57 protein-coding genes and 1 pseudogene (1 of these 58 running past the window's edge) are annotated in these 57107 nt (G+C 52.7%); 32 read left to right on the top strand and 26 right to left on the bottom strand.

What is annotated here, in order from left to right; translation table 11 throughout:
• Window positions 1–143: 143 nt before the first annotated feature.
• Window positions 144–834, bottom strand: a pseudogene (gene pepE, locus IB196_RS20945) (dipeptidase PepE).
• Window positions 835–1047: 213 nt separating this feature from the next.
• Between pepE and IB196_RS20940 the strand changes: the two are divergent.
• From IB196_RS20940 to IB196_RS20930, 3 genes are all read left to right on the top strand, one after another.
• Window positions 1048–1407: a type II toxin-antitoxin system RelE/ParE family toxin gene (locus IB196_RS20940; protein WP_032938228.1), complete on the top strand. Its 360-nt coding sequence runs from the start codon at window positions 1048–1050 to the stop codon at window positions 1405–1407.
• Window positions 1397–1714 carry a helix-turn-helix transcriptional regulator gene (locus IB196_RS20935; protein WP_188232225.1) on the top strand — a complete coding sequence of 106 codons (318 nt, stop codon included), beginning with the start codon at window positions 1397–1399 and terminating at the stop codon, window positions 1712–1714. Before IB196_RS20940 ends, IB196_RS20935 begins: the two co-directional genes overlap by 11 nt.
• A gap of 162 nt (window positions 1715–1876) precedes the next feature.
• Window positions 1877–2809 carry a HEPN domain-containing protein gene (locus IB196_RS20930; RefSeq protein ID WP_188232226.1) on the top strand — a complete coding sequence of 311 codons (933 nt, stop codon included), beginning with the start codon at window positions 1877–1879 and terminating at the stop codon, window positions 2807–2809.
• A gap of 233 nt (window positions 2810–3042) precedes the next feature.
• Here IB196_RS20930 and IB196_RS20925 read toward each other — a convergent pair whose 3' ends face one another.
• On the bottom strand, window positions 3043–3216 hold the full coding sequence (locus IB196_RS20925; protein ID WP_182289548.1) for a hypothetical protein: 174 nt from the start codon (window positions 3214–3216) through the stop codon (window positions 3043–3045).
• A 131-nt stretch (window positions 3217–3347) separates the two neighbouring features.
• Here IB196_RS20925 and IB196_RS20920 point away from each other — a divergent pair, with 131 nt between their 5' ends.
• From IB196_RS20920 to IB196_RS20910, 3 genes are all read left to right on the top strand, one after another.
• On the top strand, window positions 3348–3713 hold the full coding sequence (locus IB196_RS20920; protein WP_005132806.1) for a hypothetical protein: 366 nt from the start codon (window positions 3348–3350) through the stop codon (window positions 3711–3713).
• A 96-nt stretch (window positions 3714–3809) separates the two neighbouring features.
• Window positions 3810–4103 carry a type II toxin-antitoxin system CcdA family antitoxin gene (locus IB196_RS20915; RefSeq protein WP_188232227.1) on the top strand — a complete coding sequence of 98 codons (294 nt, stop codon included), beginning with the start codon at window positions 3810–3812 and terminating at the stop codon, window positions 4101–4103.
• Window positions 4103–4420 carry a CcdB family protein gene (locus IB196_RS20910; RefSeq protein ID WP_040229857.1) on the top strand — a complete coding sequence of 106 codons (318 nt, stop codon included), beginning with the start codon at window positions 4103–4105 and terminating at the stop codon, window positions 4418–4420. Before IB196_RS20915 ends, IB196_RS20910 begins: the two co-directional genes overlap by 1 nt.
• A 33-nt stretch (window positions 4421–4453) precedes the next feature.
• Here the strand turns inward: IB196_RS20910 and IB196_RS20905 are convergent, their stop codons facing one another.
• From IB196_RS20905 to IB196_RS20870, 8 genes are all read right to left on the bottom strand, one after another.
• The gene (locus IB196_RS20905; protein ID WP_188232228.1) at window positions 4454–5266 is read right to left on the bottom strand and encodes a shikimate 5-dehydrogenase; all 813 of its coding nucleotides are present in this window, start codon (window positions 5264–5266) and stop codon (window positions 4454–4456) included.
• A 1-nt stretch (window position 5267) separates the two neighbouring features.
• On the bottom strand, window positions 5268–6488 hold the full coding sequence (gene sorE, locus IB196_RS20900) for an L-sorbose 1-phosphate reductase (protein WP_005132800.1): 1221 nt from the start codon (window positions 6486–6488) through the stop codon (window positions 5268–5270).
• 51 nt (window positions 6489–6539) lie between these two features.
• Window positions 6540–7364 (bottom strand): PTS system mannose/fructose/sorbose family transporter subunit IID, encoded by an 825-nt coding sequence (locus IB196_RS20895; RefSeq protein ID WP_005132797.1) that lies wholly within the window; start codon window positions 7362–7364, stop codon window positions 6540–6542.
• Window positions 7365–7375: 11 nt separating this feature from the next.
• Window positions 7376–8173, bottom strand: a complete 798-nt coding sequence (locus IB196_RS20890; RefSeq protein ID WP_005132794.1) for a PTS mannose/fructose/sorbose transporter subunit IIC — start codon at window positions 8171–8173, stop codon at window positions 7376–7378.
• Between the two features lie 65 nt (window positions 8174–8238).
• Window positions 8239–8733 carry a mannose/fructose/sorbose PTS transporter subunit IIB gene (locus tag IB196_RS20885; protein WP_005132792.1) on the bottom strand — a complete coding sequence of 165 codons (495 nt, stop codon included), beginning with the start codon at window positions 8731–8733 and terminating at the stop codon, window positions 8239–8241.
• Window positions 8733–9140 carry a mannose/fructose/sorbose PTS transporter subunit IIA gene (locus IB196_RS20880; protein ID WP_005132790.1) on the bottom strand — a complete coding sequence of 136 codons (408 nt, stop codon included), beginning with the start codon at window positions 9138–9140 and terminating at the stop codon, window positions 8733–8735. Before IB196_RS20880 ends, IB196_RS20885 begins: the two co-directional genes overlap by 1 nt.
• Window positions 9141–9149: 9 nt before the next feature.
• A complete protein-coding gene (locus IB196_RS20875; protein ID WP_005132786.1) occupies window positions 9150–9956 on the bottom strand; it encodes an SDR family oxidoreductase in 807 nt (268 codons plus the stop codon).
• Between the two features lie 70 nt (window positions 9957–10026).
• Window positions 10027–10974, bottom strand: a complete 948-nt coding sequence (locus tag IB196_RS20870; protein WP_188232245.1) for a sugar-binding transcriptional regulator — start codon at window positions 10972–10974, stop codon at window positions 10027–10029.
• 474 nt (window positions 10975–11448) lie between these two features.
• Here IB196_RS20870 and rluF point away from each other — a divergent pair, with 474 nt between their 5' ends.
• Window positions 11449–12330, top strand: coding sequence for a 23S rRNA pseudouridine(2604) synthase RluF (gene rluF, locus IB196_RS20865; RefSeq protein WP_149691927.1), 882 nt, complete (start codon window positions 11449–11451; stop codon window positions 12328–12330).
• Here rluF and IB196_RS20860 read toward each other — a convergent pair.
• The 7 genes from IB196_RS20860 to rtcR all read right to left on the bottom strand — a co-directional run bounded on the left by IB196_RS20860 (window position 12327) and on the right by rtcR (window position 19616).
• Window positions 12327–12599 carry a DUF3811 domain-containing protein gene (locus IB196_RS20860; protein ID WP_188232229.1) on the bottom strand — a complete coding sequence of 91 codons (273 nt, stop codon included), beginning with the start codon at window positions 12597–12599 and terminating at the stop codon, window positions 12327–12329. The two genes, rluF and IB196_RS20860, sit on opposite strands and share 4 nt — an antisense overlap.
• A 62-nt stretch (window positions 12600–12661) precedes the next feature.
• The gene (locus tag IB196_RS20855; protein ID WP_005132777.1) at window positions 12662–13420 is read right to left on the bottom strand and encodes a DeoR/GlpR family DNA-binding transcription regulator; all 759 of its coding nucleotides are present in this window, start codon (window positions 13418–13420) and stop codon (window positions 12662–12664) included.
• Complete coding sequence (locus tag IB196_RS20850; RefSeq protein WP_005132776.1) at window positions 13407–14270, bottom strand: Cof-type HAD-IIB family hydrolase; 864 nt, start codon at window positions 14268–14270, stop codon at window positions 13407–13409. Before IB196_RS20850 ends, IB196_RS20855 begins: the two co-directional genes overlap by 14 nt.
• A 17-nt stretch (window positions 14271–14287) precedes the next feature.
• Window positions 14288–15127: a histidine biosynthesis protein gene (locus tag IB196_RS20845; RefSeq protein WP_188232230.1), complete on the bottom strand. Its 840-nt coding sequence runs from the start codon at window positions 15125–15127 to the stop codon at window positions 14288–14290.
• Window positions 15128–15154: 27 nt separating this feature from the next.
• On the bottom strand, window positions 15155–16741 hold the full coding sequence (locus tag IB196_RS20840; protein ID WP_182289538.1) for a PTS sugar transporter: 1587 nt from the start codon (window positions 16739–16741) through the stop codon (window positions 15155–15157).
• 244 nt (window positions 16742–16985) lie between these two features.
• Window positions 16986–17924: a ketopantoate/pantoate/pantothenate transporter PanS gene (gene panS, locus IB196_RS20835; RefSeq protein WP_040229837.1), complete on the bottom strand. Its 939-nt coding sequence runs from the start codon at window positions 17922–17924 to the stop codon at window positions 16986–16988.
• A gap of 111 nt (window positions 17925–18035) precedes the next feature.
• Window positions 18036–19616 carry an RNA repair transcriptional activator RtcR gene (rtcR, locus tag IB196_RS20830; protein WP_188232231.1) on the bottom strand — a complete coding sequence of 527 codons (1581 nt, stop codon included), beginning with the start codon at window positions 19614–19616 and terminating at the stop codon, window positions 18036–18038.
• A 448-nt stretch (window positions 19617–20064) separates the two neighbouring features.
• Here rtcR and IB196_RS20825 point away from each other — a divergent pair, with 448 nt between their 5' ends.
• Together IB196_RS20825 and IB196_RS20820 are read left to right on the top strand one after the other, a co-directional pair.
• Window positions 20065–21192 (top strand): slipin family protein, encoded by a 1128-nt coding sequence (locus IB196_RS20825; protein ID WP_040229834.1) that lies wholly within the window; start codon window positions 20065–20067, stop codon window positions 21190–21192.
• 5 nt (window positions 21193–21197) lie between these two features.
• On the top strand, window positions 21198–21983 hold the full coding sequence (locus IB196_RS20820; RefSeq protein ID WP_005120782.1) for a nucleotidyltransferase domain-containing protein: 786 nt from the start codon (window positions 21198–21200) through the stop codon (window positions 21981–21983).
• Window positions 21984–22025: 42 nt separating this feature from the next.
• Here the strand turns inward: IB196_RS20820 and lysC are convergent, their stop codons facing one another.
• A complete protein-coding gene (lysC, locus tag IB196_RS20815) occupies window positions 22026–23375 on the bottom strand; it encodes a lysine-sensitive aspartokinase 3 (RefSeq protein ID WP_188232232.1) in 1350 nt (449 codons plus the stop codon).
• 301 nt (window positions 23376–23676) lie between these two features.
• Between lysC and pgi the strand changes: the two genes are divergently transcribed.
• From pgi to psiE, 6 genes are all read left to right on the top strand, one after another.
• Complete coding sequence (gene pgi, locus IB196_RS20810; RefSeq protein ID WP_003826559.1) at window positions 23677–25326, top strand: glucose-6-phosphate isomerase; 1650 nt, start codon at window positions 23677–23679, stop codon at window positions 25324–25326.
• Window positions 25327–25744: 418 nt separating this feature from the next.
• Window positions 25745–25987, top strand: coding sequence for an exopolysaccharide production protein YjbE (yjbE, locus tag IB196_RS20805; RefSeq protein ID WP_040229828.1), 243 nt, complete (start codon window positions 25745–25747; stop codon window positions 25985–25987).
• A 119-nt stretch (window positions 25988–26106) separates the two neighbouring features.
• The gene (locus tag IB196_RS20800) at window positions 26107–26745 is read left to right on the top strand and encodes a YjbF family lipoprotein (protein ID WP_188232233.1); all 639 of its coding nucleotides are present in this window, start codon (window positions 26107–26109) and stop codon (window positions 26743–26745) included.
• Window positions 26742–27479, top strand: a complete 738-nt coding sequence (locus tag IB196_RS20795) for a capsule biosynthesis GfcC D2 domain-containing protein (RefSeq protein WP_040229825.1) — start codon at window positions 26742–26744, stop codon at window positions 27477–27479. The genes IB196_RS20800 and IB196_RS20795 overlap by 4 nt, the downstream gene beginning before the upstream one ends.
• Window positions 27479–29575: a YjbH domain-containing protein gene (locus IB196_RS20790; RefSeq protein ID WP_188232234.1), complete on the top strand. Its 2097-nt coding sequence runs from the start codon at window positions 27479–27481 to the stop codon at window positions 29573–29575. The genes IB196_RS20795 and IB196_RS20790 overlap by 1 nt, the downstream gene beginning before the upstream one ends.
• 174 nt (window positions 29576–29749) lie before the next feature.
• The gene (psiE, locus tag IB196_RS20785) at window positions 29750–30160 is read left to right on the top strand and encodes a phosphate-starvation-inducible protein PsiE (protein WP_003031674.1); all 411 of its coding nucleotides are present in this window, start codon (window positions 29750–29752) and stop codon (window positions 30158–30160) included.
• Between the two features lie 46 nt (window positions 30161–30206).
• Here psiE and xylE read toward each other — a convergent pair whose 3' ends face one another.
• From xylE to malE, 4 genes are all read right to left on the bottom strand, one after another.
• Window positions 30207–31682, bottom strand: coding sequence for a D-xylose transporter XylE (gene xylE, locus IB196_RS20780; RefSeq protein WP_040229820.1), 1476 nt, complete (start codon window positions 31680–31682; stop codon window positions 30207–30209).
• 323 nt (window positions 31683–32005) lie between these two features.
• On the bottom strand, window positions 32006–32896 hold the full coding sequence (gene malG, locus IB196_RS20775; RefSeq protein WP_005132680.1) for a maltose ABC transporter permease MalG: 891 nt from the start codon (window positions 32894–32896) through the stop codon (window positions 32006–32008).
• A gap of 14 nt (window positions 32897–32910) precedes the next feature.
• Window positions 32911–34455 carry a maltose ABC transporter permease MalF gene (gene malF, locus IB196_RS20770; protein ID WP_005132677.1) on the bottom strand — a complete coding sequence of 515 codons (1545 nt, stop codon included), beginning with the start codon at window positions 34453–34455 and terminating at the stop codon, window positions 32911–32913.
• Between the two features lie 131 nt (window positions 34456–34586).
• The gene (gene malE / locus IB196_RS20765; protein WP_003031680.1) at window positions 34587–35777 is read right to left on the bottom strand and encodes a maltose/maltodextrin ABC transporter substrate-binding protein MalE; all 1191 of its coding nucleotides are present in this window, start codon (window positions 35775–35777) and stop codon (window positions 34587–34589) included.
• Between the two features lie 361 nt (window positions 35778–36138).
• Here malE and malK point away from each other — a divergent pair, with 361 nt between their 5' ends.
• From malK to ubiA, 5 genes are all read left to right on the top strand, one after another.
• Window positions 36139–37248 carry a maltose/maltodextrin ABC transporter ATP-binding protein MalK gene (gene malK / locus IB196_RS20760; protein WP_005132674.1) on the top strand — a complete coding sequence of 370 codons (1110 nt, stop codon included), beginning with the start codon at window positions 36139–36141 and terminating at the stop codon, window positions 37246–37248.
• A 78-nt stretch (window positions 37249–37326) separates the two neighbouring features.
• Window positions 37327–38682: a maltoporin gene (locus IB196_RS20755; protein WP_005132671.1), complete on the top strand. Its 1356-nt coding sequence runs from the start codon at window positions 37327–37329 to the stop codon at window positions 38680–38682.
• Between the two features lie 113 nt (window positions 38683–38795).
• Window positions 38796–39743 (top strand): maltose operon protein MalM, encoded by a 948-nt coding sequence (malM, locus tag IB196_RS20750; protein ID WP_005132669.1) that lies wholly within the window; start codon window positions 38796–38798, stop codon window positions 39741–39743.
• Window positions 39744–39923: 180 nt separating this feature from the next.
• A complete protein-coding gene (ubiC, locus tag IB196_RS20745; RefSeq protein WP_005132668.1) occupies window positions 39924–40421 on the top strand; it encodes a chorismate lyase in 498 nt (165 codons plus the stop codon).
• A gap of 13 nt (window positions 40422–40434) precedes the next feature.
• Entirely contained in the window at window positions 40435–41307 is an 873-nt protein-coding gene (gene ubiA / locus IB196_RS20740) for a 4-hydroxybenzoate octaprenyltransferase (protein WP_005132667.1), read from the top strand.
• A gap of 54 nt (window positions 41308–41361) precedes the next feature.
• On the opposite strand, the gene plsB is transcribed toward ubiA, so the two are convergent.
• Entirely contained in the window at window positions 41362–43782 is a 2421-nt protein-coding gene (plsB, locus tag IB196_RS20735) for a glycerol-3-phosphate 1-O-acyltransferase PlsB (protein WP_188232235.1), read from the bottom strand.
• Between the two features lie 171 nt (window positions 43783–43953).
• Here plsB and IB196_RS20730 point away from each other — a divergent pair, with 171 nt between their 5' ends.
• The 4 genes from IB196_RS20730 to IB196_RS20715 all read left to right on the top strand — a co-directional run bounded on the left by IB196_RS20730 (window position 43954) and on the right by IB196_RS20715 (window position 46776).
• Window positions 43954–44322, top strand: a complete 369-nt coding sequence (locus tag IB196_RS20730) for a diacylglycerol kinase (RefSeq protein ID WP_005132664.1) — start codon at window positions 43954–43956, stop codon at window positions 44320–44322.
• Window positions 44323–44431: 109 nt separating this feature from the next.
• A complete protein-coding gene (lexA, locus tag IB196_RS20725; protein WP_003826596.1) occupies window positions 44432–45040 on the top strand; it encodes a transcriptional repressor LexA in 609 nt (202 codons plus the stop codon).
• Between the two features lie 70 nt (window positions 45041–45110).
• Entirely contained in the window at window positions 45111–46430 is a 1320-nt protein-coding gene (dinF, locus tag IB196_RS20720) for an MATE family efflux transporter DinF (RefSeq protein WP_188232236.1), read from the top strand.
• Window positions 46431–46566: 136 nt separating this feature from the next.
• A complete protein-coding gene (locus IB196_RS20715) occupies window positions 46567–46776 on the top strand; it encodes a CsbD family protein (protein ID WP_005132658.1) in 210 nt (69 codons plus the stop codon).
• Between the two features lie 44 nt (window positions 46777–46820).
• Here IB196_RS20715 and zur read toward each other — a convergent pair whose 3' ends face one another.
• Window positions 46821–47339, bottom strand: coding sequence for a zinc uptake transcriptional repressor Zur (zur, locus tag IB196_RS20710; protein ID WP_188232237.1), 519 nt, complete (start codon window positions 47337–47339; stop codon window positions 46821–46823).
• Window positions 47340–47454: 115 nt separating this feature from the next.
• Between zur and IB196_RS20705 the strand changes: the two genes are divergently transcribed.
• The 3 genes from IB196_RS20705 to pspG all read left to right on the top strand — a co-directional run bounded on the left by IB196_RS20705 (window position 47455) and on the right by pspG (window position 49424).
• On the top strand, window positions 47455–47943 hold the full coding sequence (locus IB196_RS20705) for a cupin domain-containing protein (RefSeq protein WP_188232238.1): 489 nt from the start codon (window positions 47455–47457) through the stop codon (window positions 47941–47943).
• Window positions 47944–48049: 106 nt separating this feature from the next.
• Entirely contained in the window at window positions 48050–49048 is a 999-nt protein-coding gene (gene dusA, locus IB196_RS20700; RefSeq protein ID WP_149691936.1) for a tRNA dihydrouridine(20/20a) synthase DusA, read from the top strand.
• A gap of 133 nt (window positions 49049–49181) precedes the next feature.
• The gene (gene pspG / locus IB196_RS20695) at window positions 49182–49424 is read left to right on the top strand and encodes an envelope stress response protein PspG (RefSeq protein ID WP_040229808.1); all 243 of its coding nucleotides are present in this window, start codon (window positions 49182–49184) and stop codon (window positions 49422–49424) included.
• Window positions 49425–49725: 301 nt separating this feature from the next.
• Here pspG and IB196_RS20690 read toward each other — a convergent pair whose 3' ends face one another.
• Window positions 49726–50709: a quinone oxidoreductase gene (locus IB196_RS20690; RefSeq protein WP_188232239.1), complete on the bottom strand. Its 984-nt coding sequence runs from the start codon at window positions 50707–50709 to the stop codon at window positions 49726–49728.
• A 64-nt stretch (window positions 50710–50773) separates the two neighbouring features.
• On the opposite strand from IB196_RS20690, the gene dnaB reads away from it, so the two are divergent.
• The 5 genes from dnaB to IB196_RS20665 all read left to right on the top strand — a co-directional run bounded on the left by dnaB (window position 50774) and on the right by IB196_RS20665 (window position 56182).
• Entirely contained in the window at window positions 50774–52189 is a 1416-nt protein-coding gene (gene dnaB, locus IB196_RS20685) for a replicative DNA helicase (protein WP_188232240.1), read from the top strand.
• 145 nt (window positions 52190–52334) lie between these two features.
• The gene (gene alr, locus IB196_RS20680) at window positions 52335–53414 is read left to right on the top strand and encodes an alanine racemase (RefSeq protein WP_005132641.1); all 1080 of its coding nucleotides are present in this window, start codon (window positions 52335–52337) and stop codon (window positions 53412–53414) included.
• A 129-nt stretch (window positions 53415–53543) separates the two neighbouring features.
• A complete protein-coding gene (tyrB, locus tag IB196_RS20675) occupies window positions 53544–54737 on the top strand; it encodes an aromatic amino acid transaminase (protein ID WP_188232241.1) in 1194 nt (397 codons plus the stop codon).
• Window positions 54738–54984: 247 nt separating this feature from the next.
• The gene (gene aphA / locus IB196_RS20670; RefSeq protein WP_182289514.1) at window positions 54985–55698 is read left to right on the top strand and encodes an acid phosphatase AphA; all 714 of its coding nucleotides are present in this window, start codon (window positions 54985–54987) and stop codon (window positions 55696–55698) included.
• Window positions 55699–55825: 127 nt separating this feature from the next.
• The gene (locus tag IB196_RS20665; protein ID WP_005132621.1) at window positions 55826–56182 is read left to right on the top strand and encodes an MmcQ/YjbR family DNA-binding protein; all 357 of its coding nucleotides are present in this window, start codon (window positions 55826–55828) and stop codon (window positions 56180–56182) included.
• Window positions 56183–56305: 123 nt separating this feature from the next.
• Here the strand turns inward: IB196_RS20665 and uvrA are convergent, their stop codons facing one another.
• Window positions 56306–57107, bottom strand: the 3' end of a protein-coding gene (gene uvrA, locus IB196_RS20660; protein ID WP_005132620.1) for an excinuclease ABC subunit UvrA. 2021 nt of this gene lie beyond the right edge of the window; 802 of the gene's 2823 nt are visible here — the last part of the coding sequence; its start codon lies off the right edge, out of view; the stop codon is at window positions 56306–56308.

Below are 57107 nucleotides of genomic sequence, written 5' to 3'. Positions count from 1 at the left end.
AGGTGAAGCGGTAGGCCGGATAAGGCATTTATGCCGCCATCCGGCAATGTGCGCTGAACTGCCTGATGGCGCTGCGCTTATCAGGCCTACAGTTGTAGCCCGGATAACGCGAAGCCGCCATCCGGCATCAGACAACAAATCAACTAAAAGCAGTGGCCTGCTTCAACAGCAACCGCCTCTTCACCCGCTTTAAAGATATACGTGGTGTTCGGGCCGCCGAGCACGGACTTACCGTGACTCACCTTGATCCAGTTACCTTCCGGCAAGCCAATCACCGTCAGCTCTGGCGCAACCACCAGCAGTTCGCGGATACGCTGTTCACGCGTTTCGCCTTTGTGGCCTTCCGGCAGCGCGTTGGTGAAATGTGGGTTAATCTGCAGCGGGAACAGACCCAGCGCATCAAAACCTTTGGGATCGACAATCGGCATGTCGTTGGTAGTGCGGATGGTCTGGCAGGCGAGGTTGGAACCCGCGCTCCAGCCGATATACAGCGCACCGCGTTTGACGACATCCACAATCGGCGTCAGCAGCCCGCGCTCGCGGCTCTCTTTCAGCAACTGGAAGGTGTTACCCCCGCCGACAATCACCAGCTCTGCGTTTGCAATGGCTGGCAATTGGATCGGCAACGGTATGAATACCGGTAACGTTAACGCCCATTGGCGCAAAGATGGCTGCCGTTTTCGCCGTGTACTCATCCCAGGTTTGCGTCACGCCGGCGAACGGAATAAACACCGCCGTACGGCGATCATTCAGTTGCTCTGCGATCAGCGGAAGCGCATGTTCCATCCAGCCTTTGCCCGGCAGCGTCGAGTTACTCAATAAAAGCAGTTCCATCATTTCTCCATGTAATCAGAAAATTACAAACCGCAGTCATGTTACCACCGTCAGTATAACGCCTCACTGATATGGCTCACGATGTTGGAAGTGAGGTTCTGGAAAGCGGCTCGCAGACTGGCGTTTTAATTCGGCTGAAAACGAGATTGTTGATTTATTCTTCAGGCGGGTGATGGTGTTTTATACCTATATGGATATAATTAAGGGGGAGGGATGACGAAACCACTTTACTGGGTTGGGCATGCCAGGAAAGATCTGCAGGGGATGCCGGAACATGTTCGGGATACGTTTGGGTTTGCTCTTTGGCTTGCGCAGCAGGGTAAACAGCATTCGCAGACTAAATCATTAAAAGGATTTGGTGGCGCGGGGGTTCTGGAAGTCGTTGAGGATCATCACGGCAACGCCTGGCGGGCGGTTTACACCATCCAGTTGAAAAATGCGGTTTATGTTCTCCATGTTTTTCAGAAGAAATCCGTTTCCGGGAAGGCAACCCCGAAACCTGAAATTGACCTGATTTATCAGCGGCTCAAGGCTGCACAGCGCCATGCGCAGGAGAGTGGATATGTCACATGAAGTGGAAGCCAGTAGCGGTAATGTTTACGCCGATTTAGGCGCGTATGACGCAGAACAGATGCAGTTGAAAGCGCAACTGGCAATGGTGATTGGTGAGATTTTGCAACGCAAAGGGTTAACGCAGCAGCAGGCTGCGCAGCTACTGGGAATGACGCAGCCTAAACTTTCCAACCTGCTACGTGGTCAGTTTCGTGGTATCAGTGAAGCAAAGATGCTCGAATGTCTGGTGAAACTGGGCCGCGATGTGGAGATTGTGGTAGGAAAAGAGGGTAATGTGCAGGGCACGCTGAAAGTAAGCTTTGGCTGATTTCCCCATTCAAGCTTTAACGGTCAATCCAATACCCAGCGCCTTTATCACTGCCAGCGTGGTTTTCAGCGTCGGGTTTGTGCCAAAAGCGGACGCCTACGCCCTAACTAAGCTATTGTGTAATATACGGTACACAATAGCGAAAATTCTAAGCTTGGGAATATGGAAATCAACAAAGAAAAATTGTCAGGTTTACTTAACTACTTCGAGTCTCGCAAGAAATACGCTGCAACTCGAATATCTAGTTTATCCAGTCAGAATGAGATCTGTTTCGCTTTGTCAGGATTGACGTTTCGAAACGGGCCTTATGTTTTCCAAGACGTAGGTGAATTAAGGGAGGTACTTCATCCACCAGGAGAGATAGAGTTAGCCAAAGCGCTTAAGAGCAAGTCGCTACTCAGCGCTGTTGCTCGTCATATGCCCGCAGTTACGCATGAGCTTGCGTTGCAAAGCAGTGAGTCGAAATTTTCTCAATCAGACCTGACTATCGGATGGTGGATCATATCCGCGATCCGATGCCGCACACTCACCGATATACTTGTTCCTGCAGTAGCAAGTGCATCTTGGGATGTATTCCCTGCTCTTCAAGCCAACTCGTGTGAAGTCCAACTTCTTGAGGACGTGCCGGCAGTTCGGAGAATAAGCCCAAGTGTAGAGATATCACTAGAGTCTCTCGACTGGGTTCAAGAGAATCTCAAGCGTTGGATAGATCTGCTAGAGCAACCAGCATTCCGGCTCGCTATTGATTCTTTAACAACTCACAACCAACACGCGAATTTGAGAATGGCTGCTGCTGCTTTATGGGCAGGATTTGAAGCGCTCTTTGGAATCAATTCAGAGCTTCGTTTTCGTCTTGCTCTTATGGCCGCAGCATATCTTGAGGAGCGAGGGCCTGATCGTTTAGCCACCTATCGTAGGGTTAAGAAGCTGTATGACTACCGTTCGAAGGCAGTGCATGGGGGAGCTACGTCAGATAACTTTTTAGTTGAGCATATAATTGAGGTACGAGTGCTTTTATCCCGATTAGTGTGTCGCATGACAGAGATCGGAAAAATGCCCACAACCGACGATTACGAGGAACGGCTTCTAACTTAAGGCTTTTTCTAAGGTAACTTGGAAAAACGCTTGTTTTATCTATACACAGTAAGCCTAACTTCAGTTAACCCGCAAAAATGAGGGTTAACTGATCAACCTCCAAGATTAGGTACAATGAAGTGGTCAACAAAAACTGGCCACCGCAAGAAAACACGTCTATGTCAGTATTTATTCCGAACTTCCGCTGTTCGCTCTAAACAGACCTTCAGAAAAGCGATATAAACTACTGCCTGTTACACTTCAATTCCTTTCTGCTTCAGCTCTTTCCTGATAATGCGCTTAATCCATGCGGATATTGAAGCGTCACCATCCATTGAAAGCGCTTTATGAATCCCTGCTTCCAGTTCCGGCTCGACACGTAACGCGATTTGTTTGTTGCCTTTCTTTTTGAATTCTACCGTTGACATGTGTCTGACACCTGATTTACATTGGTAATCGTAAGACAAGTGTAAGTCAATTCTCTTACAGAAACAACGAAGCCCGGCAGTGCGCGAACACATACCGAGCTTCTAACCACAACATTATACGAGGTAATGCTATGGCTGATGCTAATAGTACCACTAACGCCTGTTTTGCGTCTTCTTCTCCCATTCCACAGGCCGATCTGCTTTATTCTCCACTCGCCGAGGCGTTTCGCCATCTTGATTGTCGCCATCTCACCACCGAAGAAAATCTGGCGCTATCGTTTGGCTGTGAAGAGGCGCTGGCAGGGTTGTACCAGACGCTGAATTTTATGGGCGAAAGCCTGCTGACAATGGCGGGTGAAGGTCAGGAACATTTTGCGTATGAGAGCATATGCCAGTTAGGACACAGTCTGGTAAACATCAGCCAGTTGATTCCCGCGCTGGCGCATTTGGAAGCGAAAGCTGACCAGCAATTGTTTGTCAGCGACTCCCTAAACTAATCTGGAAAGCGCCTCGCAGACTTCTTCTTCGGGGCGTGACAGACCTGTGCAACCATCTTAGTGTGACATGATGATTTGCTGGTCGGGGAATAGGAAATGCTCGCTTATTACGCTAACCTTAGGTATGTCATGCGCACTGCTATGGGGGTTATCATGCGCACTATGTCGAAGGTAAAAAAATCAGTTAATGTCTCTCTGGCTCCAGAGATCCTGGAAGAGGCGCGCAAGCTTAAAATCAATCTGTCAGCGGTTTTAACCGAAGCCCTAATCGAAAAATTTCGTGAGAACAAACGCGATGAATGGCTGCGGGATAATAAAAAATCTATAGCAGCATTAAATCAATGGGTGGAAGAAAACGGTTCGTTCAGTGATTTTCAAAGGACATTCTGATGGAGCAGTATTGCGCTTATGAGAATACAGGAAGTGGAAAAAGCATTTATCCGTTTTTAATTAGCTTACAGCATCCGGTAGCCGCTGTTTTGCAGCATGTACTGGTCGCACCCGTTATCGCGCTAAGCCAGTTTCCCAACGAAGTCCCGCCAGCTAAAATTTGCCCGATTGTTAGCATTGGTGGGCAAGCCTATGTGGTGATGACGTACATGATGACAGGCATACCTGTGAAGAATGTGGGTAACTTTGTGGGAGATCTGACCGCAAACAGGGCAGAACTTCGAGATGCGATTGATTTTCTGATTAATGGTTATTAGAGCGCCCATCCCCGGCGCTCTGTTCCTGCTCTCTTACCCCGCCCGCGCAAATTCTGCGGCTTCGGCAATCAGCGCGTCATCCGGGCGCACGCCGGTGTACATGGCGAATTGCTCCACCGCCTGTAAGGCAATGACCTCTGCGCCGCTGATGGTTTTTTTACCCAGCTTCTGCGCCAGCTTAATCACCGGTGTTTCCGGCGGTAGGGCGACCACGTCAAACACCACGTTGGCGGCAGCAACCATCGCTTCGCTGTAGGCCAGTGCATCACTCTCTTTACCGCCCGCCATGCCGACGGGCGTCACGTTGACCAGAATATCGCAGGCAATTCCATCCGGCTGCGGCTGCCACTGGAAACCGTACTGTTTTGCCAGCGCAGGGCCGCTTTCTCGATTACGGGCGGCAATAATCACATCACGAAAACCGGCATCGCGAAACGCGGCGATGACCGCTTTGCCCATTCCACCGCTACCGCGGATCATGACGCGTGCGCGGTTATCAAGCTGGTGGCTGGTAATCAGGCTTTTTACCGCAATATAGTCGGTGTTAAATCCCGTCAGCGTGCCGCTGTCATTGACGATGGTGTTGACGGAATCAATCACTTTTGCGGAAGGGGCGATGGCATCCAGAAACGGCATACAGCTCTCTTTAAACGGCATTGAGACCGCGCAACCGCGGATACCCAGCGCGCGAACGCCTTTAACTGCGGCCTCAATATCCTGCGTGGTAAAGGCTTTGTAGATAAAATTTAACCCTAACTTTGCATACAGATAATTGTGAAAACGCGTGCCAAAGTTGCCGGGGCGACCGGCAAGCGACATGCACAGCTGAGTGTCGCGGTTAATCATGTTAAATCTCCCCGGCATGAGACAATACGTACTGTTCGGCTTCCTGCGACCAAATCCCTTGATGTTGTTCCAGGATGTCACGTAAGGCTGGATCGTCAATCTGGGTGAGTGCGGTTAACGGAAAGGCCTTGCCGGTGTAGACCAGTTTTTTCCCGCCACCGACTTTTGGCAGTTCCAGCGTGGTTTCACCTGCCGCATTCAGCCCCAGAATGTGCGTCACTACTTTTGCCGCCTGGACTTTCTGCTCTTCAATAAGTTTAACCGCCATGCGCATATCGTCGGTATTACCGCCAGATGTCCCCACGTAATGAGTGAAGGCGTAGTGCACGTCGTAGAAATTAATTGGCGCGCTGAACTGTTTATCCTGCGGACCGGCAAAGAAGTTCATGCAGCCATCGGCTGCCAGCAGGGAAGAGGCCAGCGTGACCAGTTGCTCGTTCGGCACAAACACAAAGATATCGTCGAACCCGTGACCGCCGCTCAGCGCCATCAACGTGTCATACGCCGCATCCTCGGCGTGGAGATAGTGGATCAACGTTTGTGGTTCTGATGGGTAGTGCTTGCGGGCGTAGCTCAGCTTATCGTTGTTGGTGTCAGTCACCACCAACAACGCCGGGTTTACCGGACCATGCAGCGCGTAGTCGATCGCCAGCAGCCCCATCGGCCCGGTGCCACCGAGGATCAGCGTTCGTCCCTGCGGACGAATACCCATCTTATGGTTATAAGTGCCTTCCTGCAGGTGATAGTTGGCGTTGAATGCGCCAATTACACAAGAAAGCGGTTCTACCAGTGAACCCTCAAAGTACGTTTCGCCTTCGTAGGCCAACAGGCAGTCTTGTTCCATGACTTCATCAGGAATAATGACGTGGGTGGCTTCACCGCCTACCCACGGGAAGGAGTATCCCGGACAGTCCGGGCGATCCGGCAGTTGCAGGTTGGCCTGGATGACATAGCGCTGGCCGGGCTGAAACTTATGCTGCCATTTTTTTCCCACGGCAATAATATCGCCACAGAATTCGTGGCCGATGATAATCGGGTTGGTGGCCACATCGTCCGGTACTTTTTTATGGTTCTCACCCTGATTCGCTTCTTTCCAGGAAGAGAGGCACAGGCTGTCCGTCACGACGGAAGCCAGAATTTCGTCATCCTGCATTTCAGGAAGGTCGAAGGTTTCCAGGCGCAGATCACGTTTACCATAAAGGCGTAAAGCTGTTGTTTTCATTGTTCCACCTCAGTTTTGACAGGAGCCCCGACTTCTCATCGGGGCGAAAAATCAGGACAGAAAGCCCAGTGCGTTACCGATAATCCCCAGGCCAAACAGGGCGAAAATCAGCCATACCGGATTAATTTTCTTGTTAAGCAGACGCACCATCAGCAGCGTCAGACCCAGCGCCAGCAGGCCGGGGCAGAGCTGGTCGAGAATGTTCTGCACGGTCATGGTGACGGTGGTACCGTCTGCGCCAGGCGTTTGCGATACCACCAGCGGCACGTTGATGCTGGTCCATTTGGTGACCAGTACTCCCATCACAAACAGGCCGAGAATCGATGCTCCCTCAGTCAGCTTTTGCAGCAGATTGCCACCCATGTCGCTGACGATGTTGACGCCTTTACGAAAGCCAAGCTGTAAGCCGTACCACTTCATCGCCAGGCGTACTGCGTTGAAAATAAAGAAGAATAATAATGGGCCGAGAATGTTGCCGGAGAGCGCTAAAGAGGCGCCAAGCGCGGCGGTAATCGGGCGCAGCGTACCCCATACCAGCGGATCGCCAACACCGGCCAGCGGGCCCATCAGGCCGACTTTGATGCCGTTGATCGCGCCATCGTCAATTTCCGCACCGTTGGCGCGTGCTTCCTCCATTGCGGCGGTGACGCCAATCACCGGACCGCAAACGGCAGGGGTGGTATTGAAGAACACCAGGTGACGTTTGAGTGCGGCAACCTGATCCTCTTTCAGTGGATACAAGCGCTTGATGGCGGGGATCATGTCGTAGCAAAAGCCCAGCCCATGAATGCGCTCGAAGTTGAATGACGCCTGTTGCAGGTTGGAGCGAACAAACATGCTAAACAGGTCGGATTTGGTCAGTTTTTTCTGTTCCATGATGGGCTCCGTTAGTCGTCAAGCTGGTCGAGGGCTTGAGAAGAGGCGGCTTGCGCCTGTGGTTCAGCCTTACGCCACTGTGGGTTCAACTGGATGTAGACCAGCGCGATAATCACGCCCACGCCGCCAAAGGCCAGCAGACTTAAATCGAGGTAACCCCCGGCGATAAATCCGAGGAAGAAGAAGGGCATCAGGTACTTCACGCCCATCATGCGCAGCACCATGGCGTAACCGACCACCACGATAAATCCTCCGGCAATCTGCAGCCCGCGGGTGACGAATTCCGGAATGGCATTCAGCATGTTGCTGACCATGTCCGCGCTGACAAACAGCGAGACAATCAGCGCCGGAATGGCGACGCGCAGCGCCTGTACGCCCAGAGCGGAAACGTGCAGCAAATCGATGGTGCGAAAGCGGGCATCTTCGGCGGCTTTATCCGCCGCGTGCTGGAACACCACGGTGATGGTACGGGCGAATACCGTCAGTACCTGGCCTGCTGCCGCGACTGGCAGAGCGATGGCGATACCGGTGGCGATACTCTGTTGCCCGACAATCACCAGAATGGCGGAGATAATACTGGCGAGTGCCGAATCGGGAGACTGTGCAGCGCCAACGTTCATCCAGCCAAGTGCGATTAACTCCAGCGTACCGCCGAGCATAATCCCGGTTTTTAAATCACCGAGGATCAGGCCGATAACGGTACAGGCGATGAGCGGGCGGTGGGTCTGGAACTCATCCAGCACGCTGCCCATTCCGGCAATACAGGAAAATAGAAATATGGCGATAATTTGTAGGGTACTTATTTCCATAATATGTCACCTTGTGAATGTGATCATCCCTGCCTGTTACAGCATAAATACACAGGCGTTTTTATTTATTCAGCGAGCGATTGTTCTTTTATTTTTTCAAGAATATTAATTGATGGGTCTGATGCGACGACGCGTAAATCCAGCGAAACGCCTAATTTAGCTAACTCATGAAAAGCATGAATATCGTCGTCATCTAATGAGACCGCTTTGGTTAATTGTTTTTTACCGGGTCGCCAGGCCATGCCGCCAATATTTAACGTGGCAATTTTTACCCCTTGTTTTACCATTGCCAGGGCATCTTGCGGACGGGTAAAAAGATAAAAAACGGTTTCGTCCTGATATTGCGGATTATGGTAAACCGCGACTGCCTTTTCGATATTCACGACGTTGACCTTCATCCCCGGCGGGGCGGCCTGGCGTAATAATGTTCGGCGAACTTCATCGTTATATACCTCATCATTGCAGATAATAATCCGCTGGGCATTTGCCACTTTCGACCAGACGGTAGTGACCTGACCGTGGATCAAGCGGTCATCAATACGTGCAAGGGTAATGTTCATCAGAAATCCTCTTCGGTCGTTGCCAGATGTTGCCAGACGACACAGGTTTGTTGAGCAATGGTCGTCAGGTGTTTGCACAGTTCATCCACATTCATACTGCTTTGGTTATCGACCAGCTCCAGTGCCAAAGGCAGAGACAACCCGCTAATAACGCGTATGGCGGGGTTTTGCATTGCCAGCGTTGCGGCGGCGTTCCATGGACTGCCGCACTGTAGATCGACGGCAATCAGCCACTCACCATCGTAGTTGGCGCTCACTAACTTTTTCAACTTTTCTGCAATGTCGTTGGCGTTCTCTCCCGGGACAAATGCCACCGCTTCGACGTTGGCCTCGCCGTAGACCATCTGTACCGATTCCAGCATGGCGCAGGCCAGTTTGCCGTGGGCGCAGAAGATTGCATTGACCATAAAACCTCCTTAGCCGCGCGTTTTACCGCCCGCAATGTTAGTGGTTACTCCGGTAATATAACTGGCGCGTTCTGACAGAAGATAACAAACAAAATCAGCGACTTCATTTAATCGACCAGCCCGACCAATCGGGATCGCGTTTTTGGTGTAACCCTCACGCAACTGTTCGACGGTGATGTTGCGGGTCCAGGCCAGCGCTTCTTCATACTCGGGAGTGCGCAGACCGGTTTTTTCCAGGATGCCAGGCGCAATGCCAACCACACGAATCCCGTGTTTACCCAGCTCTTTTGACCAGGAACGGGTGAAGCTATTCAGTGCGGCCTTGGTGGCTGCATAGCAACTTTGCCCCTCAGAGCCTTCCAGCCCGCTTTCTGAAGAGACATTCACAATCACGCCGTTACGCTGTTTTACCATTTGGCGTGCCGCTGCTTGCGACATTAAGAACACACCTTTCTGGTTGATATTGACCATTTTTTCAAAAGCGGCTTCATTGAGTTCAAATTGCCCGGCGGGGGCTTTTTCATCGACCAGCAGGCGCGGGAAATTAACGCCTGCGTTATTCACCAAACCATCAATACGTCCATAGCGGTGGATAATTTCGGTAACGGTATGATTAACTTCTTTGACGCTGGAAATATCTGTCGGCCAGAAATGATATCCACTATGGCCTTCATATTGACCTTCACCACCATGAATATCCGCCATTTGCACATTCGCGCCCTGTGCTAATAACTCTTCAACAATCGCTAGCCCAATACCGGATGCGCCGCCGGTAACAATAATGACTTTATCCTGCAGATTTAACCACGTTTGCATAATTAACTCCCAATTTCAGATAAGGGGCTCCCACATAAAATAAATTATGTCAGGACCCATTCGAATATATTTACTTCAACAATAATTCAGCAGTATGGCTGTTGGTAACTAAACCGTTAATATAATTTCCACGTAATGCACCAAGTATTCCACTCAGTTTTTCTTCCCCCATGGCAATGCCGATGGAGTAACGCGCCTGCTTTAATTTATTGGTTTCGATGGAGAGTGTTTTTTCACTCATACCGGTCTCTACCGTCACGCCGTTGATATCATAAAAGCGTGAGCAAATATCTCCGGCTACCTGACGGGCATGCAGGTCATCACTCTCTTCGCTGCCGTAAAAGGCGTGCCAGTTGGCGCCATCTCTTATCGCCGGAGAGCCAATCCCGACCAGCGCGACGTCCAGAGTATCCCAATAGGCGGAAATCGATTTGAAATGTTGGGACTGCATAATGCCATTGCGAATGAGCGGGTTCTCCAGCAGCGCCGGAAAATCGGCCAGATGCGATTCCCCCTTGAGCTTTGCCGCTGCGCCGTAGGTCAGCGTATTGACGTGGTAGCGGCTTTCAAGCTTGCCGGACGGCCCGCCAATAATCGGCACGCAAATAAGCTGACGTGACTGGCTGGCGGGGGATAATCCTTCAACAAGTCCCCGTACCGCACGCCCCCATGAAAACCCAATAATGTCGCCGGGTTCCAGTAAGCGCTCCAGTAACTGCGCCCCGTGTACGCCCATCATATTAAGCTGTTCATCTTCCTGTTCGCTGTCGCAGGAGACGACGACCGCCTCTTTCAGGCCAAATTTTTGTTTTAGCTGCTGTTCCAGCCACAGGTTTTCGTTGTAGTCGTAATTAATGGCAATGGTGACGATACCCTGCTCGCGGCCACGCTTTAGCAAGCGACTGATGGTGGTACGATAAATCCCCAGCTCGCGAGCGATTTGCGCTTGTGTCATATCCTGTTCGTAATACAGCTGCGCTATTTTTACGATCAGGCGGATATCATCGCTGTTTTCCATCGCCATTTTTGAACTCCTGCACATTTGTGCAAATCACGAAATTGCCTTCTTGATCTGATATAACCCCATTCTTTCCGCAGCTCAAAGCTATTTTCACTTATTTCAACGCCCTGATCTGGCTGATTGTGCTGCACATTTGATGTGACGATTGTGCGATGTCGGCACAGATGTGCTTGTTGCGCTAATGTATTGATTCTGCTTCGTTTCGCCCAACAAAATTGCAGTTATGGATCACCCACACTTTTGTGTCTAAAGGTGTGACGGATCACAAATAGCCCTCGGGCATTCGCGCACGATTATTTTTATCGCCCGCAAGGTAAGGTATATTTCGCTTTTAATACACAAAAGCATTCAAGTTGTATCAAGGCGGCAAGGGAACGAATTCCTGGGAGCATAGATAACTATGTGACCAGGGTGAGTGAGGGCAGCCAACGCAGAGACGGCTTGAAGGATGAAGTGTATACAGGAGAAATTATGCTGCCCGACTCATCCATCCGATTAAATAAATACATCAGTGAAAGCGGAATCTGCTCGCGCCGCGAGGCGGATCGCTTTATCGAACAAGGGAATGTCTTCCTGAATGGCAAACGCGCCACCATTGGCGATCAGGTGATGCCTGGCGACGTCGTGAAAGTGAATGGTCGGTTGATTGAGCCGCGTGAAGCGGAGGATTTGGTTTTTATCGCGCTGAACAAGCCGGTAGGGATTGTCAGCACCACCGAAGACAGCGAACGCGACAACATTGTGGATTTCGTTAATCACAGCAAGCGCGTGTTTCCCATTGGCCGTCTGGATAAAGATTCCCAGGGGCTGATCTTTCTCACCAACCACGGCGATCTGGTGAATAAGATCCTGCGTGCCGGTAACGATCACGAAAAAGAGTATCTGGTGACGGTCGATAAGCCCGTAACCGACGACTTTATTCGTGGGTTGGGAGCCGGTGTGCCAATCCTCGGCACTGTTACCAAGAAATGCAAGGTCAGGAAAGAAGCGCCGTTTGTATTTCGTATCACTCTGGTCCAGGGACTGAACCGTCAGATCCGTCGGATGTGCGAACATTTTGGCTATGAAGTGGTGAAACTTGAACGTACGCGGATCATGAATATCGGTTTGTCCGGGCTGCCGCTGGGTGAATGGCGCGACCTGACGGATGACGAACTGATCGAACTGTTTAAGCTGATTGAGAATTCTTCTTCAGAAGCTAAACCGAAGGCGAAAGCGAAGCCAAAAGCCGCCACCGCAGGCATCAAGCGCCCGGTAGTGAAAATCGAAAAATCGGCGGAGAAAGAGAAATCGCGCCCGGCGGCAAACGGCAAGCGTTTTACCTCGCCGGGGCGTAAGAAGAAAGGACGTTAACGTCTGCCGCGCGTTGGCGTATTCGCCGACCAGGAGAATGACGCCTCTGAATCCGGTTTATAAGCCTGCTTTTTCTTCAACTGGCGGGCTTTTTTAGCTTCGGCTTCGCGCACGGCCATCAGCTTATCGATGTACTCTTTCTTGATGCTGTTGGTCTCAGCGTTGGTCAGCAGTCGACCATGCGCAATGCGCGCGCGGTCGAGCAGCGTTTTCAGTTCACGCTGTTCGCGCTCGGTCATCTCTTTTTGGGTAATGCGGGGGAGTGCCATACGGGTGCCCTCTGTTAGCCGATATTCTCAGTGTACGGTAATCCTGGCCAGCCTGATAGCGCTCAATAGGCAATACGCAATTTTCCGCCAAAGTCCTGCTGGGTATAACCCGTTGTTTTGAATCCTTTATCTGTGATGATGCTATCGATTTCTTTTAACGTGGCGATACACATCACCCCATCCTGACCAAATTTGGTATGGTCGGCGAGAATTACCGCTTTTTTGCTCATGGCAATCATGGACTTCGCCACGTACGCTTCATCAAAACTTTTTACCAGCACTCCATGCTGAGGCGAAATCCCACCTGCGCCAATGAAGCAGATATCGGCGTGAATGGCGTTAATTTGCTGACAAACCGAGACACCGAGATTGGCGCGAAAATGGTAGTCATATTCGCCACCTAAGACGTAAACGCGGGCCTGAAGATTATGCTCTTTAATTTTATCCGCAATTAACGCTGAGTTGGTAATAACAGAATAAGCGAGTGGGGGTAATAGTTCAGCAAGAATTAAGTTAGTCGTACAGGAGTCAATAAACAATGTGTCGCGTTCGCTAACCATCGTGGCGGCAATTTTACCAATTGCCATTTTTTCATCGCGGTGTATATCTATACGGGCGCCAAACTCATCTTCCTGAACGACCTGTTTTTTGACAGCCCCTCCATGGATTTTGGTAATTTGTCCTTCGGACTCCAGTATCGAGAGGTCACGGCGAATGGTCTCTGATGTAACTTTTAGCGTTTCCGATAATTTGATGACTGTGACTTCACCGAACTTATTTAATTCATCAAGAATATGTTTTCTTCTTTTAATCGGGTTCATTATTTTCCGCCAATGTCGTGCTTTGGCGCATGGTAACTGGATGCGCAAAGCAACGCAACCACTCCAGCGCACGGACAATACCTTCATCATCATTAGAGGTCGTCACATAGGTGGCGTGTTGTTTTACTGCATCAGGCGCATTGCCCATGGCGATACCGATGTTAGCAGTGGTAAACATACTGATATCGTTCTGCTGATCGCCAATCGCTGTAACCTGTTCGGTCGCTATATTTAGCTGCTGCCTTAACATGTTTATAGCATAGCCTTTGTTTATTTCAGTACGTTGGATGTCAATATAATTTCCCCCGGTGATTGTCGCCATATAACCACAGGGCAATTCATTATTCATTGCCGTACATAATGAATTTATTTTTGATTGTTCTGCCACTAATGTGATTTTATAAACATCATGCTGATTAAAAATATATTCAGGCGTTGCCGAAATAAAGGGTAGTTCAAATAAGTTGGCCTCATAAGTCGTCCATGGTGCCACGAGTCGGTCATCACGATGATAAATAGCATCGGCGCTAAAAAAATGATGGGGGTAGCAGGAAAGAGAAATAGATCGGTCAATCTCCTGGAGGTCCATGCAAGAGAGTGCCGCAGTATGAATAATATGCTGCGACGCAATCTCCAGAATTTGCCCACCATTAAAACCGGCGCACCAGGCAAACAATTTATCTACCTGTTGCTGTTGTAACAGGCGCACCATGGAGGAGACCGGCCTGGCGGAACAGGCTGCCAGCAGACCGCCACGCTGGCGGAACTCAACCAGCGCCTGACGCGTGCGCGGGCTGATTGTTTTCTGCGATGTCAGTAACGTTCCATCCAGATCGGTCACCAGCAACATATCTCTTTCCTCTGAGTTTACTGAGCAATAAACGGTGTGACGGCCTCTTTGGCGGCGTTGCAGACCATATTGTCGATTGCCGTACCGACGACCAGAATATTGACTCCGGTATCTTTAAACGCTTTGGCGTTGGCGAGGTTAATACCGCCTTCTGCCAGCGTCGGCACATCAACCGCGCCAACCAGCGCTCGCAGCCTGTCTTTAATGGCCTGTGGAATGTCGCCTGCTGCTACGCCTTCATAGCTCATACCGGTCATCAGGCCGATCATATCGACGCCAATTTCCTGCATCCGCTTCGCCACGGTGGAAACCTCTTCCGGCGTACGCGCAGGAATACCGAAAGTATGTAGATCGTCCGGGTGACCAATATAGGCGTCAACGGTCAGACCATATTGATGGGCGAGATTAACGATATCCTGTAGATCGTCCCAGTCGGATTTATGCGTGTGTAAACCATCGGCTCCGGCACGGGCAATCTCCAGAATCTCAGTGTCACTGAGCGGCACGGGCAAGGTTTCGGTAAAACCCCCCGCAATACCCACGGTAATGAAAATATCGTCAGGAACCACGTTACGCACGCCGTGTACCGCTTCAGCCATTTGGCTGTTGGTGATTTCATGGCGGATCTGCTCTGCTGCATGCATATTGCTCACGCCTTTGTGTCCACGCGCCAGCGCCAGTGCCGGGTGGTTTGGTTCCAGCAGCTTAACGCCTGCCTCACACACCGCTTTCGCCAGACGCGCATCGTCGCCAGTGATCCCGGTACTGAGGATGGTTTGTCCGCCGTGGAGTGCAATGGCGTCTTTCACTTTCTGTAACGCTTTGGCGCGTTTTTTATTCATATCGCCTTTAAACATGGTGTACCTCTGGTGTTGGTGCATTAATTAACGGGCTGACGCTGCGGGTTCGCTCTGTACGACAGCCTTAAAACGGTTAGCAATAATGGTGGTAATACAGGTCATCGCCATTATTGTGATCATCACAATGGCCATCTGAAGCGCATTGCTGGACAAGAACGGCGAGGCAAAAGCGGGAACATAGGCCACGCCTTTAACGTTAAAGAAGCCCAGCATCATGCCGCCCATTCCGGCCCAGAAAATGGCGGAGCCAAAGACAATTTTGTTGGCGAACATGAAGGGGTAGGCAGATTCCACGAAGGTTCCGAAACCCAGGTTTATAAGCAGCCCCGGTGTGGCGACGGCGGCTTCACTTTTTTCACGAGGGGCGATAACGTTGGCAAGGTTAATCCCTGCGGCAACCATCACCAGACCCACCATATCGACTGCGCCGAGGAAGCTGACGCCGGATTTTTCCATCTCCAGCAGAACCAGCGGCAGGATGACCGCGTGATAGACACCACCCAGGATGGCTGGCCAGATAACCAGCCCCGCCAGCAGTCCGGCAAGAACAGGACTGAAAGCCAGGGTGCTTTCGATAGCCAGTTTGATGTAATTACCTGCTGACAACGCCAGCGGACTCAACAGATAGTGCATGATCAACCCGGCGGCAAGACCTGAAATCCCACCGGCGACGATGTTGACGGTGGTCATCGGAAAGCGCCAGTTCAGGCATAATTCAAACAGCCAACGAACGAAAATCCCGGCCATCAAACCGCCGATTATCCCGCCGATCAGACCCCCCTCGACGGACAGCACCCCGGCGACGACCCCGGCAACGATTGAGACTTCATCCAGCTCAGAAATCTGTTTTGCCGCCAGCACGGCAACCAATACCGGCAGGCCTTTCAGCAGGATTTCAAAAATATCGTTAAGTTTTTCCAGACCCGGGATGTGGCTCAGGGCGAGAACAATCGCCATCGCGATAAAGCCAGGCAGCGCAGGGATCATAATGCTGCGAATGTTAAAGCGTTTGAGCAGGCTCTTTCCGGAGCCACCCTGGGAGGGTGAAGCGCTACCCAACTGCGGCTTGTACTTAACGCCCCAGTGTTTACACAGAGACGCCACGAAGGAGACTGCGCGGGTGCGGCTGGTGGTGCCGGTCGTACCCGAGGTTGCGACGACATTTGCCCCTTTTGCCGCCACCAGCGCCATTGACGTTCCCCCGGTGCCAACGATCGGTGTTTTCATCTCAACAGCTGCGGTGAAGACTTCGTGGTTCGCTTTTCCCGGATCGGCGCTCATCACGACGATCCCGTCGATCGCGCCGCTACGGATCATCTCAGCAATCTGGCGATCGCTTTCGACCACCGAAGCGTTCACCTCTGAGAGTTTGCCCTGAAATATCCGTTGTGGTTTTTGTTGGTTTTCTGTGGTTAATGCATACACGGATGCCGGTGTGTGGGGTTTGGCAACATCCATCGAGGCTTCCGCCGCGATAAACTGCACGGCGGCAACTTCCACACCTGCGGCTTCGCACTGCTGATAGATTTCCTGGAGTAACTTCTCTGGCTCTGCGCCACCCAGGTTGTAGAGGTTGCCTCCACTGCTTCCAATAATCGCAATTTTTTTCATAGCGGCCTCAAAGATAGGGTAAAGGGGTTATCTGTGTTGTAGTGAAGTCATAATTCCAACTAAAACAAAACAAATCAACATTAAATGATCGAGATAAATTATCATTTGCATGTGGTTTGTTTATTAATTAGTTGAAATAAAAAGAATAAATTAAGATTTTGTTTTGTGTTGGTATTTGTTGTTTTGTGATGGGGTTCAAAGGAATATTTAAATAAATGGAGGGTGACCCTCCATTTATACGCGATCAGTTTTGTTTTATAGCGCTTCGCTTTTCAGTAATCGCCTTCCCGGACCAGTAACCCGCAAGCAGCGAACCTGAAAGGTTGTGCCAGACGGAGAACAACGCGCCGGGCAGGGCAGCGAGCGGACCGAAGTAGATTTTGCCCAGCGCAGCGGCGAGGCCGGAGTTCTGCATGCCGACTTCAATCGCCAGTGTGCGGCAGGTGGATTCATCAAAGCCGAACAGTTTCCCGCCCCAGTAGCCGCCAAGCAGACCAATGGTGTTATGCAGAATAACGGCGATAATCACCACAAAGCCGACCGACGCAATGTGCGACGCAGAACCTGCCACAACAGCGCTGATAATCGCCAGAATGCACACCATAGAAAACGCGGGCAGATACGCTTCTACGGTTTTTACGACGCGTGGGAACAGATGATGAATGACCAGGCCCAAAGCGATCGGAATAACTACGATCTGCAGAATGCTCAGCAGCATACCCATCACATCTACCTGGATATGCGCGTCGACGTAAAGACGGGTGAGCAGCGGCGTGGCGACAACACCGACCAGGGTTGAAACCGATGAAATCGTCACGGAGAGCGCCACATCGCCTTTCGCCAGGTAGATCATTACGTTAGATGCCGTTCCGCTGGCGACGCTACCGACCAGCACCATACCTGCGGACAATTCCGGCGGCATATTAAAAGCCAGCGCCAAAATCCATGCGGCGAGCGGCATCACCAGATAGTGCAGGAAGATACCCGCCGCAACCGGGGCTGGGCGTGAGAGTACGCGTTTAAAATCATCCACCTTCAGGTGTACGCCCATGCCGAACATAATCAGCATCAGTAACGACGGCACAAATGGCCCAACAGGCGTAAAGGTGGAGGGCGTGTAATACGCAATAACAGAGAGCAGCAGCGCCCATAACGGGAACAGCCGCGTGAGAGTAGCGAGCATGTTGTATTCCTTGCGATTTAAAGATGTTGTGTTGTTATAAAAAAGCCGGGATCGAGCCCGGCTATAGTTATTGTTTATCGCGTGATGGAATATTATTCAAACAAATTATGTTCATGTTGCGCTGCGGAGATTTTCCCAACTTAGTCCAAAGCGGGCCAAATACTTGCGCAGGCGGTCCGCATCGTTAGGATTGGCTTTTTTCTGCCGTGAGACGGCGAACAGTTCGCGTCCGGCTTCCGACAGCGACGCACAACGGCGGCACACTTCCAGCACCGTTTCCAGTTGGCGGCGATCGAACAGGTCAATGTCCATATTCAGTTCAGGCTGCGGATTTGCTATCTGCCAACTCTCCTTTAGCAGCGCAATCTCTTCTTCGACAAGGGATAAGGTAATGCGACCTTGTTCGGCAAGTGTCGCCATGCGCGCGATGGATGAGCTGAGTTCGCGAAAATTGCCGCGCCATCGCGCCTGTGGGGAGCAGGCAAACGCCAGATAGGCAGTGCGAGCCTCTTTATCGAAACGGATTTGCGTCTGCTTGTTGCTGGAAAAACGTTGCAGCTCATACTCGACGTTCGGGGCGATATCTTCCCGCCGCTGCGCGAGACCGGGCAGGGCGAAGCACCACATGTTGATCCGCGCGTAGAGATCTTCGCGAAAACGGCCCTCAGCGACCCATTGCCGCATGTCGCGATGGGTGCCGGCAATCAGCTGAAAATCGCTGTGTACTTCTTTGTCCGACCCAAACGGGAAAAAGGTTTTTTCTTCAATCGCTTTGAGTAACATGGCCTGCTCGTCCAGCCCCAGCTCGGCGATCTCATCGAGAAACAGCACGCCGCCATCCGCTTCTCGCAGCAATCCGCTACGCGCCGTGAGCGCGCCGGTAAACGCCCCCTTCACATGACCAAACAGCGTGGACATCGCATTGTCACCGCGCAGGGTCGCGCAGTTAACCGCCACCAGTTTTCCCGCCACCAGGTGCCGCGACTGGCGTAGCTGAAAAATACGTTTCGCGAGGAAGGATTTGCCCGCGCCGGTAGGGCCGGTGAGCAGGATCGGGTCGGTCGAACGCAGAGCCACCCGCTCAATGCGATCGATCAGTTTATTGAAGGTGGCGTTGCGCGTATCAATCCCGGCTTTCAGAAAGGATACCGACTGCTGCTGTTCGCGCTGAAAACGGCTGGTGAGCGTGGCATAGCGGCTTAAATCGAGATCGATAACCGAGCAGACGCCCGCGGCGACGGCCTCATCTGATGAACCGCGTGGCGCCGGGCTGGTTTGCAGCAGGCTGGCGGGCAGGTAGCGCGCTTCCGTCAGCAAAAACCAGCAGATTTGTGCCACGTGAGTCCCGGTGGTGATGTGCACCAGATACTCTTCGTTTTCCGTATCAAATTCATAATGCGTGGCAAAGTCGAGGAAGGCGGCGTAGACCTCTTCAAAGTCCCACGGATCGTTAATGGTGACGGCATGCGGGCGGACTTTGGTGCGCGGCGAAAGCAGCGCGACGTCTTCAATCAACCGTTGCGCCATGCTCTCATCGCGTGGCTGGTGGAGGAGTTCCAGCCTGTCGACAGGGAAATCGGGTTGTTGGCATAGACCAACCGTGGGTCGCCACTTCTTAAACCGATTGGCCCGCTTGCCGCGCTTATCGAGCACCGTTCCCAGTACGCCAATCACTACCCGTCGCTTCTGCATGGTTTATCCAAAAAGATAAATAAGAGAATAAAAGATAAAAAATTTAACCCAACGAGACAACCGCCATTATTGGTGTAAATAATTAAAATCATGAGAATCAATTAATTAAAAATTATTCATGCCGCTTTTAATTCCTGGCACGCTTCTGGCAATAACACTTGCGTCAATCACGCTGAAAGCGCAGGGGGTTAAACCCCGCCGGCACGTCAGGAACGGCACAGGCTGTTTTCAGGGCGCGTTCCGTCAGCCGATGACCACCAAACGGGTTCGATTCCCGATTCATTCTCCCAATGAAACTGGTTGTTAATCATAGAAATAAAACGGAGCAATGCGCAGTTAGCACGCTCCAGAACAGGCTGCCGGTAAAGATGCCGTGCGGCAGGCAAAAGGGAATTCCCCTGCCGCTTCGCCCCTGCACCCGCGCCTGGCTCACAATAAGGAATAAAAAATGATGAAGAAAATCACTATTCGTAAAGGCCAGCTTGGCCTGTTATCCCGACAGGGTGACTACTATCAGGTGCTGAATGCAGGTGAACACCGTTTACCGTGGTTTAACACACCTGACGTTCTGGTGGTAAATACCGATGGCAGTGAAATACCTGAGACGCTGGCGGAGTATTTACGTCGCTTTCAGCCCGAGTGGGTGGAGCGTTTCTGCCTGGTCGCGGATACGACGGATACCGAAGCCGTGGCGTTGTATGTCAATGGCGTTTTGCAGGAGATCCTGCCACCGGCAACGCGTCGTCTGTACTGGAGAGCCGACGAAGCGTTAACGCTGGTACGTATGGATACGCGCGAGGTTCAGGTGCCAACGGACGTCATGAATGCAGTGTTACAGCCCCGTCGCAGCGGTGCGGTAAAAGGTCGCGAAGCAATCTTAACGGTGCAGGTTCCGGCGTGGCACGTCGGTGTACTGAAAATTGATGGCGAAACTCAGGCGCTGTTGCCGCCGGGGTTAACAGCATACTGGAAGGTAAACCATCTGATTGAAGCGGAAGTTGTGGATACCCGTTTGCAGGTGCTGGAGGTTGGCGGCCAGGAGATCCTGACCAAAGATAAGGTCAACCTGCGTTTAAACCTGGCGGCGAACTGGCGTTATAGCGATGTGTTGCTGGCATTTGGTCAACTGACTAAACCGCTGGATCACCTTTACCGTGAATTGCAGTTTGCGCTGCGTGAAGCGGTGGGAACACGCACGCTGGACGAACTGCTGGAAGATAAGCAGGTGATCGATGAAGTGGTGAGCGCGCAGGTGAAAACCCGCATGACGCCGTTTGGTATCGAGGTGGCTTCGTTGGGGGTGAAGGATATTGTCCTGCCCGGCGATATGAAGGCTATTTTGTCGCAACTGGTTGAAGCGGAAAAATCCGCCCAGGCCAACGTGATCCGACGTCGTGAAGAGACTGCCGCCACGCGATCGCTGTTGAATACTGCAAAAGTGATGGAAAACAACCCGGTAGCGCTGCGCTTAAAAGAACTGGAAACCCTCGAAAGAGTCGCGGAACGGATCGATAAAATCTCGGTATTCGGTGGCCTGGACCAGGTGTTGCACGGTCTTGTGAACATAAAAGGATAAGAATAATGAGCGACAACACAGTGGACGGCGCAATGCGCGAACGGGTAGTGCGCCAGCTAAAAGAGGTTGAGCGGCGCTATGGCGTCAGGGTGCTGTATGCCTGTGAGTCCGGTAGCCGTGGCTGGGGATTTGCCTCGCCGGACAGCGATTACGACGTGCGATTTCTCTATGTTCATCCCCCTGAATGGTATCTGCGGGTCGAAGCGCCACGTGATGTTATCGAGCTGCCGATAGATGATGAGCTGGACGTGTGCGGCTGGGAATGGCGCAAGGCGCTGAGGTTACTTAAAGGCGCAAACCCGACGCTTATTGAGTGGCTGGATTCGCCGGTGGTCTATCAGCAGGATGACGCGACCGTGTCGGCGCTGAAAGCGTTGGTGCCTGAATGGTTTTCACCGCTGCGTGCTCGCTGGCACTACTACTCGATGGCGCGGAAAAACTTCCGTGGTTATTTGCAGGGTGACGACGTGCGATTGAAGAAGTACTTCTACGTTCTGCGACCCCTGTTGGCGGTGCGTTGGGTGGAAGCGGGCAAGGGCGTACCGCCGATGCGTTTTGCCGAGCTGCTGGCGGGAAGTGAACTGGATGCACCATTGCGTCATGAAATCGACGAATTGCTGGCGCGCAAACAGCGATCAGGTGAGGCGGAGTATGGTCCGCGTCGTCCATTGTTACATACGTTTATCCGCGCCGAACTGGAGAGAGGAGAAATCCCGCCAACCTTACCAGACAGCCGGGAAGGGGATGTGAGGGAACTGGACAGACTGTTATATGGCACGGTGATGCGGTGAAAATGCCCGATGGTGCAAGAGCCATCGGGCGTTGACGTCGATTCATTCAAACAAATTATGGTGCAGCTTCTGTACCACCAGCTCGGCTTCACTACCGGGCACCAGGAAGCACAGGTTATGGCTGGACGCGCCGTAGCAAATCATCCGAATGTTGAACGGCTCCAGTACGCCGAACACCTCTTTACCCACGCCGCAGGCTTTGGACAGGTCGTTACCAATCAATGCCACCAGCGCCAGGCCTTCTTCCACTTCAACCCGGCACAGGGCCGACAGCTCCATCAGCAGAGACTGCGTGAGCAGTGTATCGCCGGTGGAAGTTGAACCAGTGGTATCCAGCGTCAGCGCCACGCTGACTTCGGATGTGGTAATTAAATCGACCGAGATATTGTGGCGTGCCAGGATGCCGAACACTTCCGCCAAAAAGCCGCGAGAGTGCAGCATATTCAGGCTATGCAGCGTCAGCAGCGTCTGCTTACGGCGCAAGGCCAGCGCCCGGAACAGCGGTGGATTCGCGGTTTTATTGCACACCAGCGTGCCGCCTGCTTTTGGATCCTTGCTCGAGCCCACAAACACCGGGATATCGCTACGTACGGCAGGCAACAGGGTTGCCGGGTGCAGCACTTTCGCGCCAAAGGTCGCCATTTCCGCGGCCTCTTCAAAAGCGATTTCATCAATACGCTGCGCAGCCGGAACGACACGTGGATCGGTCGTGTAAATGCCGGGAACATCGGTCCAGATATCGACGCGCGTTGCGTGCAGGGCTTCTGCCAGTAAGGCGGCGGTATAATCGCTGCCGCCGCGTCCCAGCGTGGTGGTGCGGCCTTTGCTTTCGCTGCCGATAAAGCCCTGAGTAATGACCAGACCTTCGTTCAACCGTGGGGCAAGCTGAATGGTTGCCAGTTCGGCCAGCGCCGCAACGTCGGGCTCTGCGCGGCCAAAACGATCGTTGGTGCGCATCACTTTACGCACGTCAAACCACTGCGCTTGCACGTTGCGCTCACGCAGGATCTCGACGAATAACAGGGTAGACATCAGTTCCCCGTGGCTGACCAGTTCGTCGGTTAGTGCGGTTGAGGTCGCCAGTGACGCCGCTTCTGCCAGCGTGGTGATGTTCTCCAGCAGACGTTCAATCTCTTCACGGATGACGTTCGGATAACGCAGGCGTTCCAGAATATTGAACTGAATTTGACGAATGGCGTCGAGTTTTTCGAAGCGCTCGGTTGGCTCCAGACCTTCTGCCAGCGCGACCAGCAGGTTAGTAATACCCGCCGAAGCGGACAGCACCACTAAACGTACGTTAGCATCAGAAAGCACGACATCAGCACTGCGATTCATGGCATCAAAATCTGCCACGCTGGTACCGCCAAATTTGGAGACAACTACATCAGTCATAACTACCTCGTGTCAGGGAATGAATAGAGCGACCATGGCACAAAGGCAGAACGGAAACCGGTGCAGGCGCAAATGCAAATACCGTATTTATAAATAAAATGTGTAGCCTGTACTGTCAACGCTGGGATTATGCGGATTTTTCATGCTGTGTTAGCGCTGAGTAACAGTACTTATAACAGCTATACTTTTTAGCTACGTTTGGCGGATGCCCTGGCAATGGCATTAAAACAATCACACTTTTCTGTGGCTGGCGTTACAATCGATCTCAGTCACAATTCTCAAAATCAGAAGAGTATTGCTAATGAAAAACATCAATCCAACGCAGACCTCAGCCTGGCAGGCACTACAAAAACACTTTGAAGAGATGAAAGACGTTACTATCGCGGATCTGTTCGCGAAAGATAGCGATCGTTTCACTAAGTTTTCCGCGACATTTGACGATCTGATGCTGGTGGATTTCTCCAAAAACCGCATCACTGAAGAGACACTGGCTAAACTGCAGGATCTGGCAAAAGAAACCGATTTGGCGGGTGCCATCAAATCCATGTTCTCCGGTGAGAAAATCAACCGTACTGAAGACCGTGCCGTGCTGCACGTGGCGCTGCGTAACCGTAGCAATACGCCGATCATCGTTGACGGCAAAGATGTGATGCCGGAAGTGAATGCGGTGCTGGAAAAGATGAAATCCTTCTCTGAAGCGATTATCTCCGGCAGTTGGAAAGGCTATACCGGCAAGGCCATTACTGATGTCGTGAACATCGGTATTGGCGGCTCTGACCTCGGCCCGTTCATGGTGACCGAAGCGCTGCGTCCGTACAAAAATCACCTGAATATGCACTTTGTGTCTAACGTCGATGGTACGCACATTGCCGAAGTGCTGAAAAAAGTGAATCCGGAAACCACGCTGTTCCTGGTCGCGTCTAAAACCTTCACCACCCAGGAAACTATGACCAACGCCCACAGCGCGCGCGACTGGTTCCTGGCGACCGCTGGCGACAACAAGCACGTAGCCAAACACTTCGCAGCGCTCTCTACTAACGGTAAAGCGGTTGGCGAGTTCGGTATTGATACTGCCAATATGTTCGAGTTTTGGGACTGGGTTGGCGGTCGTTACTCCCTGTGGTCTGCAATTGGTCTGTCCATCATCCTGTCCGTGGGCTTCGACAACTTTGTTGAGCTGCTCTCTGGTGCGCACGCAATGGACAAACACTTCTCCACCACCCCAGCGGAGAAAAACCTGCCGGTGCTGCTGGCGCTGATCGGTATCTGGTACAACAACTTCTTCGGTGCTGAAACCGAAGCGATTTTGCCGTACGACCAGTATATGCATCGTTTCGCGGCCTATTTCCAGCAGGGCAACATGGAATCCAACGGTAAATACGTTGACCGTAACGGCAACGCCGTGGATTACCAGACTGGCCCAATCATCTGGGGTGAGCCGGGCACTAACGGTCAGCATGCGTTCTACCAGCTGATTCACCAGGGGACTAAAATGGTTCCGTGCGATTTCATCGCCCCGGCCATCACCCACAACCCGTTGTCGGATCACCATCCGAAACTGCTGTCTAACTTCTTCGCGCAGACCGAGGCGCTGGCATTCGGCAAGTCTCGTGAAGTGGTTGAGCAGGAATATCGCGACCAGGGTAAAGATCCGGCAACCCTGGACCACGTTGTGCCGTTCAAAGTGTTTGAAGGTAATCGTCCAACTAACTCTATCCTGCTGCGCGAAATCACGCCGTTCAGCCTGGGTGCGTTGATTGCGCTGTACGAGCACAAAATCTTCACTCAGGGCGCGATCCTGAACATCTTCACCTTTGACCAGTGGGGCGTTGAGCTGGGTAAACAACTGGCGAACCGTATTCTGCCAGAGCTGAAAGATGGTTCCGAAGTGAGCAGCCACGATAGTTCTACCAACGGTTTGATTAACCGTTATAAGTCCTGGCGTGCCTGATGGCGCTACGCTTATCAGGCCTACAGGACACTCTTGTAGGCCGGATAAGGCGTTTAGCCGCCATCCGGCATTAATGAAATAAAAAAGCCGATATTAATATCGGCTTTTTTATAAGAATGCTCCAGGATATCTGCGTCTTTGCTTCATTTCTTAATTGAGCTTAATCCTAAAATAATTCATTCAACGTTGTCCTGTCTCTGATGTTTTCAGATTTACCGGATATTGCATTTTTTATTTATATATTTTAACTGATTGATTATTTTAATTTTATTATCAAATTCTAATTATTTTCTCTCTTGTTATCTAATTATCCTAAATTCCCCTGTGGCGTAATTTGCACACTTTGGCTTGTGTATACTCGATCTCGCCCGAAATTCTTTTGGGTAAATCTCCATTCATGCAATGAAGGGAATTTGTGATGAAAAAAGTTGTGTATGGCCTGTGGGCTATATCTGCGCTTGCGGCGACGTCTGTCTATGCCGCCCCCGTTCAGGTGGGGGAGGCTGCAGGGTCGGCTGCCGCGTCGGTTTCGGCGGGAAGTTCCTCCGCGACCAGCGTGAGCACCGTAAGTTCTGCGGTGGGGGTTGCCCTGGCGGCAACCGGTGGCGGTGATGGTTCTAATACCGGAACCACCACCACGACAACCACCAGTACCCAGTAATAAAGGTACGTTTAATTCTAACCACACTTCGGTGTGGTTATTTTGGAATTGCCAAAAGTCTGTGGGATTTGTAGGCCGGGTAAGCGTCGCGCCACCCGGCAATAATGCGGAGAAACGTCGTGAAGCGACCAGCGCTCATAATGGTTTGCCTGCTACTACAGGCGTGCTCAGCCACCACCGAAGGGTTGGGGCATTCGCTGTGGGATAGCGTATTTGGTACTCCCGGCGTACAGATGACGGATGATGAAATCCAAAATATGCCTTACGCCAGCCAGTATATGCAGCTCAACGGCGGTCCCCAGCTGTTTGTGGTACTCGCGTTCGCGGAAAACGGACAGCAGAAATGGGTGACTCAGGATCGGGCCATTCTTGTCACGCAGCATGGGCGCATTGTGAAAACACAGCTCGACGGAGACAACCTCATCGAGGTGAATAATCTGGCTGCCGACCCGCTTAGTAAGCCCAATCAGATAGTCGATGGCGCAACGTGGTCTCGCACGATGAGCTGGACCGAGCATCAGCAGGTACGCTATGCCACCGCCCGCTCGGTTTTCACATGGGATGGTGCTGACACCATCAAGGTCGGCAGCGATGAAACGCCGGTACGGATCCTCGATGAAGACGTCACCACCGATCAAACGCGCTGGCATAACCGCTACTGGGTAGACAGTGACGGCATGATTCGCCGGTCAGAACAGTATCTTGGCGCAGGTTTCTTCCCGGTGAAAACCACGCTGATTAAGGCGGCAAAACCATGATGAAACAAATGATTACCGCGCTGACATTCAGCCTGTGCACGGCATCTGTTTTTGCTGCGGGCAGTGTAAAAGTGATCACGACAGGCAGCACCGAAGCAAAAACGTTGACCGGCGCGGAGCATTTGGTCGATCTGGTGGGTCAACCGAAGCTGGCGAATAGCTGGTGGCCAGGTGCGGTGATTGGCGAAGAGCAGGCAACGGCTGAGGCACAACGTCAACAGCAGGCATTACTGGCGCGCCTGGCGGCGCTGAGCGCTGAAGAAAGTGGTAACGATGCCGCGGCTATCAACGCGTTACGCCAGCAAATTCAGGCGCTGAAGGTGACCGGCAGACAGACGATTAATCTTGACCCGGATGTGGTGCGTGTCAGCGAGCGAGGCAACCCGCCATTGCAGGGCAATTACACGCTGTGGGTTGGGCCGCAGCCCACGGATATCACGCTGCTGGGTTTGCTAAGCCACCCGGGTAAGCAGCCGTTTATACCCGGACGTGATGTTGCCAGCTATCTCGATGGGCAGCGTCGGCTCAGCGGCGCGGATCGTAGCTACGCCTGGATTGTCTATCCCGACGGACGCACACAAAAAGTAGCGGTCGCCTACTGGAACAAACGTCACATTGAGCCGATGCCCGGCAGCATCATTTTTGTCGGGCTGTCGGACTCTGTCTGGAGCAGCACCCCGGATGAAATCAATGCCGACATTCTTCGCACCCTGACCCAGCGGATACCCGAATAATGAGAAAAACTTATCTGCTCAGCCTGTTGGCGCTGGGTATCAGCGCGGTCTGTCACGGTGAAACTTATCCTGCGCCGATTGGTCCTTCCCAGTCTGATTTTGGCGGCGTAGGGCTGCTGCAAACCCCAACCGCACGTATGGCCCGTGAAGGCGAAATGAGCCTCAACTACCGCGATAACGATCAGTACCGCTACTACTCCGCGTCGGTGCAACTGTTCCCGTGGCTGGAAACGACCCTGCGCTATACCGATGTGCGCACCAAAAAATACAGCAGCGTGGAGTCGTTTTCAGGCGATCAGACATACAAGGATAAGGCGTTCGACCTGAAGCTGCGATTGTGGGAAGAGAGCTACTGGATGCCGCAGGTGGCGGTGGGCGCGCGCGATATTGGCGGAACGGGCCTGTTCGATGCGGAGTATATTGTGGCGAACAAAGCCTGGGGACCGTTTGATTTCTCACTCGGTCTCGGTTGGGGATACCTCGGGACCAGCGGCAACGTCAGCAATCCGTTTTGCTCATACAGTGATAAATTCTGTCATCGCGATAACAGTTACAAGCAGGCGGGTTCCATTGACGGCAGCCAGATGTTCCACGGCCCGGCGTCGCTGTTTGGCGGCGTGGAATATCAGACACCCTGGCAGCCGCTGCGTCTGAAACTGGAGTATGAGGGTAATAATTACCAGCAGGATTTTGCGGGCAAGCTGGATCAGAAGAGCAAGTTTAACGTCGGCGCTATTTATCGCGTCACCGATTGGGCCGACGTTAACCTCAGCTATGAGCGCGGCAACACCTTTATGTTTGGGGTCACGCTGCGGACTAACTTTAACGATCTGCGACCACACTATAACGACAACGCCCGCCCGAAATATCAGCCACAGCCGCAGGATGCCATCCTGCAACATTCGGTGGTGGCGAATCAGCTAACGCTGCTGAAATACAATGCAGGGCTGGCGGATCCTAAAATCCAGGTGCAGGGCGATACGCTGTATGTGACCGGCGAACAGGTGAAATACCGTGATTCGCGTGAAGGGATCGAACGTGCGAACCGGATCGTGATGAACGATCTTCCCGACGGGATCCGCACGATCCGTATTACGGAAAATCGCCTTAACTTGCCGCAGGTGACGACCGAAACAGAAGTTTCCAGCCTCAAGCGCCATCTGGAAGGCGAGCCGTTGGGCCATGAGACTCAACTGGCGCAAAAACGCGTGGAGCCGGTGGTGCCGAAAACCACCGAGCAGGGCTGGTATATCGACAAATCACGTTTCGATTTTCACATCGATCCGGTACTTAACCAGTCGGTGGGCGGCCCGGAAAATTTCTATATGTATCAACTGGGCGTGATGGGCACGGCGGATCTGTGGGTTACCGATCATCTGCTGACTACCGGTAGCCTGTTTGCCAATCTCGCCAATAACTACGACAAGTTTAACTACACTAACCCACCGCAGGATTCGCATTTGCCACGCGTGCGTACCCATGTGCGTGAGTATGTACAGAACGACGTCTACGTGAATAACCTGCAGGCCAATTACTTCCAGTCTCTCGGTAACGGATTCTACGGACAGGTTTACGGCGGTTATCTGGAAACCATGTACGGTGGGGCGGGCGCGGAAATATTGTACCGTCCATTGGACAGCAACTGGGCGTTTGGCGTTGACGCCAACTACGTGAAACAGCGTGACTGGCGTAGCGCGCAGGACATGATGAAATTCACCGACTACAGCGTGAAGACCGGGCATTTGACCGCGTACTGGAATCCTTCGTTTGCCCAGGATGTTCTGGTGAAAGCCAGCGTGGGGCAATATCTGGCGGGGGACAAGGGCGGCACACTGGAAATTGCGAAACGCTTCGATAGCGGCGTGGTTGTTGGCGGTTATGCGACCATCACGAATGCATCGCCGGACGAGTACGGAGAGGGGGATTTCACCAAAGGGGTGTACGTTTCCGTGCCGCTGGATCTTTTCTCCTCTGGTCCAACCCGCAGTCGTGCGGCGATAGGCTGGACACCGTTAACGCGTGATGGTGGTCAGCAGCTTGGGCGTAAGTTTGGTTTGTACGATATGACCAGCGACCGGAGCGAGAACTTCCGTTAATGTGAAGGTTGATCGCCCGGTGGAGCTACGCTTACCGGGCCTACGGTAGGTCGGATAAGGCAAAACCGGCATCCGGCAAGAACCGTTGTGCGAACAAAATATAAACAAAAATGTAGATCTCTGTCACATTTTTGCGTTATACAGGAACCTCGCCACTGAGTAAGAGGTGCTGTTATGACGTCGCTATCTCGTCCCCGCGTGGAGTTTATCTCCACCATCTTGCAGACCGTGCTGAATCTGGGGCTGCTGAGTCTGGGCCTGATCCTGGTCGTATTCCTCGGGAAAGAAACGCTGCATCTGGCAGATGTGCTGTTCGCGCCGGAACAAACCAGCAAATATGAGCTGGTGGAAGGGCTGGTGGTTTACTTCCTGTACTTTGAATTTATCGCGCTGATTGTGAAGTACTTTCAGTCAGGGTTTCACTTTCCGCTGCGCTACTTTGTCTATATCGGGATCACGGCGATTGTGCGGTTGATCATTGTCGATCATAAAGCACCCATGGATGTGTTGATCTATTCCGCGGCGATCCTGCTGCTGGTGATCACCCTGTGGCTGTGTAATTCCAAACGGCTGAAGCGAGAGTAAAAAAACAACACGCCGCAATCGGGCTGCGGCGTGTTGCTGCTCAGGGTTACTGCGCAGAGGCAGGCTTCGCTTTCTCTGCTGCGGGCTCCCACAGTTCTTCAAGTTCTTCCAGCGTTTTGCCCTTGGTTTCCGGTACGAACTTCCACATGAATAGCGCCGCCAGGATGCCCATACAACCGTAGATCCAGTAGGAGAAACCGTTGTGGAAATGGGAAACCAGCCAGGAGTTTTTGTCCATCATCGGGAAGGTCCAGGAGACGAAGTAGTTCGCCAGCCACTGGGCCGCAACCGCAATGGCGAGCGCTTTACCGCGAATCGCATTGGGGAAGATTTCTGCCAGCAACACCCAACAAACCGGTCCCCAGGACATGGCGAATGCCGCAACGTAAAATAGCATCGACAGCAGCGCCACCAGGCCGGAAGCCTGCGTGTAAAACGCGGTACCGAGGCTGAACATCCCAATTGCCATGCCGAGTGCGCCAATGATCTGCAGCGGTTTGCGACCAAATTTGTCTACCGTCATGATAGCCAGCACGGTGAAGCTCAGGTTGATTACGCCGACAATGATGGTCTGCAATAGCGCCACATCGGTACTGGCTCCAAGCGTTTTGAAGACTTCTGGTGCGTAGTACAGCACGACATTGATGCCGACAAATTGCTGGAAGATAGATAACATCACGCCAATAACGATCACGCCTGCACCAAACATCAACAGACGCCCACCGGTTTTGCGACCATGCTCGAGTGACTGATTAATCTCCTGCATGGCCTGAGTGGCGAGTGTGCTACCCATAATCTTGCGCAGAATACTTTCTGCCTGTTCATGTCTGCCGCGCGCCATCAGCCAACGTGGGCTTTCTGGTACGGTATACAGCAGCAGTAAAAACAGTAGGGCGGGGATACTTTCGGAGGCGAACATATATCGCCAGCCATCGGTATTCAGCCAGTTGGCATCGCCAGAACGGGCAATAAAATAGTTAACGCAGTACACCAGCAACTGGCCAAAAATAATCGCGAATTGGTTAAAGGAAACCAGTTTTCCACGAATATGTGCCGGAGCCAGCTCAGCAATATACATAGGTGAAAGCATGGAAGCTAAACCTACGCCAATACCACCGATGATGCGATAAATAACGAATTCGGGGACGTACCCTGCTAAATAAACAGGCACAGCATTATCGGGGTTAATGGTGGTAAAACCTAATTCTGGCCATGCGGATCCGATGCCGGAAATAAAAAATAACAGCGCAGCGATTTTCAGCGAATCCCGGCGACCAAAGCGGTTACTGCAATAGCCGCCCAGCGCACCGCCGATGATGCAGCCAATCAGCGCACTGGCAACACAGAAACCCAACAGCGAGTTAGCGGCGGATTCACTTAAGTGTTGTGGCGCGACAAATACGGTATTTAAGGATTCTACCGTTCCGGATATGACAGCAGTGTCGTAACCGAATAATAGTCCTCCTAAAGTTGCAACTAATGTAATCGAAAAAATATAACTGGAATTATATTGAGTGTTCATTCAGACCTGCCTTAGAGGGTACAGCTCTTTTGATCAGTGCCGTGATGGTGAATTTAACAGGCAGGGAAGACAATTATCATTTTTTACATTGCAATTACGTTTTGTCTTTTCTGTGATCTTAATTCCGTTTAATTGGTTTATTTTCAGGTGAAAAATAGAATTGCAGTGATGGGGAGCACGAAAGGAAATAATCGTAAACGTAATGCAAAATAACATAAAAAATGGCGCTCCGTAGAGCGCCGAATAACAGTCACAGGTTGGGATAACATAAGTTGAGGGTTGCAGTGGCATTGCCCGTTGCCGGGCGTTTACTTCGGTAAAACTTAACCTTTCACACCACCCGCCGTCAGGCCGTTGACCAGCCAGCGCTGCGCCAGCAGGAATACCAGCGTGATCGGAATAGCTGAAAGTACAGCTGCGGCGGCAAAGTCGCCCCACAAATAGTTCTGTGGATTGAGGTACTGCTGCATACCTACCGCAAGGGTGTAGCTGTTCACATCACGCAGCAGCAGTGACGCGACCGGGACTTCGGTAATAGCGGCAATGAACGACAGAATAAACACCACCGCCAGAATCGGAACGGAAAGTGGCAGCAGCACCAGGCGGAAGGCCTGCCACGGGGTCGCGCCGTCCAGCGAGGCCGCTTCTTCCAGCGAACCGTCGATGGTTTCGAAATAGCCTTTAATCGTCCACACATGCAGCGCAATACCGCCAAGATAGGCGAAGATCACGCCACCGTGAGTGTTCAGACCAATAAACGGAATGTACTGGCCCAGGCGGTCAAACAAGGCATATAACGCGACCAGAGACAGCACCGCTGGGAACATCTGGAAAATCAGCATCCCTTTAAGCAGGGTTGCTTTGCCGGGGAAGCGCATACGGGCAAAGGCGTAAGCACAGGTGGTGGAAAGCGTCACAATACCGATCGCGGTAATGGTGGCCACTTTCACTGAGTTCCACAGCCACAGCAGTACCGGGAACGGCGGCGGCGTCACACGGCCATCTGCGTGCTCAACGCTAAAGCCCAGCGCCAGTTTCCAGTGTTCCCAGGAGATGTTTTCCGGGATCAGGCTACCGGTGGCGAAGTTACCTTCGCGCAGCGAGATAGCGATAACCATCAGCAGCGGGAACATGATCGCTGCGATGAAAATCAGCAACAGCAGGTGCGTTGTTAAGAGACGCAGTTTCTGAGATTTGGGTTGTACCATAGCCATGTTCGTTGTCTCCCTTAATCAAACTTCATTCGTGTGGCTTTCAGGTTAACAATCGCCAGCGCACCCACCAGCAGGAAGATCAGCGTGGCAATCGCTGCTGCCAGACCGAAGTCCTGACCGCCGCCGCCTTCGAAAGCGATACGGTAGGTGTAGCTCACAAGCAGGTCGGTATAGCCTGCAGGCGTGGTGGTGCCAAGACGGTCCGGGCCACCGTTGGTCAACAGTTGAATCAGCACGAAGTTGTTAAAGTTAAAGGCGAAGCTGGCAATCATCAGCGGCGTCAGCGGCTTAATCAGCAGCGGTAGCGTAATCTTAAAGAAGTTCTGGAACGGGCCTGCGCCGTCCATTGCCGAGGCTTCATACAGGTCGTCAGGAATCGCTTTCAGCAGACCCATGCACAGGATCATCATGTACGGATAGCCCAGCCAGGTATTGACGATAATAATCATTGAACGCGCGGTGGTGGGGTCGCTGAACCAGGCCGGTTTGATACCGAACAGTGCGCTCAGCATCATGTTGATTTCACCAAAACTCTGGTTGAACAGCCCTTTGAAAATCAGAATCGAGATAAACGACGGCACGGCATACGGCAGAATCAGCAGCACACGGTAAACCGCTTTGCCTTTGAGAGACTCCCACTGTACGAGACAAGCCAGCACCATCCCGACGGCCACGGTGAGGATCACGGTCAGAACGGAGAAGACCACCGTCCAGACAAAGATGGCGAAAAACGGTTTCTGGATACCTTCGTCGGTAAACACGCGGGTGAAGTTATCCCAGCCGATGGTCACGGTATAGCCAGGGCTTAACTTTTCTGTACCCCAACTCCCGTCGGCATTAATCGCCTGGTAATAACCAATGTCGCTGTTTGGACGGTATTTTACGCCGCTCTGGTTGTTGGTGAGCGTGCCGTCGTCAGCGAGAGTATAGAGCGGTTGCGTGCCGGAGAACTGGCGCAACGAGCTCATGATCACTTTGCTTTCATCCGGCAGGATGGCGGTCAGTTGGTTCAGCGCCTGGCGATTCTGCGTGATGATACGCAGCGTTCCACGTTCGCCCGCTGGCAAGGCATCCGTTTCTTTTAGTTGCAGTTTTTGTTCTCCGCCAAATTTAAAGGCGTCGGAAACATAATTCTTGCCGGTTTCACCGTCGGTGAGAGCCAGTTGCCACTCCGTACCCGCCGGATACAGACCAAAGTTGTAGGTTTTACCTGCCTGATAAGAACGATCCATCAGGACTTCCTGAGCACGTTCAAAGGTCAGTTGGTTGGTGCTGCTGTAGTTGGTAAAGGCAATCGCGATGGTGCAAACCAATGGAAACAGAACAAACAGCCCCATACCGGCGACGCCAGGATAAACATAACGCCAGGCATAGGTTTTACGGTTAGCGAAAATATACAGGCCAGCAGAGCTTAAAATCAGCGTCATGATGGCAAACAGGTACTCCCCCTGAGCGTACATCAAAACAACAAGGTAACCGACCAGCAGCCCAAGCAGACCCATCACTGACCATTTCAGTGTGTCGCTTTGCCACCAGTGTTTCTTTTTAATGACATCCATGGGGTTCAATCCTCAACAACAATGAAAACCTGTTGGTCAGCGTGCCTGATGGCGCTGCGCTTATCAGGCCTACGGTAAGTTGTAGGCCGGATAAGGCATTGATGCCGCCATCCGGCACGTGCGCTACAGCACTACTTGGTGATACGACCTTGTGCATCTTTCAGTGCGGCATCGACGGTCTGACGACCGCTGGCTGCGTTGATCACTGCGGTACGAACGGCGTACCAGAATGCTGACATCTGCGGTATGTTCGGCATGATTTCGCCTTTCTGGGCGTTATCCATGGTGGCAGCGATGCGTGGATCTTTTGCTAATTGATCCTGGAAGGATTTCAGCGCAACGGCACCCAGCGGTTTGTCCTTGTTTACTTCATCCAGACCCTGATCGGTCAGCAGGTAGTTTTCGAGGAACTCTTTCGCCAGTTCTTTGTTCGGGCTGGCGGCGTTAATACCGGCGCTCAGCACGCCAACAAACGGTTTAGACGCTTTACCTTTGAAGGTTGGCAGCAGCGTTACGCCGTAGTTGATTTTGCTCTTGTCGATGTTCGACCATGCCCACGGGCCATTAATGGTCATCGCGGTATCGCCTTTGTTAAAGGCCGCTTCAGCGATGGAATAGTCGGTATCCGCGTTCATGTGTTTGTTCTTGATCAGATCAACCAGGAAGGTCAGACCGGCTTTCGCGCCAGCGTTATCCACGCCGACGTCTTTCACATCGTACTTGCCGTTTTCAAACTTGAATGCGTAACCACCGTCGGCAGCAATCAGCGGCCAGGTGAAGTACGGTTCTTGCAGGTTGAACATCAGTGCAGATTTGCCTTTTGCCTTCAGCTCTTTATCCAACGCCGGGATTTCTTCCCAGGTTTTTGGCGGGTTCGGAACGAGGTCTTTGTTATAAATCAACGACAGCGCTTCAACCGCGATTGGGTAGGCAATCAGCTTGCCGTTATAGCGTACGGCATCCCAGGTGAACGGATAGAGTTTGTCCTGGAACGCTTTGTCCGGGGTGATTTCGGCCAGCAGGCCAGACTGTGCGTAACCACCAAAACGGTCATGCGCCCAGAAGATAATGTCCGGGCCATCACCGGTCGCGGCAACCTGCGGGAATTTTTCTTCCAGCTTGTCAGGGTGCTCAATGGTAACTTTGATACCCGTGTCTTTCTCGAATTTTTTGCCCACTTCAGCGAGGCCGTTGTAGCCTTTATCGCCGTTAATCCAGATAACCAGCTTACCTTCTTCAATCTTGGCGAGAGCCGAGGCGGAGAACATCATCGTCGTCAATGCGGACAATGCGAGGATGCGTGCGCCAGTTTTGATTTTCATAGTTCCCATCCTGTTTGGTGATTTTGCAGAGGTGGCTTAACGGTGACTAGTTTCTTTATACGACAACCTCTTTCCATCCTCCTTACCCCTACGCCCCACCCGTTCTTTATGTGATCTGTGTTACATAAATGTGAGTAATGCGTACTGGCGCACATAAAAACCCACTGATTTTTGCAAGCGACATCACGAAATTCCTCCACGGCGTACAGCCAGGGTCTCAGACGCTGCTCTCTCATCCTCCCGCCTCCTCCCCCATAAAAAAGCTGGGGGGTGGAGGATTCACGCCGTTAAGGGATAACGCATAGTCAATCCATCAATGAATGTTGCTGTCGATGACAGGTTGTAACGAAGGGAGAAGGGCATGGCGAGCGTACAGCTGCGAAATGTAACGAAAGCCTGGGGTGACGTGGTGGTATCGAAAGATATCAATCTCGACATTCACGAAGGGGAATTCGTGGTGTTTGTCGGACCGTCAGGCTGTGGTAAGTCAACCTTGCTGCGTATGATCGCCGGACTTGAAACCATCACCAGTGGTGATTTGTTCATCGGGGAGACCCGGATGAATGACATTCCACCTGCCGAACGTGGCGTGGGGATGGTCTTCCAGTCCTATGCGCTGTATCCCCATTTGTCCGTCGCCGAAAACATGTCATTCGGCCTCAAACTCGCTGGCGCGAAAAAAGAGGTGATGAATCAGCGTGTTAATCAGGTCGCGGAAGTGCTGCAACTGGCCCATCTGCTGGAGCGCAAACCCAAAGCGCTCTCTGGTGGACAACGTCAGCGTGTGGCGATTGGCCGTACGTTGGTTGCAGAGCCGCGTGTCTTTCTGTTGGACGAACCGCTGTCAAACCTCGATGCTGCACTGCGCGTCCAGATGCGCATTGAAATCTCCCGCCTGCATAAGCGTCTTGGCCGCACGATGATTTACGTCACCCACGATCAGGTCGAAGCGATGACCCTGGCCGACAAAATTGTGGTGCTGGATGCCGGCCGCGTCGCGCAGGTCGGTAAACCCCTGGAGCTGTACCACTACCCGGCTGACCGCTTTGTTGCCGGGTTTATTGGTTCGCCAAAGATGAACTTCCTGCCGGTGAAAGTGACGGCAACGGCGATCGATCAGGTTCAGGTTGAGCTACCTAACCGCCAGCAAATATGGCTACCAGTGGAAAGCCGTGCGGTGCAGGTCGGTGCCAATATGTCTTTAGGTATTCGCCCGGAACATCTGCTGCCCAGCGATATTGCTGATGTCACCCTCGAAGGTGAAGTACAGGTAGTCGAGCAGTTGGGTCACGAAACACAAATCCATATCCAGATCCCCGCCATCCGTCAGAACCTGGTTTACCGCCAGAACGACGTGGTGTTGGTAGAAGAGGGTGCCACATTCGCTATCGGCCTGCCGCCAGAGCGTTGCCATCTGTTCCGTGAGGATGGCACTGCATGTCGTCGGTTGCACCAGGAGCCGGGCGTTTAAGGTATCCCATTAAAAAAAAGCGCAAAACCGTCAAGGTGAAGCGTTTAAAGAAAAGCAATGATCTCAGGAGATAGAACGATGATTACTCTGCGCAAGCTCCCTCTGGCGGTTGCTGTGGCGGCAGGCATTATGTCTGTTCAGGCAATGGCTGTCGATTTCCATGGTTATGCTCGTTCCGGTATCGGCTGGACAGGTAGTGGCGGCGAACAACAATGTTTCCAGGCAACCGGTGCCCAAAGTAAATACCGTCTCGGTAACGAATGTGAAACCTATGCCGAAATTAAGCTGGGCCAGGAAGTGTGGAAAGAAGGCGATAAGAGCTTCTACTTCGACACTAACGTTGCCTATTCCGTCGCACAGCAGAATGACTGGGAAGGGACTGACCCGGCCTTCCGTGAAGCCAACGTGCAGGGTAAAAACCTGATTGAATGGCTGCCAGGCTCCACTATCTGGGCCGGTAAGCGCTTCTATCAGCGTCATGACGTTCACATGATCGACTTCTACTACTGGGATATTTCAGGTCCTGGTGCTGGTATTGAAAACATCGATCTGGGCTTCGGTAAACTGTCTCTGGCCGCGAGCCGTTCACAGGAAGCGGGTGGTTCATACGCTTTCAGTAGCCAGAATATCTATGATCGTACCAAAGACACCGCCAACGACGTATTTGACGTTCGTTTAGCGCAGTTGGCAACTAACCCGGATGGGATGTTGGAACTGGGCGTTGACTATGGCCGTGCGAATACCACCGATGATTACCACCTGGCAGACGGCGCATCTAAAGACGGCTGGATGTTCACCGCTGAACATACCCAGAGCATGCTGAAGGGCTACAACAAGTTTGTTGTTCAGTACGCGACAGATTCTATGACCACTCAGGGTAAAGGTCTGAACCAAGGGTCTTACGGTTCATCCTCCATCACCGTTACTAACCCAGACGGTAGTAAAACGAATTACGCCAATAACGTTATTAATAACAACGGTAGCCTGTTCCGCGTACTTGACCACGGTGCAATCTCCCTGGGCGACAAATGGGATCTGATGTACGTCGGTATGTACCAGAACCTCGATATGGATAACGACCTGGGGACCGAATGGTACACCGTCGGTATTCGTCCGATGTACAAATGGACACCGATCATGAGCACCCTGCTGGAAGTCGGTTACGACAACGTCAAATCTCAGCAGACCAGCGATCGCAACAGCCAATACAAAATCACCCTGGCGCAACAGTGGCAGGCGGGTGACAGCATCTGGTCCCGCCCGGCAATTCGTGTCTTTGCAACCTATGCCAAATGGGATGAAGAGTGGGGCTACGTTAAAAATGGTAACGACGTAACCAAATACGCCGCTGCAACGAACTCTGGTATCAGCACAACCAGCCGTGGCGACAGCGATGAGTGGTCCTTCGGTGCCCAGATGGAAATCTGGTGGTAATTCAGCACTAACCTGACGTAAAGACCGAAAGAGGGGCGCCAGCCCCTCTTGATTACGGTTTAGCGCGCTATTGCCTGGCCACCGCTGAACCCATGCTATCTGAGGTGATAACAATGAAAATGAAGAAAAGTCTCGTTGCCCTTTGTTTATCTGCAGGGTTATTTGCCAGCGCGCCTGGCATCAGCCTGGCCGATGTAAATATTGTTCCGCAGAACACCACCGCGGCTCCAACTATCCCCACTGCTGCGCTACAACAGTTAACCTGGACGCCGGTTGATCAATCCAAAACCCAGGCGACACAGCTAGCGACAGCGGGTCAGCGTCTGGATGTTGCTGGTATTACTGGCCCAGTTGCTGCGTACAGCGTACCCGCAAATATTGGTGAGTTAACCCTGACGCTGACCAGTGAAGTCAACAAACAAACCAGTGTATTTGCGCCAAACGTCTTAATTCTTGACCAAAACATGACGCCATCTGCGTTCTTCCCCAGCAGCTATTTCACCTACCAGGAGCCCGGCGTGATGAGTGCCGATCGTTTGGAAGGGGTAATGCGTCTGACGCCAGCGCTGGGCCAGCAAAAACTTTATGTTCTGGTCTTTACCACAGATAAAGATCTCCAGCAGACCACGACCCTGCTTGACCCGGCAAAAGCCTATGCCAAGGGTGTAGGCAACGCTGTTCCGGATATTCCTGACCCGATCGCCCGTCATACCACCGACGGTCTGCTGAAACTGAAAGTCAAAACCAGCTCCTCCTCCAGCGTGCTGGTCGGGCCGCTGTTTGGCTCATCCGGCCCTGGCCCTGTCACGGTGGGTAATACCGCAGCGCCTGCGGTGGCCTATGCGGCTCCGGCTGCCGCGGTAGCCGCACCGGCACCGCAACCAGTGAAGAAAAGCGAGCCGATGTTAAATGACACGGAAAGTTATTTTAACCAGGGCATTAAGGATGCCGTGGCGAAAGGCGATGTCGATAAAGCGCTGAAGCTGCTTGATGAAGCTGAACGTCTGGGATCCAAATCTGCCCGTTCCACCTTTATCAGCAGTGTAAAAGGCAAGGGGTAACCATCTCCCCACATTGTTGATTTTGCAACAACTGGTGCGTCTCCTGGCGCACCTTTTTTTATCCTTCGATGCTACTTGTTACACTTATGTTGCCCTACCGATCACTTAATCGTGTTTGCTCACCCCGCAAAGCCTTTTCTGCGATACAATGCCTTCAGGTTATGAATCGGAGAGTAAGGCATGCCACACCCCGCGTTAACGCAACTGCGTGCTCTGCGTTATTTTGATGCGATCCCGTCGCTTGACCCCCAATTGCTCGACTGGTTGTTACTGGAAGATTCCATGACCAAACGTTTTGAGCAGCAGGGAAAACAGGTCACCGTAACATTGATACGAGAAGGATTCGTTGGGCAAAATGAGGTCACTGAAGAGTTGACGTTGCTGCCGGCAGAATCCCGCTATTGGTTGCGGGAAATCCTGTTATGCGCGGATGGTGAGCCGTGGCTTGCCGGTCGGACTGTCGTGCCGGAATCCACCTTGTGCGGCCCCGAACTGGCTTTACAAAATTTGGGGAAAACCCCGCTCGGGCGCTATTTGTTTACATCATCGACATTGACCCGCGATTTTATTGAGATTGGCCGCGATGCAGCGTTGTGGGGACGTCGTTCCCGCCTGCGGCTGAGCGGTAAGCCGCTGATGCTTACCGAGCTTTTTTTGCCTGCATCGCCGTTGTACTGAGAGGAAGATAAAGATGGAGTGGAGTCTGACGCAGAATAAGCTGCTGGCGTTTCACCGCTTGATGCGTACGGATAAGCCAATCGGTGCCTTACTACTGCTCTGGCCTACGCTGTGGGCGCTGTGGGTAGCGACCCCCGGCGTACCGCAATTGTGGATACTGGCGGTGTTTGTCGCCGGTGTGTGGCTGATGCGCGCTGCCGGATGCGTGGTGAATGATTATGCCGACAGGAAATTTGACGGACACGTCAAACGGACCGCAAACCGGCCGCTACCGAGCGGTGCAGTCACGGAGAAAGAGGCCCGAACACTGTTTGTTGTGCTGGTGTTGCTCGCCTTCCTGTTGGTTCTGACTCTTAACACGATGACGATTTTGTTGTCCGTTGCCGCGTTAGCACTGGCGTGGGTTTATCCCTTCATGAAACGCTATACGCACCTGCCGCAGGTGGTGCTGGGGGCGGCGTTTGGCTGGTCTATTCCCATGGCGTTTGCCGCCGTGAGTGAGTCTGTACCACTGAGCTGTTGGCTGATGTTCCTCGCCAACATTCTCTGGGCGGTGGCCTATGACACCCAGTATGCGATGGTCGATCGTGATGACGATCTGAAGATTGGCATTAAATCGACCGCCATTCTGTTTGGTCAGAACGACAAGCTGATTATTGGCATTCTGCAGGTTGGTGTGCTGGCGCTGATGGCGATGGTGGGCTGGTTAAACGGGTTGGGGCTGGGCTATTACTGGTCACTGCTGGTGGCGGGCGCGCTGTTTGTGTATCAGCAGAAACTGATTGTCGATCGTGAACGGGATGCCTGCTTTAAAGCGTTTATGAACAATAACTATGTGGGGCTGGTGCTGTTCTTAGGGCTGGCGATGAGCTACTGGCACCTTTGAGTTTGGCTTAGCCTGCACAATAAAAACCGGTCATTTCGACCGGTTTTTTTATGCTTACTCGCCCTGCGTTGCGCTTTCGATGGTCAGACGCACATCGGATGTGACCAGCTCGGCCAGCATCTGATAGATCTTCATCGTTTCTTCCGGTTCGGCATCACCGGTATCGCTGATGTAGCCCTCGTCACGCAGCGTCAGCACCAGGGAGCTGAACACAGCTTTATCGAAGAACTCAGGCGCGTTGATACCGTGCAGCACGGAAAGACGTTGTGCCACGGTGCGGCTCTCTTTCTCCAGGGTACTGCGGTTGATGGACGGGTTCGCACTCAGCAGCCAGAAGGTAATGGCATAGCGCTGTAGCGTTTCACGCGCGCCCGCAGCCAACAGCTGCAGCGTGCGAGAATGAACCGGGTTGATATGCAGCTCATCGTTCTGCAGGGTTATCAGACCCTGACGCTGCATTTCGTTGGCCAGCTCGTCAATTACCCCGGCAAGCTCATCACGCTCCCAACGCAGGAACAGCTCTGCTTTCAGCATCGGGTACAGCGCTTCAATATGCTGCTGCAATGCGGCGCGTGAAATCCGGCGGTGCTGAGTCACAATCGCGGCCATCAACGAAGGCAGAACCAGCATGTGCGCAATGTTGTTGCGGTAGTAGGTCATCAGTACCGCCTGCTCGCGCGGCAGAATAATGATGTCACCGATCGTGTCTTTCTCAACCTCAAACTTGTTCATCTGCAAGGCGTGGTCGATAAGTTCACTGGCGCTTTGTGTCGGCACTGTCGTATCCGAAGCATACGGCACATTGCGCAACAGGCTCAGGTAGCAATCGAGCTGTTCGGTTAGCTGCTCGCGCGTCAGAGAACGCTGACGGGAAGCCAGTAACGCGGTACAACACAGGTTCATGGCGTTGGCCGCGCCCGCGTTGTTAATGCGTACCATCAGGTCGGCAGCAATGTTATTCACTGTCGGCGTCAGCCAGGCCGGGCGAATAGACTCGATAGGATCGATAGATTCGCGCCACTCCGGCACATGCTGATTCAGGTAGGTCATCAATGGCATAGGTTCGCCAAAGTTAACGTAGCCCTGACCCAGATTACGTAGCTTGCTCAAACCGCGCAGCATTTGCGGCAGGCTCTCTTTCTCTTTGGTCGCGCCACGCAGCTCTTTTGCGTAAGTTCCCACTTCCATCACATGCTCGTAGCCGATGTAGATAGGCACCAGTGTAATGGGACGCGTACCGCCGCGCAGCATCGCCTGGATGGTCATCGACAGCGTGCCGGTTTTCGGGTCAAGCAGACGGCCGGTACGTGAGCGGCCACCTTCGACAAAGTATTCAACCGAGTAACCACGGCTGAACAACTCGCCCAGGTATTCGCGGAATACGGTGGAATAGAGCTTATTGCCTTTAAACGTACGACGAATAAAGAATGCGCCCAGACGGCGGAAAATCGGACCTGCCGGCCAGAAATTCAGGTTGATCCCTGCCGCGATATGCGGTGGAACCAGCCCCTGATGGTACAGAACATACGACAGCAGCATGTAGTCCATATGACTGCGGTGGCACGGCACATAGACGATTTCATGTCCGTCGTGCGCCAGTTGGCGTACGCGCTCGGCATTGTGAACGTTAATTCCCTGGTACAGCCGGTTCCAGGTAAAGCCCAGGATACGGTCCGTCAGGCGGATCATCTCATAGGAGAAATTCGCGGCAATCTCTTCCATCAATGCGATAGCGTTTTGCTGCGCCTTTTCATGGGAGATTTTTTTGCTACGTGCTTCATCTTCCACCGCGCGTGCGATGGCTTTTGAGGCCAGCAGTTTATTAAACAGATCCTGGCGGGCAGGAAGGCGAGGGCCAACCGCCGCTAAGCGCTGGCGGGCAAAGTGCATACGCGCCACGCGTGCCAGTTTCTGCGCGATAGTTTTATCTGTGCCGTGTTCGTCTGCCATGCGGCGCAGGGAGACCGAAGGCGAGAAGCGGACAAAACTGTCGCGACCCAGCCAGGACACCGCAAAGAATTTCTGTACACCGTTCAGCATACGCAGCGGCGGATTGACCTCGCCTTTCTCGCGCCCTGGAGCACGCCCAAACATCACCGACACCGGCACCATCTGTACATCCAGATCGGGGTTGCTGCGATGCAGATCGAGATAGTTATGGAACAGCTTGATGGACTCTTCTTTTGGCGTGTAATAGGTGAATACACGCGGGCCGCCGTGTATAAACACGTAGCGCGGCAGCAAAGTCCCATCTATCTCCAGCGGTTCCAGGGGGTCAGGGAGGTCGTGCACCAGACATTGGGCACGCAGCGTCAGCAAGTCTGCTTTTGAGTTGTACGGTAAGACGTACATAATGGGACGAGAGGTATCGAGTCCCAATTCCGGGGCGGGTTCCGCCGGGATAGACTTGCTTTTTACCAGGATGCTTAATGGTAAATTCAGTAATTTGTAGTAAATTCGTGGCCAGCCGGACATAAACGATGTAAAGCCTCTGGTTAATAATGCAAATGCGCTGCAAGGATATCAGAAAGTTTAGTGAATTTCTGTGGTATCCCGTCATACTTCGCGCAGCTTTGCTTATGCCCTGAAATAAACAGGGTAACGATACAATAATACTCACGCTAATTATGTAAAAAGGTTCTTTTGATGGCCAATAATACCACTGGATTTACTCGGATTATCAAAGCAGCAGGCTATTCCTGGCAAGGTTTCCGCGCCGCATGGATCAATGAGGCGGCATTCCGTCAGGAAAGCGTTGCCGTACTGTTGGGGGTAGCCATCGCCTGCTGGCTGGACGTTGACGCGATTACCCGCGTACTGCTGATTGGTTCGGTGATGCTGGTGATGATCGTTGAAATTCTGAATAGCGCCATTGAGGCGGTCGTCGACCGAATTGGTTCGGAGTATCACGAGCTTTCTGGCCGGGCGAAAGATATGGGATCGGCTGCAGTATTGCTTTCTATTTTTGTCGCTCTGATCACCTGGGGCATCCTGTTGTGGTCGCATTTGCGATAAAGGTTCCACAACTTCATAAATCTCCTGTTTTTTGTGCAGTTTGCGGTTCCAAATTCGCCTTTAGCTGTATATACTCACAGCATAACTGTATATACACCCAGGGGGCGGAATGAAAGCGTTAACGGCCAGGCAGCAAGAGGTGTTTGATCTCATTAGAGATCACATCAGCCAGACAGGTATGCCACCGACGCGTGCGGAGATCGCGCAGCGTTTGGGGTTCCGTTCCCCAAACGCGGCTGAAGAACACCTGAAAGCACTGGCGCGTAAAGGTGTACTGGAAATCGTTTCTGGCGCATCGCGTGGTATTCGCCTGCTGCAGGAAGAAGAGGAAGGTTTACCGCTTGTTGGTCGTGTCGCGGCCGGTGAGCCACTTCTGGCACAGCAGCACATCGAAGGCCATTACCAGGTTGACCCATCACTGTTCAAACCGAACGCCGATTTTCTGCTGCGCGTCAGCGGTATGTCGATGAAAGATATCGGGATTATGGATGGCGATTTACTGGCTGTGCATAAAACGCAGGACGTGCGTAACGGCCAGGTTGTTGTTGCCCGTATTGATGATGAAGTCACTGTTAAGCGCCTGAAAAAGCAGGGCAACAAGGTTGAACTTCTGCCGGAAAACAGTGAATTTAAACCTATCGTTGTCGATCTGCGCGAGCAAAACTTCACCATTGAAGGGTTGGCGGTAGGCGTGATTCGTAACGGTGAATGGCTGTAATCATGTATTAATACTGTGGCGCATTCTGCGCCACAGTTAGTTTTCACTTCTTTTCATCAGGCTTTCCTGTATGCCTTTCTTTACCTCCTCTGATAAAGCACTTTGGCACCTTGCCTTACCGATGATTTTCTCCAACATCACTGTTCCACTGCTGGGACTGGTGGATACGGCGGTGATTGGTCATCTGGATAGCCCGGTCTACCTTGGTGGCGTTGCCGTTGGCGCAACAGCGACCAGTTTTCTCTTTATGCTGCTGCTTTTTTTGCGTATGAGTACCACTGGTCTGACAGCCCAGGCGTTCGGTGCGAAAAATCCGCAGGCACTGGCGCGCGCGCTGGTTCAGCCGCTGATGCTGGCGCTGGGAGCGGGGCTGCTTATCGCACTGTTTCGCGCACCGGTTATCAGCCTGGCGTTGCATATCGTGGGAGGTAGCGAAGCGGTGCTGGAGCAGGCCCGAAGGTTCCTGGAAATCCGCTGGTTAAGCGCGCCCGCCTCACTGGCCAATCTGGTGTTGCTCGGCTGGTTGCTTGGCGTTCAATATGCGCGTGCGCCGGTTATCCTGCTGATTGTCGGCAATGTGCTTAACATCATGCTCGATTTGTGGCTGGTGATGGGCCTGCATATGAACGTACAGGGCGCGGCGCTGGCGACGGTGATTGCCGAATATGCCACTTTGCTGATCGGTCTGATGATGGTACGTAAGGTCCTGCATATGCGCGGAATTTCGCTGGCAATGCTGAAGCAGGCGTGGCGTGGCAACTTCCGCCGTTTACTGGCGCTTAACCGTGACATCATGCTGCGCTCGCTGTTGTTGCAGCTCTGTTTTGGTGCGATTACGGTGCTGGGGGCGCGTCTCGGGGGCGATATTATTGCAGTCAACGCCGTTCTGATGATTCTGTTGACGTTCACCGCCTATGCGCTGGACGGATTTGCCTATGCCGTGGAAGCCCATTCTGGTCAGGCTTATGGCGCGCGGGATGGCAGTCAACTGCTGGACGTCTGGCGGGCGGCGTGTCGGCAGTCGGGAATTGTGGCGATCCTTTTTTCGCTGGTCTATGCCCTGTTCGGCGAGCACATCATTGTATCGTTGACTTCCCTGCCACAGATTCAGCAGTTAGCCGATCGTTACCTCATCTGGCAGGTGGTGTTACCGCTGGTGGGGGTGTGGTGTTATCTGCTGGACGGGATGTTTATTGGCGCGACGCGGGCTGCAGAAATGCGCAACAGTATGGCCGTTGCCGCAGTGGGATTCACCTTAACGCTCCTGACTTTGCCGTGGCTCGGAAATCATGGTTTGTGGCTGGCGTTAACCGTTTTTCTCGCGCTGCGCGGGCTATCGCTGGCCTTTATCTGGCGGCGTCACTGGCGTAATGGTACCTGGTTTGCCTGAAAGGAATGGTTAAAAATTCCGAATAGTAAATAAAGCTCAGAATCACTGACTACACTTATTCTCACGTCCAGAGAAAACAGCATGTGTCTGGACATGGCACTCGCGCTATTCACAACCTAACGATGAGGACTTGATGATGAATAAAGACGAAGTCAGCGGTAACTGGAAACAGTTCAAAGGTAAAGTGAAAGAGCAATGGGGCAAACTGACCGATGATGATATGACGGTCATTGAAGGTAAACGCGACCAGCTGGTAGGTAAAGTCCAGGAACGATACGGGTACGCGAAAGATCAGGCGGAGAAAGAAGTTAAAGATTGGGAAAAACGCAACGATTACCGCTGGTAATTAACCCCTCCCTCCTGAGAGTACAAGGACGTACGCTCTTTTATTTACCGCCCGACTTTCTTTTTCACCTGAATTGTATGGTCATGCTGGCATTCGCCAGGATGGCGGCATGATTCAACTTCCACACATGCCTGACACAGGCCGTGGGCTTCAATCACATTATGGCGCAGAGCAAATCCCATTTTAGCTGCCAGCGTATGCATAATATCTTCCACGCCTTCCGCACACTCTTCTTTTACCACGCCACAGCGGTCACAAATAAACATTGCCGAGCTATGGGTTGGCTGATCGAACAGATGGCAAAGGACATAGCTGTTGGTGGATTCCACCTTATGCACAAACCCTTGTTCCAGCAGAAAATCGAGCGCACGATACACGGTAGGGGGTTTGGCCTGCGGCTCGGTTTCCCGCAGCAGATCAAGCAGGTCATAGGCGCTGATCGCACCTTCCTGCAGGCTCATCAGGCGCAGCACTTCGAGGCGTTGTGGCGTTAGCCGCACGTTACGTTGCACACAGAGTTTTTCAGCTTGAGCCAATAACTCCTGCGTGGTGGTTTTGTCCATTTGGCGCCTCGATTTGCGTGGAAGGTTAATCCCTTACTTTATCATGTTCTGCTTAAAACGCCGAGATCCACCGCTGTGTGCTATACCTGACGCATCGCAACACTGGAAAATTAACATGAAAAGACCCGATTGTATTCGCCACTGGCGTGAAGTTGAGGGGCCTGATGACTCCACCTATCCAGGCAGCGATGAGCTTTTTTCTATTGGCGCGCCGCTGGCCCGCAGGTTGGGGTTAGGGCGATTAGGCATTCATCACGAACGCCTGCCGCCGGGTCGTCGTACTTCTTATCCACACGCTGAAAGTGATGAAGAAGAGTTCATCTACGTGCTGGAAGGCTACCCGGAAGCCTGGATCAATGGTTACTTATGGAAGCTGGAACCCGGCGACAGCGTTGGTTTCCCGGCAGGAACCGGTGTGTGTCACACCTTTATCAATAACACCAGTGAAGAGGTACGTCTGCTGGTCGTCGGTGAGGCGAACAAAAAATACAATCGCATTTATTATCCGCTTAATCCGGTTTATGCCGCCACGCGCGAGGATCGCTGGGTTGACCATCCTCCACAGTTTTTTGGTCCACACGACGGAAAACCCGGGCGGGAATGACGATCCACGCGGACGAAGGGCGCTATCCACGATGATGTGGCTCACTATCGTAACGGTCTATGCTATAGTAGCGCCCCTTTTTTAACCGGATGCTTGAATATTCGCCATGCTGCCTGAATCTCAGTCTACCGCTTTTCCCGCTCATCGTTTTTCTATCGCGCCGATGCTCGACTGGACGGACAGACACTGCCGCTACTTTTTGCGCTTACTGTCCAGCCAGACGCTGCTCTATACGGAGATGGTGACCACCGGGGCAATTATTCATGGCAAAGGCGATTACCTGGCGTATAGCGAAGAAGAGCATCCGGTCGCATTGCAACTGGGCGGGAGCGATCCTGCCGCGCTGGCCCAGTGCGCAAAGCTGGCTGAAGCACGAGGTTATGACGAGATTAACCTCAACGTCGGCTGCCCTTCCGATCGCGTACAAAACGGGATGTTTGGCGCTTGCCTGATGGGGAATGCGCAACTGGTCGCTGATTGCGTGAAGGCGATGCGCGATGTGGTGTCGATTCCGGTGACGGTCAAAACGCGCATCGGTATCGATGATCAGGACAGCTACGAATTCCTGTGTGACTTCATCAATACGGTCTCCGGTAAAGGTGAATGTGAGATGTTTATCATCCACGCCCGCAAGGCCTGGCTGTCCGGGCTAAGCCCGAAGGAAAACCGTGAGATCCCGCCGCTGGATTATGACCGTGTTTATCAGTTGAAGCGTGATTTCCCGCAGCTGACGATGTCGATTAACGGTGGAATTAAATCACTGGAAGAAGCAAAAACGCATCTGCAACATATGGATGGCGTGATGGTGGGGCGTGAAGCTTATCAAAACCCAGGAATTCTGGCGTCCGTTGACCGCGAGATTTTTGCAGCTACCACCGAAGATACCGATCCGGTTACCGTGGTGCGCGCCATGTACCCGTACATTGAGCGTGAACTGAGTAAGGGAACCTATTTGGGACATGTGACGCGCCATATGTTGGGGCTGTTTCAGGGGATCCCTGGGGCTCGTCAGTGGCGTCGCTATCTGAGCGAAAATGCGCATAAAGCCGGGGCAGATATTAACGTACTGGAGCACGCGCTGAAGCTGGTGGCAGACAAGCGTTAAGTTCTCACCAAAAGTTAGTTAATTTCACCACGCCCTGCGTTTTGTCGCGGGGCGTTTTCTTTATAAATCAATGCATTAATTTTGGCATGTTTCTTGTAATGCAATGGAGAGAATTTCATTTCGGGAGAGAGCCATGCTGGAACTACTTTTTGTGATTGGGTTTTTTATCATGCTGATGGTCACCGGCGTATCTTTGCTGGGGGTGTTGGCCGCATTGGTGGTTGCCACTGTGGTGATGTTTTTGGGCGGACTCTTTGCCTTGATGATAAAACTTTTACCCTGGCTGCTGCTGGCCGTTGCCGTGGTGTGGATTATCAAGGCGATAAAAGCGCCAAAAGTCCCACAGTATCAGCGCAATAACCGTCGATTTTACTAAGGTATTGAGCGGTGCGTCACAACCTGCAACATTGCCTTTAGAACCAAATAGGAATTGATTATCAAATCTGTCACTATTGCGCGGTTAACGAATTCATCGAGCTGTACCCTACATACAGCCGAACTAAAAAAAGAAAGGGCTTCCTACGGGAAGCCCTAATTCTTTACTTCCCCGTCATAATTCAAACCGCAGGTGTGTTGGCTGCTTTCATTCACCCCAGTCACTTACTCCAGTAAGCTCCTGGGGATTCATTCAATTGCCGCCTTCCTGCTGCTTGAATTATTTAGGGGAAGTCGGAGCATTACGGGATCAGCAAACTGGACCCCTGCGTGGCCCGGCTTTCCAGTGCTTCATGGGCCCGTTGCGCGTCACTTAACGCAAATTTCTGACCCGGCGCGACATCCACTTTGATCACCCCACTGGCAATCAGCGAGAACAGCTCATTGCTGGCTTCGGTTAATTCATGGTGGTTGGTGATGTAACCCTGGAGCGAAGGGCGAGTTACGTACAGCGAACCTTTCTGGTTCAGAATGCCTAAGTTAACGCCGGTCACCGGTCCGGAAGCGTTACCAAAGCTGACCATCAGCCCCCGGCGCTGTAAACAATCCAACGAGGCTTCCCAGGTATCTTTCCCTACCGAGTCATACACCACCCGCACTTTTTTACCGCCGGTTACCTCTTTCACTCGTTCAACTATGCTTTCTTCACGATAGTTAATAACCTGCCATGCGCCGGCCTGCCGCGCAATTTGCGCTTTTTGCGCACTGCCGACGGTACCAATCAGCTTCGCACCCAATGCTTTTGCCCACTGGCAGGCAATCATCCCGACGCCGCCCGCAGCCGCATGGAATAAAAACGGCTCGTCGGGCTGGATTTCATAGGTTTTACGCAGCAGATAAAAAACGGTTAACCCTTTCAGAAATGAGGCTGCTGCCTGCTCAAAAGAGATGGCATTAGGCAGAATGGCGGCTTTATCGGCCGGAACGTTATGTACTGAGCTGTAAGCGCCAAGCGCAGACTGGGCGTAAACCACGCGATCGCCAGCTTTAATGTGCGCCACTTTGCTCCCCACTTTGCTGACGACGCCTGCGGCTTCGGTTCCCAGACCGCTGGGCAGAGAAGGCGGTGGATAAAGACCACTGCGGATGTAAGTGTCGATATAGTTGATACCAATCGCTTTATTCTCGACCTGGATTTCGTTTTCCGCCGGATCTGCAGGCGTAAACTCGACGACCTGAAGCACTTCAGGACCACCATGCTTGTGAAATTCAATACGCGTTGCCATGCTTCCTCCAAAAGAAATGTGGTAATCTTTCGACCCAATCATTATCTCGGTAACTCCATTCACTATGGCAGGAAATAAACCCTTCAACAAACAACAGACTGATGCTCGTGAGCGCGATCCCCAGGTCGCCGGGCTGAAAGTACCGCCGCACTCGATTGAAGCGGAACAGTCGGTGTTGGGCGGTTTAATGCTGGATAACGAACGCTGGGACGATGTGGCCGAGCGCGTGGTGGCGGAAGATTTTTATACCCGACCGCACCGGCACATCTTCACGGAAATGCATCGACTGCAGGAGATGGGAAAACCTATCGACCTGATCACGCTCGCAGAATCGCTGGAGGTTCAGGGACAACTGGACAGCGTCGGCGGCTTTGCTTACCTGGCTGAGTTATCTAAAAATACGCCAAGTGCGGCGAACATTAGTGCTTATGCGGATATCGTCCGCGAACGTGCCGTTGTTCGTGACATGATTTCGGTTGCGCACGAAATTGCGGAAGCCGGGTTTGATCCGCAAGGCCGTTCCAGTGAAGATCTACTGGACCTCGCGGAATCACGCGTTTTTAAAATCGCTGAAAGCCGCGCCAACAAAGACGAAGGCCCGAAAAACATCACCGATGTGCTCGACGTCACCGTCGCGCGTATCGAGCAGTTGTTCCAGCAGCCGCACGACGGCGTCACCGGGGTAAACACCGGTTATGATGACCTCAACAAAAAGACGGCGGGTTTGCAGCCGTCAGACTTGATTATCGTCGCCGCGCGTCCGTCGATGGGTAAGACGACATTTGCAATGAACCTCGTCGAAAATGCGGCGATGTTGCAGGATAAGCCGGTTCTTATCTTTAGTCTTGAAATGCCCTCAGAACAGATCATGATGCGTACCCTGGCCTCGCTGTCACGCGTAGACCAAACCAAAATCCGTACCGGTCAACTGGATGATGAAGATTGGGCGCGAATTTCCGGAACAATGGGTATTTTGCTGGAGAAACGAAACATCTATATTGATGATTCTTCCGGCCTGACGCCAACGGAGGTGCGCTCGCGTGCTCGTCGTATCGCTCGTGAACACGGCGGTATCGGCCTGATCATGATCGACTACCTGCAGCTGATGCGCGTGCCGTCGCTCTCCGATAACCGTACGCTGGAAATTGCTGAAATTTCCCGCTCGCTGAAGGCGTTAGCAAAAGAACTGCATGTGCCGGTGGTAGCGCTGTCGCAGCTTAACCGCTCACTGGAACAACGCGCCGACAAGCGCCCGGTTAACTCGGATCTGCGTGAATCCGGCTCCATCGAACAGGATGCCGACTTAATCATGTTTATCTATCGTGATGAGGTTTATCACGAAAACAGCGATTTAAAAGGTATTGCCGAAATTATTATTGGTAAGCAGCGTAACGGCCCAATCGGCACGGTGCGCCTGACGTTTAACGGCCAGTGGTCGCGATTCGACAATTATGCGGGCCCACAATACGACGACGAATAAATCTCCGTCATCCTTCATGCTGCAGATGCGTTGACTACGCCCGTTCACCCCGGTCACTTAGTTTACTAAGCTCCCGGTGATTCTCAGGCTTGTCGCCTTGCTGCAACACGAATGATTTAGGAGATTCTTTTATTAAGGAATACAAATGCAAGCGGCAACTGTAGTTATTAACCGCCGCGCTCTGCGACACAACCTGCAACGTCTGCGTGAACTGGCTCCTGCCAGCAAACTGGTTGCGGTCGTGAAAGCGAACGCTTACGGCCATGGTCTGTTAGAGACCGCGCGAACGCTCCCCGATGCGGACGCTTTTGGTGTCGCTCGTCTTGAAGAAGCCCTGCGGTTGCGAGCGGGAGGGATCACGCAGCCCATCCTGCTGCTGGAGGGATTTTTTGATGCCGCCGATCTGCCGACGATCTCCGCGCAGCGTCTGCATACTGCCGTCCACAACCAGGAGCAGCTTGAAGCCCTGGAAGCCGCAGAACTGGCTGAACCGGTCACCGTCTGGATGAAGCTCGACACGGGAATGCACCGCCTGGGCGTGCGCCCTGAGCAGGCCGAAGCGTTTTATCAGCGCTTAACGCAATGTGAAAACGTGCGCCAGCCGGTCAATATCGTTAGCCACTTTGCCCGCGCAGACGAACCTGAATGCGGTGCGACGGAAAAACAGCTCGATATCTTCAACAGCTTTTGCGAGGGCAAACCGGGGCAGCGTTCAATTGCCGCGTCGGGTGGTATTTTGCTGTGGCCTCAGTCCCACTTCGACTGGGCGCGTCCGGGGCTGATTCTGTACGGCGTATCGCCGCTGGAAAACCACTCTATCGGCGCCGATTTTGGCTGCCAGCCGGTGATGTCGCTGACCTCCAGCCTGATTGCGGTGCGTGAGCACAAAGCGGGCGAACCGGTTGGCTATGGTGGAACCTGGCAGAGCGAGCGCGATACGCGTCTCGGCGTAGTAGCGATGGGCTACGGCGACGGTTATCCGCGCGCAGCGCCGTCTGGGACGCCGGTGCTGGTTAATGGCCGTGAAGTGCCGATCGTCGGTCGCGTCGCGATGGATATGATCTGCGTCGATTTAGGCCCCGAGGCGCAGGACAAAGCGGGCGATTCGGTGATCCTGTGGGGTGAAGGCCTGCCCGTTGAACGCATTGCTGAAATGACGAAAGTAAGTGCTTACGAACTTATTACGCGCCTGACGTCGCGCGTGGCGATGAAGTATATCGATTAAGCGCATAATGTGCCGGATAAGGCGGTTACCCCGCCCTCCGGCAATATTCCTCTCAACATCCTCTCGATCTTCTCCTGCTTCCGGTTTATTGTGTTCTAATCCTCTGTCTGTAAACCTGGAGAACCACACGTGTTTCAAAAAGTTGACGCCTACGCTGGCGACCCGATTTTATCGCTTATGGAGCGGTTCAAAGAAGATTCACGTAGCGACAAAGTGAACCTCAGCATTGGCCTGTATTACAACGAAGATGGGATTATTCCTCAGCTTAAAGCGGTGGCGGAAGCGGAAGCCCGACTCAATGCCAAACCGCATGGCGCTTCGCTGTATCTGCCGATGGAAGGTCTGAACGCTTATCGCCATACTATTGCGCCGTTGCTGTTTGGCGCAGATCATCTGGTTCTCCAGCAGCAGCGCGTGGCAACGATTCAGACGCTGGGGGGGTCTGGTGCGTTAAAAGTGGGCGCAGACTTCCTGAAGCGCTATTTCCCTGATTCTGGCGTGTGGGTCAGCGATCCGACGTGGGAAAACCATATCGCGATTTTTGAAGGCGCTGGATTCGACGTAAGTACTTACCCCTGGTATGACAACACGACCAACGGTGTGCGTTTCAACGACCTGCTGGCAGCGCTGAATATCTTACCCGCGCGTAGCATCGTGCTGCTGCATCCGTGCTGTCATAATCCGACGGGGGCGGATTTAACTCCCGCACAGTGGGATGGCGTCATTGAGATCCTGAAGGCACGTGATCTGATCCCGTTCCTGGATATTGCTTACCAGGGCTTCGGCGGTGGAATGGAAGAGGATGCCTACGCCATCCGCGCCATTGCCAGCGCCGGATTGCCTGCTCTGGTCAGCAACTCATTCTCGAAGATCTTCTCCTTATACGGTGAGCGCGTCGGTGGGCTGTCAGTGGTGTGTGAAGATGCCGATGCTGCCAGCCGCGTTCTGGGACAGCTAAAAGCGACAGTGCGCCGGAACTACTCCAGTCCGCCAAACTTTGGTGCGCAGGTGGTTGCCGCGGTGTTGGGTGATGACGCGCTGAAAGCCAGCTGGCTGGCGGAAGTCGAAGAGATGCGTACCCGTATTCTGGCGATGCGTCAGGAGCTGGTTAACGTATTGAATGCGGAGATCCCCGGTCGTAACTTTGATTACCTGCTGCAACAGCGCGGTATGTTCAGCTATACCGGACTCAGCGCCGCTCAGGTCGATCGCCTGCGCGATGAGTTCGGGGTGTACCTGATTGCCAGTGGTCGTATGTGCGTGGCCGGGTTGAATCACGGTAACGTGCAGCGAGTGGCAAAGGCATTTGCCGCCGTCATGTAATCGGCTTTGTGTGTGCCGGATGGCGGCGTAAACGCCTTATCCGGCCTACAAGGGTACATGGATTTTCGTTTGTAGGCCTGATAAGCGCAGCGCCATCAGGCACACTTTCCTGTGTGATCATGCTCCTTTTCCTGGACAAAACCAGAGAAAATCCTTCCTTTCCCTTCCCCCAAGGGGTAAGGTCAGATAGTTTTTTGACCAGTTGTTAAATAAAAAATGATAACTAACTGACTACTTAGGGAAAAATATGCGCAAGATTACTTTGGCACTGAGTGCCGTTTGTTTATTGTTCACGTTGAATCAGCCCGCTCAGGCGTTAGTTTCCTCTCCTTCTCAGCTCAATCCCGGTACTAACGTTGCAAAACTCGCTGAGCAGGCTCCCATTCATTGGGTCTCTGTTGCTCAAATTGAAAATAGTCTGACGGGCCGCCCGCCGATGGCCGTTGGCTTTGATATCGATGATACGGTTCTCTTTTCCAGCCCGGGCTTCTGGCGCGGTAAAAAAACGTACTCTCCGGACAGTGAGGATTACCTGAAGAATCCGGCCTTCTGGGAAAAAATGAACAACGGCTGGGATGAATTCAGCATTCCGAAAGAAGTGGCGCGGCAGCTGATTGATATGCACGTGCGTCGTGGAGACAGTATCTTTTTCGTGACCGGACGCAGCCCGACGAAGACCGAAACGGTCTCTAAAACGCTGGCCGATAACTTTCACATCCCGGCCGGCAATATGAATCCAGTCATTTTTGCCGGTGATAAACCCGGTCAAAACACCAAAACACAGTGGCTACAGGATAAAAGCATCCGCATGTTCTACGGCGACTCCGACAATGACATCACCGCCGCCCGTGACGTAGGAATCCGCGGTATCCGTATTTTACGCGCCTCTAACTCTACCTATAAGCCGCTGCCACAGGCAGGAGGGTTTGGTGAAGAGGTGATCGTAAATTCAGAGTACTGAGGTCACTGAATGCGGATTGGTGGTTTTTTAAACAAATTTACGTTACCGGCTTTTACCTTTTGCGGACTTGCTGCACACTGAATAAATGATGTTCTTATTAGGCGATTTGCTGGTAAGGGGAATAAAAATGACGAATTCGGAGTTGCTGCAATACTGCATGGCAAAAACAGGCGCGGAGCAGAGCGTGCACAGTGACTGGAAAGCCACACAAATCAAAGTCGAAGATGTGCTCTTTGCGATGGTCAAAGAGGTTGAAGGTCGCCCGGCGGTCTCTCTGAAAACCAGCCCCGAACTGGCAGAATTGCTGCGTCAGCAACATAAAGACGTGCGACCCAGTCGCCATCTCAATAAAGCGCACTGGAGCACGGTGTATCTTGACGGCTCGCTGCCAGGTTCACAGATTTATTATCTGGTGGACGCGTCTTACCAGCAGGCCATCAACACCTTGCCGGAAGATAAACGCAGGTTGCTGGCGCAGCCCTGAACGGTCTTGTAGGCCTGATAAGCGTAGCGCCATCAGGCACAACCGTTGCCTGATGCGGCGCAAGCGCCTTATCAGGCCTACAAGCTTTACGCCTGTTCTGTGGGCCTGATAAGTGTTGCGTAATTACAACAGTGGTTTGAGGAAACGCGCCGTGTGTGAGGCTTCACATTCAGCGACCGTCTCCGGCGTGCCGGAGACCAGAATTTCCCCGCCGCCGCTACCACCTTCCGGACCGAGATCGACAATCCAGTCTGCGGTTTTAATCACGTCCAGATTGTGCTCAATCACCACGATGGTGTTGCCCTGATCCCGAAGCTGATGCAGCACGTCCAGCAGTTGCTGAATATCGGCAAAATGCAGACCCGTGGTCGGCTCATCGAGAATATACAGCGTCTGTCCGGTACCGCGTTTGGACAACTCACGCGCCAGCTTCACGCGCTGTGCCTCACCGCCGGAGAGGGTTGTTGCGGACTGCCCCAGGCGGATGTACGTCAGACCAACGTCCATCAGCGTTTGCAGCTTACGCGCCAGCGCCGGAACGGCATCGAAGAACTCACGGGCTTCTTCAATCGTCATATCCAGCACTTCGTGGATAGTCTTGCCTTTGTACTTAATCTCCAGCGTTTCGCGGTTATAGCGCTTACCTTTGCACTGATCGCACGGCACGTAGATATCTGGCAGGAAGTGCATTTCGACTTTGATCACGCCATCGCCCTGACAGGCTTCACAGCGTCCACCACGGACGTTAAAGCTGAAACGGCCCGGGGTGTAACCGCGTGCACGTGACTCCGGCACGCCGGCAAACAGTTCGCGCACAGGCGTAAATACCCCGGTGTAGGTTGCCGGGTTAGAACGCGGCGTACGACCAATCGGGCTTTGGTCAATGTCGATGACTTTATCGAAATGTTCCAGACCCTGGATATCC

The sequence above is a fragment of the Citrobacter sp. C6_1 genome (genome assembly GCF_014596835.2).
Lineage (GTDB): Bacteria > Pseudomonadota > Gammaproteobacteria > Enterobacterales > Enterobacteriaceae > Citrobacter > Citrobacter pasteurii.
This window is presented reverse-complemented; position numbering and strand designations above follow the sequence as displayed.

Coding starts and splice junctions, on each gene's coding strand:
- IB196_RS20940 (WP_032938228.1), top strand. CDS start 1,048: ATGACGAAACCACTTTACTGGGTTGGGCATGCCAGGAAAGATCTGCAG.
- IB196_RS20935 (WP_188232225.1), top strand. CDS start 1,397: ATGTCACATGAAGTGGAAGCCAGTAGCGGTAATGTTTACGCCGATTTA.
- IB196_RS20930 (WP_188232226.1), top strand. CDS start 1,877: ATGGAAATCAACAAAGAAAAATTGTCAGGTTTACTTAACTACTTCGAG.
- IB196_RS20925 (WP_182289548.1), bottom strand. CDS start 3,216: ATGTCAACGGTAGAATTCAAAAAGAAAGGCAACAAACAAATCGCGTTA.
- IB196_RS20920 (WP_005132806.1), top strand. CDS start 3,348: ATGGCTGATGCTAATAGTACCACTAACGCCTGTTTTGCGTCTTCTTCT.
- IB196_RS20915 (WP_188232227.1), top strand. CDS start 3,810: ATGCTCGCTTATTACGCTAACCTTAGGTATGTCATGCGCACTGCTATG.
- IB196_RS20910 (WP_040229857.1), top strand. CDS start 4,103: ATGGAGCAGTATTGCGCTTATGAGAATACAGGAAGTGGAAAAAGCATT.
- IB196_RS20905 (WP_188232228.1), bottom strand. CDS start 5,266: ATGATTAACCGCGACACTCAGCTGTGCATGTCGCTTGCCGGTCGCCCC.
- sorE (WP_005132800.1), bottom strand. CDS start 6,488: ATGAAAACAACAGCTTTACGCCTTTATGGTAAACGTGATCTGCGCCTG.
- IB196_RS20895 (WP_005132797.1), bottom strand. CDS start 7,364: ATGGAACAGAAAAAACTGACCAAATCCGACCTGTTTAGCATGTTTGTT.
- IB196_RS20890 (WP_005132794.1), bottom strand. CDS start 8,173: ATGGAAATAAGTACCCTACAAATTATCGCCATATTTCTATTTTCCTGT.
- IB196_RS20885 (WP_005132792.1), bottom strand. CDS start 8,733: ATGAACATTACCCTTGCACGTATTGATGACCGCTTGATCCACGGTCAG.
- IB196_RS20880 (WP_005132790.1), bottom strand. CDS start 9,140: ATGGTCAATGCAATCTTCTGCGCCCACGGCAAACTGGCCTGCGCCATG.
- IB196_RS20875 (WP_005132786.1), bottom strand. CDS start 9,956: ATGCAAACGTGGTTAAATCTGCAGGATAAAGTCATTATTGTTACCGGC.
- IB196_RS20870 (WP_188232245.1), bottom strand. CDS start 10,974: ATGGAAAACAGCGATGATATCCGCCTGATCGTAAAAATAGCGCAGCTG.
- rluF (WP_149691927.1), top strand. CDS start 11,449: ATGCTGCCCGACTCATCCATCCGATTAAATAAATACATCAGTGAAAGC.
- IB196_RS20860 (WP_188232229.1), bottom strand. CDS start 12,599: ATGGCACTCCCCCGCATTACCCAAAAAGAGATGACCGAGCGCGAACAG.
- IB196_RS20855 (WP_005132777.1), bottom strand. CDS start 13,420: ATGAACCCGATTAAAAGAAGAAAACATATTCTTGATGAATTAAATAAG.
- IB196_RS20850 (WP_005132776.1), bottom strand. CDS start 14,270: ATGTTGCTGGTGACCGATCTGGATGGAACGTTACTGACATCGCAGAAA.
- IB196_RS20845 (WP_188232230.1), bottom strand. CDS start 15,127: ATGTTTAAAGGCGATATGAATAAAAAACGCGCCAAAGCGTTACAGAAA.
- IB196_RS20840 (WP_182289538.1), bottom strand. CDS start 16,741: ATGAAAAAAATTGCGATTATTGGAAGCAGTGGAGGCAACCTCTACAAC.
- panS (WP_040229837.1), bottom strand. CDS start 17,924: ATGCTCGCTACTCTCACGCGGCTGTTCCCGTTATGGGCGCTGCTGCTC.
- rtcR (WP_188232231.1), bottom strand. CDS start 19,616: ATGCAGAAGCGACGGGTAGTGATTGGCGTACTGGGAACGGTGCTCGAT.
- IB196_RS20825 (WP_040229834.1), top strand. CDS start 20,065: ATGATGAAGAAAATCACTATTCGTAAAGGCCAGCTTGGCCTGTTATCC.
- IB196_RS20820 (WP_005120782.1), top strand. CDS start 21,198: ATGAGCGACAACACAGTGGACGGCGCAATGCGCGAACGGGTAGTGCGC.
- lysC (WP_188232232.1), bottom strand. CDS start 23,375: ATGACTGATGTAGTTGTCTCCAAATTTGGCGGTACCAGCGTGGCAGAT.
- pgi (WP_003826559.1), top strand. CDS start 23,677: ATGAAAAACATCAATCCAACGCAGACCTCAGCCTGGCAGGCACTACAA.
- yjbE (WP_040229828.1), top strand. CDS start 25,745: ATGAAAAAAGTTGTGTATGGCCTGTGGGCTATATCTGCGCTTGCGGCG.
- IB196_RS20795 (WP_040229825.1), top strand. CDS start 26,742: ATGATGAAACAAATGATTACCGCGCTGACATTCAGCCTGTGCACGGCA.
- IB196_RS20790 (WP_188232234.1), top strand. CDS start 27,479: ATGAGAAAAACTTATCTGCTCAGCCTGTTGGCGCTGGGTATCAGCGCG.
- psiE (WP_003031674.1), top strand. CDS start 29,750: ATGACGTCGCTATCTCGTCCCCGCGTGGAGTTTATCTCCACCATCTTG.
- xylE (WP_040229820.1), bottom strand. CDS start 31,682: ATGAACACTCAATATAATTCCAGTTATATTTTTTCGATTACATTAGTT.
- malG (WP_005132680.1), bottom strand. CDS start 32,896: ATGGCTATGGTACAACCCAAATCTCAGAAACTGCGTCTCTTAACAACG.
- malF (WP_005132677.1), bottom strand. CDS start 34,455: ATGGATGTCATTAAAAAGAAACACTGGTGGCAAAGCGACACACTGAAA.
- malE (WP_003031680.1), bottom strand. CDS start 35,777: ATGAAAATCAAAACTGGCGCACGCATCCTCGCATTGTCCGCATTGACG.
- malK (WP_005132674.1), top strand. CDS start 36,139: ATGGCGAGCGTACAGCTGCGAAATGTAACGAAAGCCTGGGGTGACGTG.
- IB196_RS20755 (WP_005132671.1), top strand. CDS start 37,327: ATGATTACTCTGCGCAAGCTCCCTCTGGCGGTTGCTGTGGCGGCAGGC.
- malM (WP_005132669.1), top strand. CDS start 38,796: ATGAAAATGAAGAAAAGTCTCGTTGCCCTTTGTTTATCTGCAGGGTTA.
- ubiC (WP_005132668.1), top strand. CDS start 39,924: ATGCCACACCCCGCGTTAACGCAACTGCGTGCTCTGCGTTATTTTGAT.
- ubiA (WP_005132667.1), top strand. CDS start 40,435: ATGGAGTGGAGTCTGACGCAGAATAAGCTGCTGGCGTTTCACCGCTTG.
- plsB (WP_188232235.1), bottom strand. CDS start 43,782: ATGTCCGGCTGGCCACGAATTTACTACAAATTACTGAATTTACCATTA.
- IB196_RS20730 (WP_005132664.1), top strand. CDS start 43,954: ATGGCCAATAATACCACTGGATTTACTCGGATTATCAAAGCAGCAGGC.
- lexA (WP_003826596.1), top strand. CDS start 44,432: ATGAAAGCGTTAACGGCCAGGCAGCAAGAGGTGTTTGATCTCATTAGA.
- dinF (WP_188232236.1), top strand. CDS start 45,111: ATGCCTTTCTTTACCTCCTCTGATAAAGCACTTTGGCACCTTGCCTTA.
- IB196_RS20715 (WP_005132658.1), top strand. CDS start 46,567: ATGAATAAAGACGAAGTCAGCGGTAACTGGAAACAGTTCAAAGGTAAA.
- zur (WP_188232237.1), bottom strand. CDS start 47,339: ATGGACAAAACCACCACGCAGGAGTTATTGGCTCAAGCTGAAAAACTC.
- IB196_RS20705 (WP_188232238.1), top strand. CDS start 47,455: ATGAAAAGACCCGATTGTATTCGCCACTGGCGTGAAGTTGAGGGGCCT.
- dusA (WP_149691936.1), top strand. CDS start 48,050: ATGCTGCCTGAATCTCAGTCTACCGCTTTTCCCGCTCATCGTTTTTCT.
- pspG (WP_040229808.1), top strand. CDS start 49,182: ATGCTGGAACTACTTTTTGTGATTGGGTTTTTTATCATGCTGATGGTC.
- IB196_RS20690 (WP_188232239.1), bottom strand. CDS start 50,709: ATGGCAACGCGTATTGAATTTCACAAGCATGGTGGTCCTGAAGTGCTT.
- dnaB (WP_188232240.1), top strand. CDS start 50,774: ATGGCAGGAAATAAACCCTTCAACAAACAACAGACTGATGCTCGTGAG.
- alr (WP_005132641.1), top strand. CDS start 52,335: ATGCAAGCGGCAACTGTAGTTATTAACCGCCGCGCTCTGCGACACAAC.
- aphA (WP_182289514.1), top strand. CDS start 54,985: ATGCGCAAGATTACTTTGGCACTGAGTGCCGTTTGTTTATTGTTCACG.
- IB196_RS20665 (WP_005132621.1), top strand. CDS start 55,826: ATGACGAATTCGGAGTTGCTGCAATACTGCATGGCAAAAACAGGCGCG.